At 71.8% G+C, this 54,456-nt stretch carries 56 protein-coding genes (1 of these 56 running past the window's edge); 21 read left to right on the forward strand and 35 right to left on the reverse strand.

The annotated features are described in order from the left end of the window. Window positions 1-159: 159 nt before the first annotated feature. The 3 genes from ACIO3O_RS39580 to ACIO3O_RS39590 all read right to left on the reverse strand — a co-directional run bounded on the left by ACIO3O_RS39580 (window position 160) and on the right by ACIO3O_RS39590 (window position 2,056). Window positions 160-960: an RNA polymerase sigma factor SigF gene (locus ACIO3O_RS39580; protein ID WP_401754778.1), complete on the reverse strand. Its 801-nt coding sequence runs from the start codon at window positions 958-960 to the stop codon at window positions 160-162. Window positions 961-1,209: 249 nt separating this feature from the next. Then, a complete protein-coding gene (locus ACIO3O_RS39585) occupies window positions 1,210-1,683 on the reverse strand; it encodes a MarR family winged helix-turn-helix transcriptional regulator (protein ID WP_401754781.1) in 474 nt (157 codons plus the stop codon). A gap of 112 nt (window positions 1,684-1,795) precedes the next feature. Beyond that, complete coding sequence (locus ACIO3O_RS39590) at window positions 1,796-2,056, reverse strand: DUF4235 domain-containing protein (protein WP_401754784.1); 261 nt, start codon at window positions 2,054-2,056, stop codon at window positions 1,796-1,798. Between the two features lie 516 nt (window positions 2,057-2,572). Here ACIO3O_RS39590 and ACIO3O_RS39595 point away from each other — a divergent pair. After that, entirely contained in the window at window positions 2,573-2,956 is a 384-nt protein-coding gene (locus ACIO3O_RS39595; RefSeq protein WP_401754786.1) for a DUF2795 domain-containing protein, read from the forward strand. Window positions 2,957-3,153: 197 nt separating this feature from the next. Then, window positions 3,154-4,677, forward strand: a complete 1,524-nt coding sequence (locus tag ACIO3O_RS39600) for a bifunctional phosphatase PAP2/diacylglycerol kinase family protein (protein ID WP_401754789.1) — start codon at window positions 3,154-3,156, stop codon at window positions 4,675-4,677. On the opposite strand, the gene ACIO3O_RS39605 is transcribed toward ACIO3O_RS39600, so the two are convergent. The 11 genes from ACIO3O_RS39605 to ACIO3O_RS39655 form a co-directional block, all read right to left on the reverse strand. After that, window positions 4,655-5,731 (reverse strand): cation diffusion facilitator family transporter, encoded by a 1,077-nt coding sequence (locus tag ACIO3O_RS39605; protein ID WP_401754791.1) that lies wholly within the window; start codon window positions 5,729-5,731, stop codon window positions 4,655-4,657. The two genes, ACIO3O_RS39600 and ACIO3O_RS39605, sit on opposite strands and share 23 nt — an antisense overlap. A 5-nt stretch (window positions 5,732-5,736) precedes the next feature. Beyond that, entirely contained in the window at window positions 5,737-5,994 is a 258-nt protein-coding gene (locus ACIO3O_RS39610; RefSeq protein WP_401754930.1) for a gas vesicle protein K, read from the reverse strand. Window positions 5,995-6,217: 223 nt separating this feature from the next. After that, the gene (locus tag ACIO3O_RS39615; protein ID WP_380837739.1) at window positions 6,218-6,433 is read right to left on the reverse strand and encodes a gas vesicle protein; all 216 of its coding nucleotides are present in this window, start codon (window positions 6,431-6,433) and stop codon (window positions 6,218-6,220) included. Then, window positions 6,430-7,359 (reverse strand): GvpL/GvpF family gas vesicle protein, encoded by a 930-nt coding sequence (locus ACIO3O_RS39620; RefSeq protein WP_401754795.1) that lies wholly within the window; start codon window positions 7,357-7,359, stop codon window positions 6,430-6,432. Before ACIO3O_RS39620 ends, ACIO3O_RS39615 begins: the two co-directional genes overlap by 4 nt. Next, window positions 7,356-7,706, reverse strand: a complete 351-nt coding sequence (locus ACIO3O_RS39625; RefSeq protein ID WP_401754797.1) for a gas vesicle protein — start codon at window positions 7,704-7,706, stop codon at window positions 7,356-7,358. The genes ACIO3O_RS39620 and ACIO3O_RS39625 overlap by 4 nt, the downstream gene beginning before the upstream one ends. Beyond that, window positions 7,703-8,968, reverse strand: coding sequence for an SRPBCC family protein (locus ACIO3O_RS39630; protein WP_401754800.1), 1,266 nt, complete (start codon window positions 8,966-8,968; stop codon window positions 7,703-7,705). The genes ACIO3O_RS39625 and ACIO3O_RS39630 overlap by 4 nt, the downstream gene beginning before the upstream one ends. After that, entirely contained in the window at window positions 8,961-9,653 is a 693-nt protein-coding gene (locus tag ACIO3O_RS39635) for a DNA primase (protein WP_401754802.1), read from the reverse strand. Before ACIO3O_RS39635 ends, ACIO3O_RS39630 begins: the two co-directional genes overlap by 8 nt. After that, the gene (locus ACIO3O_RS39640) at window positions 9,650-9,895 is read right to left on the reverse strand and encodes a gas vesicle protein GvpG (protein WP_401754805.1); all 246 of its coding nucleotides are present in this window, start codon (window positions 9,893-9,895) and stop codon (window positions 9,650-9,652) included. Before ACIO3O_RS39640 ends, ACIO3O_RS39635 begins: the two co-directional genes overlap by 4 nt. 4 nt (window positions 9,896-9,899) lie before the next feature. After that, window positions 9,900-10,616: a GvpL/GvpF family gas vesicle protein gene (locus ACIO3O_RS39645; protein WP_401754808.1), complete on the reverse strand. Its 717-nt coding sequence runs from the start codon at window positions 10,614-10,616 to the stop codon at window positions 9,900-9,902. Continuing rightward, window positions 10,613-11,035 (reverse strand): gas vesicle structural protein GvpA, encoded by a 423-nt coding sequence (locus ACIO3O_RS39650; protein WP_401754811.1) that lies wholly within the window; start codon window positions 11,033-11,035, stop codon window positions 10,613-10,615. Before ACIO3O_RS39650 ends, ACIO3O_RS39645 begins: the two co-directional genes overlap by 4 nt. A 44-nt stretch (window positions 11,036-11,079) precedes the next feature. Next, window positions 11,080-11,460 (reverse strand): gas vesicle protein, encoded by a 381-nt coding sequence (locus ACIO3O_RS39655; protein WP_401754814.1) that lies wholly within the window; start codon window positions 11,458-11,460, stop codon window positions 11,080-11,082. Between the two features lie 93 nt (window positions 11,461-11,553). Between ACIO3O_RS39655 and ACIO3O_RS39660 the strand changes: the two genes are divergently transcribed. After that, a complete protein-coding gene (locus tag ACIO3O_RS39660) occupies window positions 11,554-13,008 on the forward strand; it encodes an MFS transporter (RefSeq protein ID WP_401754817.1) in 1,455 nt (484 codons plus the stop codon). A 516-nt stretch (window positions 13,009-13,524) separates the two neighbouring features. Here ACIO3O_RS39660 and ligD read toward each other — a convergent pair. Both ligD and ACIO3O_RS39670 read right to left on the reverse strand, forming a co-directional pair. Next, a complete protein-coding gene (gene ligD / locus ACIO3O_RS39665; RefSeq protein ID WP_401754820.1) occupies window positions 13,525-14,463 on the reverse strand; it encodes a non-homologous end-joining DNA ligase in 939 nt (312 codons plus the stop codon). After that, window positions 14,460-16,331 (reverse strand): transketolase, encoded by a 1,872-nt coding sequence (locus ACIO3O_RS39670; protein ID WP_401754823.1) that lies wholly within the window; start codon window positions 16,329-16,331, stop codon window positions 14,460-14,462. Before ACIO3O_RS39670 ends, ligD begins: the two co-directional genes overlap by 4 nt. A 287-nt stretch (window positions 16,332-16,618) precedes the next feature. Here ACIO3O_RS39670 and ACIO3O_RS39675 point away from each other — a divergent pair, with 287 nt between their 5' ends. Genes ACIO3O_RS39675 through ACIO3O_RS39685 form a run of 3 tightly spaced genes read left to right on the forward strand, consistent with a single transcriptional unit; the run spans window position 16,619 to window position 18,821 of the window. Further along, entirely contained in the window at window positions 16,619-17,578 is a 960-nt protein-coding gene (locus tag ACIO3O_RS39675) for a TIGR03557 family F420-dependent LLM class oxidoreductase (protein WP_401754826.1), read from the forward strand. Window position 17,579: 1 nt separating this feature from the next. Then, the gene (locus tag ACIO3O_RS39680; RefSeq protein WP_401754829.1) at window positions 17,580-17,702 is read left to right on the forward strand and encodes a hypothetical protein; all 123 of its coding nucleotides are present in this window, start codon (window positions 17,580-17,582) and stop codon (window positions 17,700-17,702) included. A 15-nt stretch (window positions 17,703-17,717) separates the two neighbouring features. Further along, window positions 17,718-18,821 carry an enolase C-terminal domain-like protein gene (locus ACIO3O_RS39685; RefSeq protein ID WP_401754832.1) on the forward strand — a complete coding sequence of 368 codons (1,104 nt, stop codon included), beginning with the start codon at window positions 17,718-17,720 and terminating at the stop codon, window positions 18,819-18,821. A 172-nt stretch (window positions 18,822-18,993) separates the two neighbouring features. Here the strand turns inward: ACIO3O_RS39685 and ACIO3O_RS39690 are convergent, their stop codons facing one another. Then, on the reverse strand, window positions 18,994-19,383 hold the full coding sequence (locus ACIO3O_RS39690; RefSeq protein WP_401754835.1) for a phage holin family protein: 390 nt from the start codon (window positions 19,381-19,383) through the stop codon (window positions 18,994-18,996). Between the two features lie 139 nt (window positions 19,384-19,522). Between ACIO3O_RS39690 and ACIO3O_RS39695 the strand changes: the two genes are divergently transcribed. Continuing rightward, the gene (locus tag ACIO3O_RS39695; RefSeq protein WP_401754838.1) at window positions 19,523-20,335 is read left to right on the forward strand and encodes a methyltransferase domain-containing protein; all 813 of its coding nucleotides are present in this window, start codon (window positions 19,523-19,525) and stop codon (window positions 20,333-20,335) included. A 39-nt stretch (window positions 20,336-20,374) separates the two neighbouring features. Here ACIO3O_RS39695 and ACIO3O_RS39700 read toward each other — a convergent pair whose 3' ends face one another. Beyond that, window positions 20,375-20,845, reverse strand: a complete 471-nt coding sequence (locus ACIO3O_RS39700) for a GNAT family N-acetyltransferase (RefSeq protein ID WP_401754841.1) — start codon at window positions 20,843-20,845, stop codon at window positions 20,375-20,377. A gap of 90 nt (window positions 20,846-20,935) precedes the next feature. Here ACIO3O_RS39700 and ACIO3O_RS39705 point away from each other — a divergent pair, with 90 nt between their 5' ends. Then, a complete protein-coding gene (locus tag ACIO3O_RS39705; protein ID WP_401754844.1) occupies window positions 20,936-21,298 on the forward strand; it encodes a VOC family protein in 363 nt (120 codons plus the stop codon). Between the two features lie 20 nt (window positions 21,299-21,318). On the opposite strand, the gene ACIO3O_RS39710 is transcribed toward ACIO3O_RS39705, so the two are convergent. Further along, window positions 21,319-23,280 carry a DUF5107 domain-containing protein gene (locus ACIO3O_RS39710; RefSeq protein ID WP_401754847.1) on the reverse strand — a complete coding sequence of 654 codons (1,962 nt, stop codon included), beginning with the start codon at window positions 23,278-23,280 and terminating at the stop codon, window positions 21,319-21,321. A gap of 209 nt (window positions 23,281-23,489) precedes the next feature. On the opposite strand from ACIO3O_RS39710, the gene ACIO3O_RS39715 reads away from it, so the two are divergent. Beyond that, a complete protein-coding gene (locus ACIO3O_RS39715; protein ID WP_401754850.1) occupies window positions 23,490-23,828 on the forward strand; it encodes a DUF6204 family protein in 339 nt (112 codons plus the stop codon). Here the strand turns inward: ACIO3O_RS39715 and ACIO3O_RS39720 are convergent. Genes ACIO3O_RS39720 through ACIO3O_RS39730 form a run of 3 tightly spaced genes read right to left on the reverse strand, consistent with a single transcriptional unit; the run spans window position 23,806 to window position 25,225 of the window. Next, window positions 23,806-24,240 (reverse strand): RidA family protein, encoded by a 435-nt coding sequence (locus tag ACIO3O_RS39720; protein WP_401754853.1) that lies wholly within the window; start codon window positions 24,238-24,240, stop codon window positions 23,806-23,808. The genes ACIO3O_RS39715 and ACIO3O_RS39720 overlap by 23 nt on opposite strands. Beyond that, on the reverse strand, window positions 24,227-24,844 hold the full coding sequence (locus ACIO3O_RS39725) for a GNAT family N-acetyltransferase (protein ID WP_401754856.1): 618 nt from the start codon (window positions 24,842-24,844) through the stop codon (window positions 24,227-24,229). Before ACIO3O_RS39725 ends, ACIO3O_RS39720 begins: the two co-directional genes overlap by 14 nt. Window positions 24,845-24,859: 15 nt before the next feature. Continuing rightward, window positions 24,860-25,225 carry a hypothetical protein gene (locus tag ACIO3O_RS39730; RefSeq protein ID WP_401754859.1) on the reverse strand — a complete coding sequence of 122 codons (366 nt, stop codon included), beginning with the start codon at window positions 25,223-25,225 and terminating at the stop codon, window positions 24,860-24,862. Window positions 25,226-25,354: 129 nt separating this feature from the next. Here ACIO3O_RS39730 and ACIO3O_RS39735 point away from each other — a divergent pair, with 129 nt between their 5' ends. Then, entirely contained in the window at window positions 25,355-25,885 is a 531-nt protein-coding gene (locus tag ACIO3O_RS39735) for a DinB family protein (protein ID WP_401754862.1), read from the forward strand. A gap of 7 nt (window positions 25,886-25,892) precedes the next feature. Here ACIO3O_RS39735 and ACIO3O_RS39740 read toward each other — a convergent pair whose 3' ends face one another. From ACIO3O_RS39740 to ACIO3O_RS39775, 8 genes are all read right to left on the reverse strand, one after another. Beyond that, window positions 25,893-26,858 (reverse strand): LD-carboxypeptidase, encoded by a 966-nt coding sequence (locus ACIO3O_RS39740; RefSeq protein WP_401754865.1) that lies wholly within the window; start codon window positions 26,856-26,858, stop codon window positions 25,893-25,895. Next, on the reverse strand, window positions 26,855-28,840 hold the full coding sequence (locus ACIO3O_RS39745) for a prolyl oligopeptidase family serine peptidase (protein WP_401754868.1): 1,986 nt from the start codon (window positions 28,838-28,840) through the stop codon (window positions 26,855-26,857). Before ACIO3O_RS39745 ends, ACIO3O_RS39740 begins: the two co-directional genes overlap by 4 nt. 68 nt (window positions 28,841-28,908) lie before the next feature. Beyond that, window positions 28,909-30,258, reverse strand: coding sequence for a M20/M25/M40 family metallo-hydrolase (locus ACIO3O_RS39750; RefSeq protein ID WP_401754870.1), 1,350 nt, complete (start codon window positions 30,256-30,258; stop codon window positions 28,909-28,911). Beyond that, window positions 30,251-31,084 (reverse strand): M55 family metallopeptidase, encoded by an 834-nt coding sequence (locus tag ACIO3O_RS39755; protein ID WP_401754873.1) that lies wholly within the window; start codon window positions 31,082-31,084, stop codon window positions 30,251-30,253. Before ACIO3O_RS39755 ends, ACIO3O_RS39750 begins: the two co-directional genes overlap by 8 nt. A gap of 35 nt (window positions 31,085-31,119) precedes the next feature. After that, window positions 31,120-32,061, reverse strand: a complete 942-nt coding sequence (locus ACIO3O_RS39760; RefSeq protein ID WP_401754876.1) for a DUF1963 domain-containing protein — start codon at window positions 32,059-32,061, stop codon at window positions 31,120-31,122. A gap of 50 nt (window positions 32,062-32,111) precedes the next feature. Further along, on the reverse strand, window positions 32,112-32,837 hold the full coding sequence (locus ACIO3O_RS39765) for a methyltransferase domain-containing protein (RefSeq protein ID WP_401754879.1): 726 nt from the start codon (window positions 32,835-32,837) through the stop codon (window positions 32,112-32,114). A gap of 256 nt (window positions 32,838-33,093) precedes the next feature. Beyond that, window positions 33,094-35,568: an MFS transporter gene (locus ACIO3O_RS39770; protein ID WP_401754881.1), complete on the reverse strand. Its 2,475-nt coding sequence runs from the start codon at window positions 35,566-35,568 to the stop codon at window positions 33,094-33,096. Window positions 35,569-35,786: 218 nt separating this feature from the next. After that, window positions 35,787-36,233 carry an SRPBCC family protein gene (locus ACIO3O_RS39775; RefSeq protein WP_401754884.1) on the reverse strand — a complete coding sequence of 149 codons (447 nt, stop codon included), beginning with the start codon at window positions 36,231-36,233 and terminating at the stop codon, window positions 35,787-35,789. 145 nt (window positions 36,234-36,378) lie between these two features. On the opposite strand from ACIO3O_RS39775, the gene ACIO3O_RS39780 reads away from it, so the two are divergent. Next, on the forward strand, window positions 36,379-36,969 hold the full coding sequence (locus ACIO3O_RS39780; protein WP_401754886.1) for a GNAT family N-acetyltransferase: 591 nt from the start codon (window positions 36,379-36,381) through the stop codon (window positions 36,967-36,969). Here the strand turns inward: ACIO3O_RS39780 and ACIO3O_RS39785 are convergent. Continuing rightward, window positions 36,918-37,484, reverse strand: coding sequence for an adenylosuccinate lyase (locus ACIO3O_RS39785; protein ID WP_401754889.1), 567 nt, complete (start codon window positions 37,482-37,484; stop codon window positions 36,918-36,920). The genes ACIO3O_RS39780 and ACIO3O_RS39785 overlap by 52 nt on opposite strands. Window positions 37,485-37,857: 373 nt before the next feature. Between ACIO3O_RS39785 and ACIO3O_RS39790 the strand changes: the two genes are divergently transcribed. From ACIO3O_RS39790 to pssA, 9 genes are all read left to right on the forward strand, one after another. Continuing rightward, window positions 37,858-39,663, forward strand: a complete 1,806-nt coding sequence (locus tag ACIO3O_RS39790) for a 3-hydroxyacyl-CoA dehydrogenase family protein (RefSeq protein WP_401754892.1) — start codon at window positions 37,858-37,860, stop codon at window positions 39,661-39,663. A 79-nt stretch (window positions 39,664-39,742) separates the two neighbouring features. Beyond that, complete coding sequence (locus ACIO3O_RS39795; RefSeq protein ID WP_401754895.1) at window positions 39,743-40,582, forward strand: TetR family transcriptional regulator; 840 nt, start codon at window positions 39,743-39,745, stop codon at window positions 40,580-40,582. A 493-nt stretch (window positions 40,583-41,075) separates the two neighbouring features. Then, window positions 41,076-42,413, forward strand: coding sequence for a crotonyl-CoA carboxylase/reductase (gene ccrA / locus ACIO3O_RS39800; protein ID WP_401754898.1), 1,338 nt, complete (start codon window positions 41,076-41,078; stop codon window positions 42,411-42,413). A gap of 56 nt (window positions 42,414-42,469) precedes the next feature. Continuing rightward, complete coding sequence (locus tag ACIO3O_RS39805) at window positions 42,470-44,497, forward strand: protein meaA (protein ID WP_401754933.1); 2,028 nt, start codon at window positions 42,470-42,472, stop codon at window positions 44,495-44,497. After that, a complete protein-coding gene (locus ACIO3O_RS39810) occupies window positions 44,494-45,453 on the forward strand; it encodes an HpcH/HpaI aldolase/citrate lyase family protein (RefSeq protein ID WP_401754901.1) in 960 nt (319 codons plus the stop codon). The genes ACIO3O_RS39805 and ACIO3O_RS39810 overlap by 4 nt, the downstream gene beginning before the upstream one ends. Window positions 45,454-45,458: 5 nt before the next feature. After that, a complete protein-coding gene (locus ACIO3O_RS39815; RefSeq protein ID WP_401754903.1) occupies window positions 45,459-45,971 on the forward strand; it encodes a MaoC family dehydratase in 513 nt (170 codons plus the stop codon). A gap of 2 nt (window positions 45,972-45,973) precedes the next feature. Next, a complete protein-coding gene (locus ACIO3O_RS39820) occupies window positions 45,974-47,179 on the forward strand; it encodes an acyl-CoA dehydrogenase family protein (RefSeq protein WP_401754906.1) in 1,206 nt (401 codons plus the stop codon). A gap of 168 nt (window positions 47,180-47,347) precedes the next feature. Further along, window positions 47,348-48,019, forward strand: coding sequence for a phosphatidylserine decarboxylase (locus ACIO3O_RS39825; RefSeq protein WP_189824367.1), 672 nt, complete (start codon window positions 47,348-47,350; stop codon window positions 48,017-48,019). Continuing rightward, a complete protein-coding gene (pssA, locus tag ACIO3O_RS39830) occupies window positions 48,006-48,860 on the forward strand; it encodes a CDP-diacylglycerol--serine O-phosphatidyltransferase (protein WP_401754909.1) in 855 nt (284 codons plus the stop codon). Before ACIO3O_RS39825 ends, pssA begins: the two co-directional genes overlap by 14 nt. Before the next feature lie 104 nt (window positions 48,861-48,964). Here pssA and ACIO3O_RS39835 read toward each other — a convergent pair whose 3' ends face one another. Continuing rightward, window positions 48,965-50,020, reverse strand: coding sequence for a zinc-binding dehydrogenase (locus tag ACIO3O_RS39835; RefSeq protein ID WP_401754912.1), 1,056 nt, complete (start codon window positions 50,018-50,020; stop codon window positions 48,965-48,967). Then, the gene (locus ACIO3O_RS39840) at window positions 50,017-51,249 is read right to left on the reverse strand and encodes an LLM class flavin-dependent oxidoreductase (RefSeq protein WP_401754914.1); all 1,233 of its coding nucleotides are present in this window, start codon (window positions 51,247-51,249) and stop codon (window positions 50,017-50,019) included. The genes ACIO3O_RS39835 and ACIO3O_RS39840 overlap by 4 nt, the downstream gene beginning before the upstream one ends. Before the next feature lie 172 nt (window positions 51,250-51,421). Between ACIO3O_RS39840 and ACIO3O_RS39845 the strand changes: the two genes are divergently transcribed. After that, a complete protein-coding gene (locus tag ACIO3O_RS39845) occupies window positions 51,422-52,276 on the forward strand; it encodes a PaaX family transcriptional regulator C-terminal domain-containing protein (RefSeq protein WP_401754917.1) in 855 nt (284 codons plus the stop codon). Between the two features lie 39 nt (window positions 52,277-52,315). Here ACIO3O_RS39845 and ACIO3O_RS39850 read toward each other — a convergent pair whose 3' ends face one another. Together ACIO3O_RS39850 and ACIO3O_RS39855 are read right to left on the reverse strand one after the other, a co-directional pair. Beyond that, complete coding sequence (locus ACIO3O_RS39850) at window positions 52,316-53,758, reverse strand: PLP-dependent aminotransferase family protein (protein WP_401754920.1); 1,443 nt, start codon at window positions 53,756-53,758, stop codon at window positions 52,316-52,318. 22 nt (window positions 53,759-53,780) lie between these two features. Continuing rightward, on the reverse strand, window positions 53,781-54,456 hold the 3' portion of the coding sequence (locus ACIO3O_RS39855; RefSeq protein WP_401754923.1) for a GlxA family transcriptional regulator. It continues 317 nt past the right edge of the window; 676 of the gene's 993 nt are visible here — the last part of the coding sequence; the start codon falls outside the window, past its right edge — the gene reads right to left on this strand; its stop codon occupies window positions 53,781-53,783.

Below are 54,456 nucleotides of genomic sequence, written 5' to 3' on the forward strand. Positions count from 1 at the left end.
CCGGCGCGGGGGGGCCGGGGGTTTGGCGGCCCGGTCCCACGCCCGGGTTTCGGGTGGTAACCGCGGTACCCTGTTTAACGGGGGGGGGGGGGTGGGGGGGGGGGGGCGGGCGCCCGGGGCCGCGCCCACCCACCGCGCACAGGGGGGCGTCGGGTCGTCTCAGGCGGCTTCCTTCAGTGCCTGCGCCCGCAGTTGGGTGCAGCACCGGGTGATCAGACGTGACACGTGCATCTGCGAGAGGCCGAGGTCCTCGGCGATGCTGCTCTGCGTCATGTCGCGGAAGAACCGCATGTAGAGGATCCTCTTCTCCCGCTCGGGCAGCCTGCGCAGCCCGGGCTTGATGGCCTCCCGGTCGACGATCACGTCCAGCGCGGGATCGGGTCCGCCTATCGCGTCGACCAGCGAGTAGCCGTCGTCGCTGCCCGGGAGTTCGGCGTCCAGGGACAGCGCGGTGAAGGAGTCGAGGGCTTCGAGCCCGGCGAGCGCCTCCTCCTCGGTCATCTTGGCCTGGGCGGCGATCTCGGCGACCGTCGGGGAGCGGCCCACCATCGTCTGGGCGAGTTCCTGGTGCGCGGTGCGGACCCGGTTGCGCAGGTCCTGGACGCGGCGCGGGACGTGCAGGGTCCACATGTGGTCGCGGAAGTGCCGTTTGATCTCACCGGTGATGGTCGGCACGGCGAAGGACTCGAACACCGCGCCGTGCTCCGGGTCGTACCGGTCGACGGCCTTCACCAGCCCGAGGGCGGCCACTTGGCGCAGGTCCTCCAGCGACTCCCCGCGGTTGCGGAACCGGCCCGCCAGCCGCTCCGCCATCGGCAGCCACGCGTTGACGATCTCCTGCCGGATCACGTCGCGTTCGTGGCCGTCCGGCAGGTCGGCGAGCCGCCGGAAGGCCTCGGTGGTGTCGGGTGCGTCGTCGTGCGGGTGGCGCGAACGGGTGCGCGGAGTCTGAGTGCGCATCGGATTGCTCCCTGGAACCTCTGTCACGGTGCAGACGGATGGGTGTCACCGTGGGGAGCAGAGGGGGCCGGTTCCGGATGCGCGCCCATCGCTCGGACACACGTCCGGAGCACTGTCCACCGCTCCCACGGACGTGCCTCCGGTCCGAAGCACAGGGTTCGCCTGCCCTGGCGTCCTCGCGGCAAACGGGGCGCACTTGGATCTGTGACGCGCGGCACACCGGGCGCGGGGAAGCCGGGAGGCAGAGGGTCAGGAGGGGGTCGCCGTGTCGTACGCGGCGACCGCGCGCGCGAGGAAACGTGCGACCACCGCACGCTCGTCCGGGGCCAGCTCGTCGGTGGCGGCGGTGATGCCCGCGACGAGCGGGGCGACGTACGCGAAGGCGGTGTCCGGCCATTCCTCGGCGGGGACGACCACGACCTTGCGGCGGTCGGTGGGGTGGGGCTCGCGGCGCACATGGCCTCCGGCGGCGAGCCGGTCGATGACCAGGGTCATGGCGGCGGTGGAGGTGCCGAGGTGACGGGCGAGTTCACTGGGGGTGGTGGGGGCGACGTTGACCAGGTGGTCCATGACGGCGAGTCCGGCCGGGTCGACGTGGAGCCGGCGGCCGAGGAAGCGCTCGAAGCGCTGCTGCCGCAGGGTCAGCTCGCGCAGTTGTGCACGGATGTCGTCCGCCGGGTCCTGGGGGGCGGACGGGGCGGCTGCGGCTCTTCGGACGTCCATGACGGGTCACGATACTGTCGCCCCCGCTCGCGTCCGCGTCGCTGTCCCCGCTCACCGCGGGGGAACGGGCGGCACGTGCCGCCCGGGCCCTCCCCGCGGGCGCGTCGGGCGCTCAGCCCGGCCAGTACCCGGTGAGCTTGCGCACGGCGGTGGCGCCGCCGCGCTCCACCGACGTACGGACGACGGCGAAGATGGCCCCTTCCAGGGCGACGGCGGGCAGGATCTCCCGCCACGGGCGGTCCTGGTCCAGCCCGTCGGGGGCGTCGTCCTCCCCGGTGACCGCCTTCCAGGTCTTGCGGAAGGCAAGTCCGGCGAGCATGCCGCCCGCCATGCCGAAGATCAGTCCCAGTGGCTTGTAGAGCACTTTGCCCATGTCAGGCCTTCCCCCCAGGAATCGCGTCCAGGGATATCGGTTCGCGCTCCGGACCCGCAGGGGGCGGGGGGAGCAGTACGTCCTCGTAGGCTCCGAGCGCGAGTATCGCTCCGAGCATGAATACGGGCAGCAGCACCGCCAGCAACGCCATGGCCCCGTCCTTCCGTGGAATGGGTACGGGCCTGTGGGGTGCGGGTGACCCGGGCCACAGGCCCTAAACACGGCGGGGCGGGGACGGCCGGAACCGGTGCTCTCAGGGCCTCGGAAGCGGGAACCCACTCCGGGCGCGGTCCCGCACACGCCGTCCCTGACGGTTGCGGGGCCCGCGCCCGGAGCCCATCCCTATCCCAAGGTGGCCTTGCGGCCGCCGTTCGAGTCCCCCGGCTCGGCCCTCCCAAACCCCCCGCCGCCCAAGGCAGTTGACGGAGCGGGGCATTCCGGTGCGGGCGGGATGTTTGGGGGCCGTGTGTCGGGTACCAGCCCGGGACCCCCGAAAGAGCTTGGAGTGATGCATTCATGCAGCGAGGCAGCGACCGCGTCAGCCGCAGGCAGGACGACGAGATGAAGCACGAGCTGCAAGGACTGCTGCGGTCCGGTCACCCGACCAGGACCGAGGAGTGGCACGACCCCGAGCCGGTCGCGGACGACGATCCGGAGCTGGCCTCGGGCATGGCGCCCCGGCCGGGGCCGACGGGCGAGTTCGAGAAGGTGCGCTTCGAACTGGCGCGGCACCTGGGACGCAGCCAGTTCCCGGCGGACCGGGACGCGGTGGTGTCGATGCTGCGGCACGACAACGCGCCGGACCCGCTGTGCGAGCGGGTCGCCGCACTGCCGGAGGGGGCGGTCTTCACCACCATCCAGGAGGTGGCGGTGGCGGCCGTCCCGGCGGGCTCCGCCTGACGCGGGCGTCACCCACCGCCGGGCTCCGCCTGACGCGGGCATCCCCTCCGGCGGGCTCCGCCCGACGCGGGCGGTCACCGCCTCAGGGCCGGGCCGAGGCTTCTCCGGATGCCTCGGTCCGGTTTCGCGCGTCCAGGGGTGACGCACCCCCGGGTGGGAGATCGGTTCGGAGGGGCTGAGCAGGGTAACCGGGTGCCATGTCCGACCCCATTGCGCATGTTCCCGTCCCGTCCCGCGCGCCCGGCCGCATCGCCGACTGGCTCACCGCCCGGGACCACGCCGTCTTCCGAGCCGTCGCCACCCGCCACTGGCCCGGCGCCGACCACGTCCTGCCCCGGCTGAGCCGCAGCGCCAATCACGGGCTGCTGTGGTTCGGCGCGGCGGCGGGCATCGCCGCGTTCGGCGGCAGCACCCGCTCGCGGCGCGCCGCCGTGCGCGGAGTGGCCTCCCTGGCACTCGCCTCCGCGACCGTCAACACGGTCGGCAAGCGCTCGGTGCGGCGCATCCGGCCCGTACTGGATTCCGTACCGGTGATTCGGCAGCTGAAACGGCAGCCGGTCACCACCTCCTTCCCCTCCGGGCACTCCGCGTCGGCCGCCGCGTTCGCCGCCGGTGTGGCACTGGAGTCCAAGGGGTGGGGGGCCGCCGTCGCGCCCGTCGCGGCGGCCGTCGCACTGTCCCGGGTGTACACCGGGGTGCACTTCCCCAGCGACGTGCTGGTGGGGGCGGCCGTCGGGGTGGGGGCGGCCTTCGCCGTACGCGGGCTGGTACCGACCCGTGACCAGCTCCCCTCCCCCGGCCGCCCGCACACCGACGCGCCCAAGCTGCCCGCGGGCCGGGACCTGGTGGTCGTCGTCAACAGGGCGTCCGGCAGCGCCGCCGCCAAGGCCGCTCTCGTACGCGACGCCCTGCCCGAGGCGGAGGTCCGCGAGGTCGACCCCGCCGACCTGTGCGCCGAGCTGGACAAGGCCGTCGAGCAGGGCCGGGCGCTGGGCGTGTGCGGCGGCGACGGCACGGTGAACCGTGCGGCGGTGGCCGCCGCCAAGGCCGGGGTCCCGCTCGCCGTGTTCCCCGGCGGCACCCTCAACCACTTCGCGTACGACCTGAACATCGAGACCGTGCAGGACACCTGCCGGGCGGTGGAGGCGGGCGACGCCGTGAAGGTGGACCTGGGGCGGTTCACCCCGGGGCCGAACCCGGACGGTGCTCCCGGCTACTTCCTGAACACCTTCAGCCTGGGCGTCTACCCGGAGATGGTCCGCATCCGCGAGCACTGGTCGCCGCGCATCGGCGGCTGGCCCGCCGGGGTGCTCGCCGCCTACGAAGTGCTGCGCAGGGAAAGGCCGTTGAAGGCAGAGGTGCGCGGCAAGAAGCGCGGGATGTGGATGCTGTTCGCCGGGAACGGCCTGTACCAGCGGATGGGCCCGACCCCGGGCCGCCGCTTCGACCTCGCGGACGGGCTGCTCGACGTGCGGGTGGTGCACGGCGGGCGGCTGCCGGGGCTGCGGCTCGTCCTGGCGGCGCTGTCGGGGCCGCTGAGCCGCTCGCCGTTCCACGCGGCGGGCCGGATGCGGCGGGTGCGGATCGCGGGCCTTGAGCCGGGGACGCCGCTGGCGTTCGACGGTGAGGTGACCGAGGCCCCGCCCGCCTTCACGATCGACAAGGCGGACGAGGCGCTCACGGTGTACCGGCCGCTGCCTACCGTGCAGACGGCTCTGTAGTTCCGGACCGGTCCCCGGGGACGAGTTCGCCGTCGGCGTCCTCGTCCGTGGGGGCCTCGGTCACGTCGAGGAAGACCTGGTCGGCCTCCGGCCAGGTCTTGCGTATGTGCGACTTGATGCGCTCGGAGACCAGCTCGATGCGCTCGCTGTCCAGGCCGGGCATCAGGTCGATGCGGGCCGCGACGAGGGTCGACTCCATGCCGAGCCGCATGGTGAGCAGGGAGGCGACCCGGTCGATCTCCGGCTGCTCGTCCAGCAGGTCGCGGATGCCGTCGCGCAGTTCCGGGTCGACGGCCTCGCCGATGAGCTGGGCGCGGGCGTCGGAGCCCAGGCGGTAGGCCACGTACACCAGGAGCAGGCCGATGGTGAGGGAGGCGGCGGCCTCGTACGCGACCTGACCGGTGACCATGTGGGCGACCATTCCGGCCATGGCGACCAGGACGCCGACGACCGCCGTGGAGTCCTCGGCGACGACGGTGCGCAGGGCCGGGTCCTTGCCGAGCCCCTTGCCGGGCTGCTTGCGGACCTGCCACAGGGCGCGCACCAGCGAGGTGCCCTCGGCGACGAGCGCCACGAACAGGACGATCAGCCCGGCGACGTAACCGCTGGTGGCCTCCGGCTCGGGCGGCTTGACCAGGGCCTCGACGCCCTGGAAGAAGGAGAATCCGGCGCCGAGCACAAAGATGCCGACGGCGGCGAGCAGCGACCAGAAGTAGCGCTCCTTGCCGTAGCCGAAGGGGTGCTGGCGGTCGGCGGGGCGGCGGCTGCGGCGCAGCGCGGCCAGCAGGAAGACCTCGTTGATGCTGTCGGCGACGGAGTGCGCCGCCTCGGACAGCAGGGCGGGCGAGGACGCCAGGAGGCCGCCGACGGCCTTGGCGGCGGCGATGAGCAGGTTGGCGCCGAGGGCCACCAGGATCGTGATGCGGGTCTTGCGGTCGGCGCTGCTCTCGGCGCCGTTCTCGGCCTTGCTGTCGGCCTTGCTGTCGGCCTTGCTGTCGGCCTTGCTCTCGGACCCGCTGTCGGACCCGCTGGGCGCGGGCTTGTTGTCGGTCACCGGCGTCAGTTCCGGGGCAGGAGGGGTCCGAGGGGCCCCAGGTCGATGTTGAGGTCCTCGGGCTTCAGGCCGAACTTGTCCCGGAGGATGTCCATCCGGTCCTCCAGCAGCATCAGCGTCATGCCGATCCGCTCCTCCTGGTCCTCGGTGAGTTCGCCGGTGTCCACCCGGCGCAGCGCCTGGCGCTCCATGAGCTGGCGGAGCAGCTCGACGACGGTCAACACCAGCTTGGCGAGGTCGCGCTCGACGGTGTCGGCGTCCAGCTCGACCTGCTTGCGGCGGGCCTCGTCGCCGGTGGTCGCCGGGGCGGCGCCGGTGGAGCCGAGGCTGATGTTGCCTGCCTTGCCGGTGGCCACCGCCTCGTCCAGGTCGGCGGTGGCGAACTCGGCGCTGGTGGTGGTGCCGGGTATGTCGGTGATCTGGTCGATCGATTCGGCGATGCGGTCGAGGCGGTCGTCGGTCACGGCAACTCCCTTCTTCTTCATGTCAGTTCATGTCCTCGAAGGGCGAGGGGACGTTCTCGCTGACCGAGCTGATGAGGGCGTTGAGGTCGATGCGTACGAGATCGACGTCCGCGATCCGCAGCGTCAGGTCGCCGGAGAGCACCACTCCCCCGCCCAGCAGCCGGTCGAGCAGGTCGACCAGGGCGATCTCGCGCTGGGCGAGGGCGTCTATGTCGTGGTCGTCGGTGTAGTGCGTCATGCCGTACCGCCTTCTCGTGACGCGCTGTCGTCGTCGCCGATTCCGGTGAAGGAGTACGGGGCCCACGGGCCGGTGAGTTCGACGGTGACGCCGCCGCCCTCCTCGGGGGAGAGCGCCTGCACCTGCTCCACGAACGCCTCGCTGTCGGCGCGCGGCACCAGGTAGGCGGCGTTGAGCACGTTCTGCCCGGTGCGGCCGGAGATGCGGCCGTCCTGGAGCCGGTGCAGCAGGGCCGCCTCGGCGGTCCCGGAGAGCTCCGTGTGCAGCGTGCGGCAGAGCGCGTCGGCGTTGCGGGACTCCGTCTCGCGGCTGCGCTTCTGGGCGAGCCGCTGCTGGAGGTAGCTGCGTCCGGCGCCGGGCTTGTCGGGGGACGGCGGGGCGGCCGGTGCGGCGGGCTTCCTGGGGGCGGCGTCGGCGTACACCTTCACTCCCCACTCGACCCGCCCGTCCAGCCGCTCCAGCGCTCGTACGAAACGGTCCCGCCCGTCCGTCAGGAGCCGCCGCACCCCGTCGTCGTCCCGGCACAGCGTCGCCAGGCGCAGCGGGAGCGGCGTCGTGACGGCGGTCAGCGCGGTGACGACGGCCTGGTGGGTGCGGGCGGTGCCGGCCAGCCAGTCGAGGTCTTCGAGGTGGGCCTTGAGCGGCGCCTCGTCGAAGTCGGCGGCGGGGACGGAGCTGACCACGGCGACCAGGCCGTCGTGGTGCAGGAGGCGGGGCGGTTCCCCGTCCAGACCGCGCCCGCCCTCTTCGGGGAGGACTCCCTCGAAGGGGCGGGTCACGGCGTAGACGTAGCGGAGTTCCGCGGGCCCCGACACGTCCTGGAACGTCTCGTCGGGGCCCAGGGGGCCGGGCTGCCCCGGCCGATCGGACGCGCCGGGCTGTCCGGACCCGCCGGTGCTGTTCGTGTTGCCTGTCATGTCTGTCATGCCTGTTCTGCTTGCCCGTCCTTCGCCCTTTCAAGCTCCGGAGCGGAGGCTTCCAGATCGGCGATGCGACGCTTCAGGCGTTCGTTCTCCTCGGCGATCTCGCGGCGCCTGGCCCCGGAGGAGAGCGAGGGATCGTCCTCCCACCAGTCGATGCCCATCTCCTTGGCCTTGTCGACCGAGGCGACGATCAGCCGGAGCTTGATCGTCAGGAGCTCGATGTCCAGGAGGTTGATCTTGATGTCGCCGGCGATGACGACGCCCTTGTCCAGGACCCGTTCCAGGATGTCGGCGAGGTTCGCCCCGCCGCCGGACCCGTACGGGTCCGGCATTCTGGCGGCTGTGCTCATCGGTTGCCCTTGTCTCCGGAATCGGCGTACTCACGCTGCTTGCGCGTGTCCGCGTCCTCCTCGTCGTCCTCGACCAGTTCGGCGTCCTCGTACTCCGCCTCCGGGTCTTCTTCCTCTTCCTCGACGTCCTCGTACTCGGCTTCGGCCTCGGGGTCGCCCTCCTCCTCGTACTCCGCCTCGGGGTCGCCCTCCTCCTCGGCGCCCTCCTCGTCGTACTCGGCCTCCGGGTCGTGCTCCGCGTCCTCGTCCTCGGCGTCCTCGTCGAGTTCCTCGTCCTCGTACTCGGCCTCGGGGTCGTGTTCCTCGTCGCCCTCTTCGGCCTCGGACTCCTCGTCGTACTCGCCCTCGGGGCGGTCGTCGTCGCCCTCGTGACCCTCTTCGCCCTCGTGGCCCTCTTCCTCGGCGCGGGCCTCTTCCTCCTCGGCGATGGCGTCCTCGTGGGTCTTGACGACCTCGCCGTCCTCGATGGTGCCGCGCCAGCCGTCGTCGATCTCGCCCTTCATGGAGATGTGCCGGGCGTAGTTCTTCAGGTCGAGGCGGGCCCGGCGGCCCTGGGCACGCCAGATGTTGCCGGTCCGCTCGAACAGGCCCTTGGGGTAGTACTCCATGACCAGGCACACTCGGGTGAGGTTGTCGCCCAGCGCGTGGAAGGTGACGACGCCCTTGGTGGTGCCCTTGGCTCCCTCGGTGGTCCAGGAGAGCCGGTGGTCGGGCAGCTGCTGGGTGGTGTGCGCCTTCCAGCTGCGGGTGGACCAGAAGACCTTGAGCTTCCAGTCGGACGACGTGTCGTCGGCTGTGGTCGCGCTCTTGACACCCTTGGCGAAGGTCGAGAAGTCCTCGTACCGGGTCCACTGGTCGTACGCGACCCGCACCGGCACGCCGACGTCGATGGTCTCCAGGATGACGATGGGCTTGCCGCCCCCGCCGCCCTTCTTGCGCTTGCCCTTGCCGCCGAACAGGCCGGAGAAACCGTCCTTGACCTTGTCCTTCACATGGCCGGCTCCGAGTTCCACGGCGGTACGCATCGGGCCCTTGCCCTCCGCGAGCTTCTTGCCGCCGGACAGGGCCAGCTTGGCGAAGCCGGGACTGTTGCCCTCGGCGATGTCGTTCAGCTTGTTCGTGGACTCGCCCAGCTTGCGGCCCGCGCCGGTCAGGATGCTCGTGACCTTCGCGGCCATGTAGGCCTGCGCCTCCTGCTTGAGGCGGTCGGTGATCTCGGGGTCCGGCTTCAGCGCGCCGGCCGCGCCCTTGAGGTCAGCCACGGTTCTGGCCCCCCTTGGCGGCACTCGTCTTGCGGGCCGCGGTCTTCTTGGCGGCGCCGGTCGCGCCGGAGGCGGTCTTGCGGGCGCCGCCGGTGGCCTTCTTGGCCGTGCCGCCGGTCGCCTTCTTCGCCGTGCCGGACGAGGCGGTCTTCTTGGCCGCGCCCTGACCGGTGGAACGGGCGCTGCCGGTCGCCTTCTTGGCGGTACGGGAGCCGGAAGTCGTACGGGAGCCTGAAGAGGAGGAGGAAGCCTGCTTACGAGGACGGGCCTGGCGGCGCGGTTCCTCGCGCTCCTCCTCGGCCTCCGGCTCCTCGTCGTACTCCTCCTCGCCCTTCTCGTCCTTCAGGCTGGTGATGTCGGGGACGATCCCGGCGGCCTTGTCCTGGACGTTGAGGGTGCGGTCGTGCAACTTGTCGGCGAGACCGCTCAGTTGGCGGTTGATGATCGCGCCGGTGGCGGCCTTGCCGACCCCGCGCATGTCCTCGCGGAGCTGGTCGCCTATCTCCTTGAACTGCGGGTTGTTCTGCAACTGCGAGGACGCGAAGTCCATCAGCGCCTTCGGGCTCAGCTGCAGCTTCTTGCCCGCGACGAACGTGCCGACGGCGAAAGCGAACTTGAGCTTCTTCGTTCGCCCCAGCAGATAGCCCGCGCCCACGGCGAGCCCCAGTCCGAGCCTGTTGTTCATTGTCCTTGCATCCCCTTCTGCTTCTGCTCCAGCCTGTCGAGGAGCGAGTCCTCCAGGCGGTCGAATTCGGCCTCGTCGATCTCCCCGGCCTCGAGGCGCTCCTCGAGGGCGCGGAGTTCGGCCTGGATGGCCGCCGGGTCGTAGTACTGCTTCTCCGCCTCCGCGACCACCTGCCGCAGCACCCAACCGGTGCCGCGGACAGGGGCGAACGGAAGCATCAGCAGCTCTCCCAGGAGCCCCATGGGGCTACTCCACGAAGCTGTACGGGGGCAGCGGGCCGTTGACCTGGAGCACCAGGTGCGGGGCCTCCCGCTGAAGGGCGTCGACGGCCTCGACGAAGTCGGCCGACTTGTCGCGTTCGACGAGGAAGGACACGTTGGCCAGCCAGCCGGTGGACTCCGGTCCGGGGTTCGTGTCGGCGGCGGCGGCTTCGAGGGCCTGGCGGACCAGCAGCCCGTCGGACTTCTCGCGCTGCTGCACCGCGGCCACGACGCGCTCGCCGAGGGCGAGCTTCTGCTCGTAAGTGCCGCCCCCGGCGGCCCTGTTGGCCTCGTTGAGGGTGCGCAGCTCGGAGTCGGTGGCCAGCACCTGGTGGAGTACGGCCTCCTCGTCGTGGGTGGCCTTCACGTTGTACTCGACCTTGCCCTCCAGGGCGTCGAGCCGCTCCAGGTAGTGCTTCTCGCGCTCGGCGAGGACGTTCTTGACGGTCTCGTCGTCCTCCGAGACGCTGCCGAACCGCATCGGCAGCACCGCGCCCTGTGCGCCCGCCTCGGACAGCACGCTCTGGTGGGCGAGCAGGTCCCGGCGCTTGGGGCGCAGGTTCTCCGGCGATTCGCTGACCAGGGCGGTCAGTTCACCGGTCTTGATGGCGTAGACGGGCTGCGGCGGGTCGCCGACGCCGCCCATCTGCTCGGGGAGCGCGGGATGCGACGCCCGGGTGATGCCGTAGACGTACGTGCTCATTCCTGCTCCTCCTTCCGGCGCGTCGTGGTGCGCCGGGCCCGCGGCTTGGACTGGGTGCTGCTCTCACGGGCCTCCTGGAAGGCGCCGGATATGGTCTCTGCGGCACCGGAGAGGGCGCCCTTGGTCTTGCCGGACGCGCCCTTCTCCATCATGTCGCCGGTGATGTCGGTCAGCCCGGAGGGCTTCTTGGCACCGGTCTCCAGGTCGAGGCGGTTGCAGGCCTCGGCGAAGCGCAGATACGTGTCCACGCTGGCGACCACGACACGGATGTCGATCTTCAGGATCTCGATGCCGACCAGGGACACACGGATGAACGCGTCAATCACGAGCCCCCGGTCGAGGACGAGCTCCAGGACGTCGTAGAGGCCACTGGTGCCTCCGCCGCCGCCTCCACCTTGCTGTGCGGGAACAACGGACATGTCGTCCGGTCTCCTTCTCTGTTGGGTGCGCGGGGCCGGTGCTGCTACTTGTCGGCCTGTCCGCGCGCGTAACGGCCGACGCGGCGATATCCGGTGAGCTCGCCGTCGTGGTCCAGCTGGACCTCGTACGAAGCGAGCAGGCTCATGGTGTCGGGGACGCGCTCCAGTTCGAGCACCTCCACGCGCAACACCCAGCCGTCCTCGGACTGCTCGAACGACGACACCGATTCGGCGGGCATTCCGGTCAGCTCCGACACCTGCTCGCGGGCTGCGCGCAGAATCTGCATCGGACCCGGCTTTTTCCGCCGCTTCGGTTCGCTCTGCTCTTCGGGCGCTTCTTCGGACGCCTCTTCCGGCGCTTCTTCCGGCGCGTCGTCGGCCTTGGTCTGCGTTTTCTTCGAAGTGTTCTCAGATGTATTTGCCATGTCTGCCTCGGAGGACCGGGTAACCGCACACGTCTGGCGCAAACCCTCCGGACGGGAGAGTTGTTCGAATCACGGCGGGGTACCCGTCGCGCCATGACAACAACAGACAGCGGAGAGTTCCCGGAGGTCCGCACGCGCATTCCGGCGCGGCTGGACCGCCTCCCGTGGTCCCCCTGGCACTGGAGGATCATCATCGGCCTCGGCACGGTGTGGATCCTCGATGGCCTGGAAGTGACCATCGTCGGCAATATCGTCGTGCGGCTCGCCGAAGAGGGCAGCGGCATCCAGATCACCACCGCGCAGGTGACGACCACCGCGGCCGCTCTCTATGTGGCGGGCGCCTGTGTGGGCGCGCTGGTCTTCGGCCGCCTCACCGATCTCTTCGGCCGCAAGAAACTCTTCCTGATCACGCTGGCCGTCTATCTCGCCGCGACGGCGGCGACGGCGTTCTCCGGCTCGGCGTGGTTCTTCTTCCTGTGCCGATTCGTCACCGGGCTGGGAATCGGCGGTGAATACGCGGCGATCAACTCGGCGATCGACGAGCTCATTCCGAGCCGGTTGCGCGGTCGCATCGACCTGATCATCAACGGCACGTTCTGGGCGGGCGCGGCGCTGGGCGCGCTGGCGTCGGTGCTGCTGCTGAACACGGACCTCTTCCCCAAGGACGTGGGGTGGCGGCTGGCCTTCGGGATCGGTGTGGTGCTGGGTGCCGTGATCCTTCTCGTACGACGGCACGTGCCGGAGAGCCCGCGGTGGCTGATGGTCCACGGGCAGGAGGAGGAGGCCGACCGGATCGTCAAGGAGGTCGAGCAGAAGGTCCACGACGAGACGGGGACGCCGCTGCCGCAGCCCGAGGAGGAGATCACGGTCCGCCAGCGCGGGTCGATCGGCTTCCTGGAGATCATCCGGACGGTGTTCACGCAGTACCGCAAGCGGGCGATTCTGGGGCTGTCCCTCTTTGTCGGGCAGGCGTTCCTCTACAACTCGATCACCTTCGGGTACGCGGTCATCCTGGAGAAGTTCTTCGGGGTGGGCACCGGGTCCGCCGCCTACTACTTCGCGGTGATCTGCGTGGGCAACCTGCTCGGGCCGCTGATCCTGGGGCACTTCTTCGACTCGGTGGGACGGGTGCCGATGATCGCGGGCACGTACATCCTGTCGGGGGTGCTGTTGTTCGGTACGGCGATGCTCTTCCAGAACGGGGTGCTGACCGCGACGACGATGACCGCCTGCTGGTGCGTGGTGCTCTTCTTCGCCTCGGCGGGGGCGAGTTCGGCGTATCTGACGGTGAGTGAGGTGTTTCCGCTGGAGACGCGGGCGATGTGCATCTCGTTCTTCTACGCGGTGGGGACGGCGCTGGGCGGCATCACCGGGCCGATCCTCTTCAACGGGCTGGTGAGCAGCGGGAAGCCGGCGGACACGACGCTGGCGTTCTGCATCGGTGCGGCGCTGATGGTGGGGGCGGGGGTGGTGGAGGCCTTCCTGGGCGTGAAGTCGGAGCGGAAGTCGCTGGAGTCGATCGCGCAGCCGCTCAGTGCGGTCCGCTAGGGCGCGGGGCGGGCGGGTCCCGTGCGGGGCGGGCGGGGGGTGCGCGGTGCCCGTGCAGGGCGGGCGGGGTGCGCGGTGCCCGTGCAGGGCGAGCGGGGTGCGCGGTGCCCGTGCAGGGCGAGCAAGGTACGCGGTGCCCGTGCAGGGCGAGCAAGGTACGCGGTGCCCGTGCAGGGCGAGCAAGGTATGCGGTGCCCGTGCAGGGAGGGCGGGTGCGCGGGTCCCGTGCGGGTGCGTCGTGGTCCCCGTCCCGTGCGGGTGCGTCGTGGTCCCCGTCCCGTGCGGGTGCGTCGTGGCTGGTCGCGCAGTTCCCCGCGCCCCTGATGGCATGCCCTTCGGGCAGCCATAGCCCTGGCGGCGGAGCCGCCCCCTTGCCGCCGCCGTCCCCTTGGGCGGCGGGGCCGCCCCCGGGGGCGGGACGGGCGGGCAAGGGGGCGGCCCCTCCCGCTACCGGCCCCGCCCGGTGCCGCCCCTTGGCAAGCGCCTGCGCCGGACGCGTGTCCCAAGGGGCCCCGCTCAGCCCTGTATCCCCGCCAGCCGCCGCCGCGCCGGGCCCAGGCCGCGGCCCCGGCGCATGATGCCCTCCCAGGGGTTCCGGCGGGCCTGGTCCAGGACGGCGTCCACGTCACCCAGGGACCACGTGCGCGCCGTCACGTCCGGCGAGGACACCTGCTCCCAGGTGACCGGCACCGCCACCGGCGCCCCCGGCCGGGCCCGGGGCGACCACGGGGCCACCGCCGTCTGGGCGTAGCCGTTGCGCTGGACGTCCAGGTAGAGCCGGTCGCCCCGGGCCCGTTTGCGTACCGCCGTCGTCAGCCGGGACGGATGCCGCTCCGCGAGCACCTCCGCCACGCCCTTCGCGAAGGAGCGGGATTCGTCGTAGGTGGTGTGCCCGTTCAGGGGGACGACCACGTGAAGGCCCTTTGAGCCGGTCGTCATCGGTGCCGAGGAGAGGTGGAGTTCGTCCAGCAGCTCGCCCAGCCACCGCGCCGCGTCCCGCACCGCCGCGAAGTCGTCCCCCGGCGGGTCCAGGTCGAAGACCAGGCGGTCCGGCCACGGCAGCCGGTCCGTACGGGACAGCCACCGGTGCAGGCTCAGACACGCCTGGTCCGCGAGGTGCACCAGCGTGGCGCTGTCCTCGCAGACCAGGTGACGTATCGTCCCGCCCTCCTTGTCGACCCGCACCCTGCGCACCCACTCCGGCCAGGCCGCCGGGGTGTCCTTCTGCACGAAGCGCGGGCCCTTCACCCCGTCCGGCAGCCGCTCCAGCATCAGCGGCCGGTCGCGCAGCTGCGGCAGCAGGAAGAGCGCCATGCGGCGGTAGTAGGCGGCCAGGTCCGCCTTGGTGACCCCGACGTCGGGGAACAGGAGCTTGTCCGGGCGGTGCACGGTCACCGTGTGCCGCCCGGCCCGCACCTCCAGCGCCCCGTCGGGGTCCGTGGTGCTCCCGGTCACCGCACCACCGCCTTCTCCACCAGCAGCCGGACCGCCGCCGCGATCGACTCGGCGTCGATCCCGGCCCCGTACAACTGCTCGTCCGGACTGGCCGAGCCGGGCATGTTCGACACGGCGAGCCGGACCAGGCGCGGCACCGGGCGGCCGTCCGCGTACGCCTCGGCGACCGCGTCGCCGAGGCCGCCCTCGGGGTGGTGGTCCTCGACGGTGACCAGGCAGCCGGTCTCCTCGCCCGCCGCCCACAGCGTCGGCGCGTCGACCGGCTTGACGGAGTACAGGTCGATGACGCGGACCTGGATGCCGTCGGCGGCGAGCAGGTCGGCGGCGGCCAGCGACTCGTGCAGCGTGGCGCCCGCCGCGACCAGGGTCAGGCGGTCGCTGTCCGAGCGGCGCAGCACCTTGCTGCCGCCGATCGGGAACTCCTCGTCGGGGCCGTAGAGGACGGCGTCCTTGCCGCGTCCGGTGCGCAGGTAGCGGATGCCGTCGAGGTCGGCCATCGCGGCGACGAGCCGCGCGGTCTGGTTGGCGTCCGAGGGATAGAGGACGGTGCTGCCGTGGACGGCGCGCATCATGGCGAGGTCTTCGAGGCCCATCTGGGAGGGGCCGTCCTCGCCGATGGCGACGCCCGCGTGCGAGCCGACGACGTTCAGGTTCGCGCGGCTGACCGCGGCCATGCGCAGGAAGTCGTGGGCGCGGGTGAGGAAGGCGGCGAAGGTCGAGACGTACGGGACGTGTCCGCGCGCCTGCATGCCGACGCCCGCCGCGACGAGGAGCTGTTCGGCGATGTAGCACTCGAAGTACCGGTCGGCGTGGTCCTTCGCGAAGTATTCGGTACGGGTCGAGTCGCCGACCTCGCCGTCCAGGGCCACGACGTCGCCGCGCGCCGAGCCGAGCGCGGCGAGCGCCTGCCCGTACGCGTCGCGGGTGGCGACCGGGTCGCCGCCCTGGTCGAACCTCGGCAGGTCGAGGTGGCCGCTGGGCACCGCGTGCAGGGTGCGGGCCGCGGTCGGCTTGTGCACGTCGACGTGCCGGGCCCGTACGCCGCCCAGCTCCGCGATCGCCGCGGTCGCGTCCGGGAGCGGCTTGCCGTGCTTGCCCTCCTGGTCGGCGACGGCCTCGACACCCTTGCCCTTGACGGTGCTCGCCAGGACCGCCGTCGGCCGGCCGGTGGTCGAGCGGGCCTCGGCGTACGCGCGGTCGATGGCCGCGGGGTCGTGCCCGTCGACCTCGACGGTGTGCCAGCCGAACGCCTTCAGCCGCCGGGCGTACGCGTCGAGGTCGCGGCCGTGCCGGGTGGGCCCGCGCTGGCCGAGCCGGTTGACGTCGACTATGAGGGTGAGGTTGTCGAGCCCCTCCGACCCGGCGTGCTCCACGGCCTCCCACACCGAGCCCTCGGCCATCTCGCTGTCGCCGCTGATCACCCACACCCGGTAGGGGATACGGTCCAGCCGCTTGCCCGCGAGCGCCATGCCGACGCCGACCGGCAGCCCCTGTCCGAGCGAGCCGGTCGCCACGTCCACCCACGGCAGCCGGGGCGTGGGGTGGCCCTCCAGGCGGCTGCCCTGGCTGCGGAAGGTGAGGAGTTCCTCGTCGGTGATCGCTCCGGCCGCCCGGTAGAGGGCGTACAGGAGGGGCGAGGCGTGGCCCTTGGAGAGGATCAGGTGGTCGTTGCCGGGGTGGTCGGGGCGGTCGAAGTCGTAGCGCAGGTGGTGGGCGAGGAGTACGGCGGCCAGGTCCGCGGCGGACATCGACGAGGTCGCGTGCCCCGATCCGGCGGCGTCCGTGGCGCGCACGGAGTCGACCCGCAACTGCTGGCCGAGTTCGGTGAGTTCGTCGACGGAGAGGCCTGAGAGTCCTTCGCTGGGCATGTTTCTCCTCGTACGGGTCTGGCCCGCCGCTCCGCCGGAGGTGCGGGGCGCGCGGGTGCGGAGGGGCCGTGGTCCCGGGACCCGTCCCGCGTGCCCACACCCGGCGTGCCCAAACTCCGTGATCGGTGTGTTTCCGGGCGTCCTGCCGGGTTACCCGGCAAGCGAACGCCGCTCGCGGGCGCGCGGACCGTACGTGTCGCACACACCTACGACACCAGCCGCACACGCGTACGACACTCGCTCCCTGCGTCCGGACGGCACGCCCCACAGTCGGGAGGCACATCCCCATGACCGCATTCGGCTACTTCCTCAGCTGCGAGGAGTTCGGCCCGGCCGAGCTGGTGGAGCAGGCCCGGATGGCCGAGCAGGCCGGTTTCGAGGCCCTCTGGATCTCCGACCACTTCCACCCGTGGAACAACGAGCAGGGCCAGAGCCCCTTCGTCTGGTCGGTGATCGGCGCGCTGTCCCAGGCGGTGTCGCTGCCGGTGCAGACCGCCGTGACCTGTCCGACCGTACGGATGCACCCGGCGGTGGTGGCGCACGCGGCGGCGACGGCCGCGGTCCAGCTCGGCGGCCGCTTCCGGCTCGGGGTGGGGTCCGGCGAAGCGCTCAACGAGCACATCATGGGCGGTCCCTGGCCGAGCGCCCGCACCCGCCTGGAGATGCTCGAAGAGGCCGTCCTGCTGATCCGCAACCTCTTCGACGGCAACGAGGTCAGCCACGAGGGCAAGCACTACCGGCTGGAGAACGCCCGCCTGTACACGGTTCCCGAGGAGCCCGTCCCCATCGACATCTCCGCCTTCGGCCCCAAGGCCATGTCGCTGGCCTCCCGCACCGGTGACGGCCTGATCACGATGAAGCCCGACGAGGGCGCGGTGACGCGCTTCCGCAAGGGCGGCGGCGGGGCGAAGCCGGTGAGCGGCGGCTTCAAGGTCTGTTACGGCCAGGACCGCGAGGACGCCGTCCGCACCGCCCACCGCCTCTGGGCCTGCGAGCAGCTCCCCGGCGAGATGGGCCAAGTCCTGCCCACCCCCCGCCACTTCGAGCAGATCTCCACCCTGGTCACCCCGGAGGCGGTCGCCGCGAACGTCGTCTGCGGCGACGACGTGGACGCCCACGTCGGCCGGCTGCGCGCCTACACGGACGCGGGCTTCGACCGGGTCTACGTCAACCAGATCGGCCCCGACCAGCGGGGCTTCTTCGACTTCTACCGCACCAAGGTCCTCCCCCAGGTTCAGGAGCCCTGAGATGAGACTGACCCAGGTCGCCCACCAACCGTCCCCCGCCTGGCGTCCGACCCTGCGCACCCGGCTCGCGTACCTGCTGGCCCGGATCAGGTCGGTCGTCCTGCGCCGCCGCGACGCCTGCTGAGGCCGGAGCTCCCCGATGAGTCACCTGCTCCCCCTCGAACAGCTCGACGTCGCCTGTTACCTCGTCCCCACGGACGCCCCGGAGGCGGACGGCACGCTGAGCTGGGACCGTACGCCGGTGGTGGTGGTCGAGGCACGGGCCGACGGGACGACGTACGGCACGGGCTGGACGTACGCGCCTCCGGCGGTGGGCGCCTACCTCACCCAGGAACTCGCCCCCCTCCTCATCGGCCTGGACGTGTTCGACATCCCGGCCGCGCACACGGCGATGTGCGCGGCGGCCCGCGACCACGGCCGCTCCGGCCTGTCCGCGGCGGCGGTCTCCGCGGTCGACATCGCCCTCTGGGACCTGAAGTCCCGCCTCCTCTCCCTCCCCCTGTCCCGCCTCCTCGGCGCGGCCCGCCCCACGGTCCCCGTCTACGGCAGCGGCGGCTTCACCACCTACCACGACACCCACCTGGCCTCGCAGCTCGGCGGCTGGGTGCACGGCCAGGGCATCGACCGCGTCAAGATCCGGATCGGCGAGGCCTGGGGCCGGGCGGTGGTCCGCGACCTGGACCGGGTGCGCCTGGCCCGCGAAGTGATCGGCTCCCAGGCCGAGTTGTACGTCGAGGCGAGCGGCGCCTACACCCGCAAGCAGGCGGTACGGATCGGGGGCCCGCTGGCCGAGTACGGCGTGGGCTGGTTCGAGGAACCGGTCCCGGCGGACGACCTGCCGGGCCTGCGCCTGGTCCGGGACGCGGTGGTGTGCGACGTGACGGCGGGCGCGACCGGCGACCTCCCCCACTGCGCCCGCACGATCGGCGCGGAGGCGGTGGACTGCCTCACCCTGGACGCGACCCGCTGCGGCGGCCTGACGGTCTTCCTGCGCGCGGCGGCCCTGGCCCAGGCCCACGGCCTGGAGGTCTCGACCCGGGGCGCCCCCCATGCGCACGCCCACGCGGCGGCCTCGCTCCCGAACCTGCGCCACGTGGAGTGGTACCACGACCACGTCCGCGTGGAATCCCTCCTCTTCTCCGGCGCCCTGGACCCCACGGGCGGCACCCTCCACCCCCACCCGTCCCCCGGCCACGGCCTGACCCTCCGCCACGAGGCCGCAGAGTCCTACCGCTGCACCTGAGAAGCGCCCCGTCAGGGGCGCGGGGAACTGCGCGAGCAACCACACTCAAGCCGCGCGGCCAAGCGCTTTAGGTGAAGGGGCGGGACCGGGGCAGCGCCGCAGGCAACCGGGGTGCCGGACGCGGCACATGAAGAGCCCCACCGCAGCCCACCACCCCCGCCCAGAGGCCCTCTCACACCTTCGGCGCCACCCCCGGCACCGGCGGCACCCCCACCACCCCCGCCGGCCCACCCCGCTCCCCGGGCCGCACCCCCCGCGCCACCGTCACCCCACGGGCCCCCCGCGCCATCCCCCTGAGCACCACCGCCCCCATCAGCAACCCCACCCCCACCACCAGCGCCGAGACCCACATCGGCACCACCATGCCCAGGCCCAGCACGATCCCCGCCACCACCGCGCCTCCCCCGTACAGCCCCGCCGCGCCCGCCCCCGCGTACAGCCGTGCGGGCCGCTTGCGGGCGGCCATCTCCCGGCGCATCTCCTCCGCGACCGCGTCCCGGACGCCCTCCCGGACCGCGCGCTCGACCTCTTCCACCACGTTCACGTTCGGCTTGATGTCCATGCCTCTCGCGTACCCCGCATGTCCAACGCCCAACGCCCACAAGGGCCTTGTCCACATCCCAAGACACGTATCTCACATTCCAACACGCAGACGTACGGTGTACCCAGCACCCCGGAAGCCACGGAGGAAGGGCCCCGCCATGCCGAAAGAGACCGCCACCTACACCCACGGCCACCACGAGTCCGTCCTGCGCTCACACACCTGGCGTACGGCCGCCAACTCCGCCGCCTACCTGATCCCCCACCTGCGGCCCGGCCTGCGCGTCCTCGATGTGGGCTGCGGTCCGGGCACCATCACCGCCGACCTGGCCGCCCTGGTGGGCCCCGAGGGGCACGTCACCGGCGTCGACTCCGCCGCCGCGATCCTGGACCAGGCCCGTGCCACCGCCGCCGAACGAGGCCTGGAGAACACCGAGTTCGCACCGGCCGACGTGCACGCGCTGGACTTCCCCGACGACTCCTTCGACGTGGTCCACGCCCACCAGGTGCTCCAGCACGTGGGCGACCCGGTGACCGCCCTGCGCGAGATGCACCGCGTGTGCAGGCCCGGCGGGATCGTCGCGGCCCGCGACAGCGACTACCAGGCGATGACCTGGTACCCCGAACACCCCACCCTGGACGCCTGGTTGACCCTGTACCGCCGGGTGGCCCGCGCCAACGGCGGCGAGCCCGACGCCGGTCGCCGCCTGCGCTCCTGGGCGCTGAGCGCGGGCTTCACCGACGTGACGTCCTCCGCCGCGACCTGGTGTTATGCCACCCCCGACGAGCTGTCCTGGTGGACCGGCCTGTGGGCCGACCGCACCGTCGCCTCCTCCTACGCCGCCCGCGCGACCGAGAGCGGCCACGCCACCGAGGCCCAGCTCAAGGAGATCTCGGGCGCCTGGCGCGAGTGGGGCACGCACGAGGACGCCTGGTTCATGGTCCCGCACGGCGAGATCCTGTGCCGCGCCTGACCCCGGCACCGCACGGACGCGGTCAGCCCGCCCGGACCCTCACCTTCCGGGCGGCCGCCGCCACTCCATGATGTGCCCGGTGGCCCGGAACTCCTCGTTCCCCGCGAGCCGCCCGCTCCTGGTCTCCCGCAGCACGAAGCCCTCGCTGCCGTACAGCGCGAGGGCCCCCGTGTTCCCGTCCAGCACCGTGCACTCGACGCACGACGCCCCGGTCGCCGCCAGCGCGTGCCGCAGCAACTGCCGCCCCACGCCCCGCCGGTACCACCCGGGGTCGACGTACAGCCAGGTCAGCTCGTCGTCGGCGAGCGCCGCGAATCCGACGACGGCTCCCTCGTCGCTCTCCCCCACCCAGACCGCCCCGTCGAACAGCCCCTCGCCCTCGTAGGTGTCGTCCAGCGTGCGGAACGCCTCGCCCCCCACGCTCGCCCGCAGTTCGTCGAGCCGTGCCGCGTCGTGGATGCGGGCGATCGCCGCCCAGTCCCGGTCCTCGTACGCGCGTATCGTCACCATCCCCGGACGCTCCCACCCGCACCCGGGCCCCCACAACCGATTTCCGGCGGGGCCGATCACCGATGGTGCCGGCCAACTACCCTCGCCTGCATGGAGATTCTGGGAACCACACTGCGCATCTACGTGGAGGGCACCGACGCCCTGAACACCACGGCCGCCTTCTACGAGCGCATCACCGGTGCCACGGCGCAGCGCTTCGACCGCGGCGGCGTCTCCGTCGCCGCGGTGGGCTGCTTCCTGGTGATGAGCGGCCCCCGCGAGGAGATCGACCTGCTGCGCAAGCTGACGGCGACGGTGGCGGTCAAGGACGTCACCGAGGCCCACGTCACCCTGACCGCCGCCGGCGCGCAGATCGTCGCGGGCCCGGTGCCGACCCCGGCGGGCCGCAGCCTGATCGCCCTGCATCCGGACGGCTCGGTCTTCGAGTACGTGGACCGCAACCCGACCCCCTGAGCGGATCTTTCAGAACAGCCTCAGGACAGCCTGCGGAAGTCGTACGCCCCCGGCACCGGCTCGTCGGTGATCGTCGCCCACACGTCGCTGACCTCGGTCGACCCCTCCCGCAGGTCGGCGACCTCGAAGCCCGCGTCGAACACCGCCCGGGCCGCCTCCCGGTCGCCCTCCGCCACCAGCAGCCGGGCCTCGATCAGGCGGAAGCGGCCGGTCGTCCGGGTGGCGGGGCGCAGGCCCTCCCACACGGTCCGCGCCTCGGCGGTGCGCCCCTCGGCGAGGAGGGCGTCGATCGCCTCCCGGCCCAGGGCCGCGGTGGCCGCCGTCCAGTGCTCGCCGTCGCGGCGCTCCTCGCAGAGGTCGGCGAAGGCGGCCGCGTACAGGTCGGCGGCCCGCTCGCCGTGCCCCGCCGCACAGTCGGCGAGGGCGAGGTTGCGCAGCAACGGCCAGCGGGACGGGGCCAGTTGCAGGCCGCGCTCCCAGCTCCGTACCGCCTGGGCGAGATCCCCGGCATGCCACTGGGCGACCCCGAGGTGGTACTCGGTGAGGGGCTCGGCGGGGGCGGTCTCCAGCATGTCGCGCCAGTGCGGGGCGACCAGGGAGGGACCGGGCGGGACCACCTTGCGCGGGGCGGGGAAGACGCCGGAGCGCAGCAACTCCAGCCAGGGGCGCTGCTGTTCGCCGATCAGTGACTCCGGGAAGGGGGTGCCGGGCAGCTTGTGGCCGCCGCGCAGCACCTCCAGCGCACCCCAGCCCGAGCCGGTGTGCAGGAGCTCCCCCGGCTCCTGGTCGGCGTGGGCGAGCCAGGCGGTGTACGCGGCCTCCACGGAGGCCCGGGGCAGGGCTTCGTCCAGGGCGCGGGCGGCCTCGGTGCGGGCGGCGGCCCAGTCGTCGCCGTGCACCGGGGCGGGGTCGGCGGACAGCGGACCGTACGCCTCCAGCCAGCTGAAGTCGGCGCCGGGGTCGAGCGGTACGTGCTCCAGTTGGGTACGGGCCAGGCCCGCCTGGATCTCGGCGTAGCCGCCGGTGCCGGGTTCGGTGAGCCACTCCTGCCAGCGGCGGCCGCCCGCCCCCGCGCCCCAGACGAACAGCTTGCGGCCGCGCAGCCGGTCGGTGGAGGTCTGGACGAGGCCCTGCCCGGCCCGGTCGAGGGAGGCGATCCACTTCCGGGACTCGCCGGGGACCTCGTAGAAGTAGTCGGCGGGGTCCTCGCTGCGGGTGGGGTAGGTGCGGTCCGCGCCGTCGAAGTGCGGGACCGGGACGCGGGCGAGGGACCGCTCGTACCCGAAGTACCAGGCCTCGTCGGCGGGGGCCAGGACGCGGGTGTGCTCGTCCTCGGGGACGGCGATGTTGGACCACCAGTAGGCGGGCACCGGGCGCTCGTGCGGATTGCGGACGCGCACGCCGACGTACAGGAAGTCGGAGTCGGCGGGCAGCCACAGGTCGACCTGGAAGGGGAGGTCGCGCAGCCGTTCCCACTCCCAGAGGCGGACCATCTCGCCGCCGTCGGGGGCGGGCACGACCGCCGCGTGCAGGGGGGCGCAGGTGAGGGTGGTGTGGCCGGTGGCGCCGATGTTCCACTCGATGCCGCCGGAGTACCAGGCGCCGTTGAGGGCGAAGTCGGCGGGCTGCAGGACGGGGTTGCGGTACACCAGTTCGCGGCCGGTGGGCTTGTGGTGGAGGGAGTGGATCCGGCCACCGAGGCCGGGGAGAACGGTCGCCCGCAGGCGGTCGTTCTCGATCACTATCGACTCGACCTCGGTCGCTGCGCGCTCGCGCCCGTAGCCGTCGAGGGTGCGTACGGGCAGGGTGGTGCGCAGCGGCGCGTTGCCGATCTGCCGCTTCATGTCGCGCGGCAGGCCCTCCCTGGCGCGGTCGTCCAGCTCGTGCACCTGGTCGAGGGTGCGCAGCCCGGGCAGCGGGTTCTCGGGGCCCAACGGGGCCACGGGCAGGGTCAGTTGGGCGCGTCGCACGCTCGTGGCCACAGGTACCTCACTCGATCACCGGCACGCTCGGGCGCACGGTTTCGCGCACCCCTCTTCCGTGACCATCCGAACACGCTGGGCACGGGCCTGACCAGGGGTTCCGGCGGTCAGGATTATGCAAAGGCGGAAACTGGACGGTCCCCGTAGCCTGGCGTTTCACCGAGGTCCGCCAGCGGGGCGGACGGACACAGCAGAGGGACTGACGCCACATGGGCACGCAGCACACGTACCGGGTCATCGTGCGGGGCACCTGGGACGGGCTGACCGAGGAGAGCCGCACGCGCCTGCTCGCGGAGAAGGACGCGCACGGGCTGACCTCGATGCAGTTCTCGGCGGAGGGCTCGCTCACCTACGACGTGCCGCTGAAGCACTTCTCGATGCGGTACGTCGTGGAGTCCGACGCCGAGGACGGTCCCGAGATGGCGGGCGCGATCGCCGAGGACCGCGCCGAGACGCATCTGAGGTCCCTGGGCCACGCCCACGCCGAACTGCGCTCCACGGTGACCGACATGGACACCATGAAGGTCAACCGGAAAGCGCGGCGGTAAGGTCGATCTCGACGAGCTGCCCGGGGAAGCCGAGCTGTGCGACGCCGAGGAGGGTGCCGGCGCTGGTGAACGCGGGTGCGAGCGGGGAGGCCAGCAGCCGTGTCCAGACCTCGCCGAGCGCCGTCCGGTCGTCCGTGACGACGTAGATGACGCTGCGGACGACCTGCTCGGGTCCGGCGTCGACGGCGGCGAGCGCGGCCAGCGCGTTGGCCACCACCTGGTCGGTCTGGGCGAGCAGGTCCCCGGGGCCGACCAGGTCTCCCGCCGGGTCGAGGGGACACTGCCCGGCGAGGTACGCGGTGCGGCCCGCCTCGACGACGGTGATGTGGTGGTAGCCGGGGGTCTTGTGCAGGGTGTCGGGGTTGAGCCGCGTGATGCGGTCGGGCGCGGTGGTGTGCTCAGGTGCGGTCATGCGGGTCATGCTGCGGCTCCGACTCCCGTGCCCGCAAAGGCTTTTGGGGCCGGTACTCGGGGGCGGTGATCGCCCAGCGTTCGTGGTCGCGCCAGGCGCCCGCGATGAAGAGGAAGTCCGGCGAGTACCCCTCGTAACGGAATCCCGCCCGGCGCACCAGGGCGAGCGAGGCCTCGTTGCCGGGCTGGATGTTGGCCTCCAGGCGGTGCAGGCCGAGGCGGCCGAAGGCGTGCCGCATCACCAGGTCCAGGCCCTCGGCCATCAGGCCGCGCCCGGCGGCGTGGGCGAACGCGCCGTAGCCGAGGGCGCCGCACTGGAAGGCGCCCTCGACGATGTTGTTGATGTTGACGAACCCGGCGATCGCGCCGTCGTCCCGGGTGCAGACGAGGAATCCGGCCCGGGAGGGGCTCTGCACGAGGGCACCCGCATACCCGCGGAACGCCTCCACCGTCTCGGGCGGGGTCAGCCACGGCCCGTGCAGGGCGCGGCTCTCGCGGGTCCGCGCGACGAATTCCTCCGCGTCGCCGCGGCGGAACGGCCGGATGCCCACACGCGGGCCCTCGGCGAGGTAGGCGGGGGTGGGGGTGGTCAGCGGTTCGGACATCCGGCCAGGCTACGACTACCGCTTGGGGCACTTCTCGTCGGTCTTGACCACGCCCAGCTCCAGGGTGCCGCCGCGCAGCTTGGTGCCCGCCTTGGGCGACTGGGTGCACACCTTCCAGTTCGGCGGCCACAGCACCTTGCGGTGCTCGCCGCTCAGGTCGCGGATCTTGAGGGCGGTCTCGGCGCTGACGGTGCTGTAGACCCGGAACAGGTTCCGGCCGACGAAGTTCGGCAGCGGGTCCGGTTCGTCGGCCGCGACCGCCGCCACGGGGGCGGAGGTCACCGGGGCCGCCGTCGCCGCTCCCGTCGCGGCCCCCGTCGAGACCACCGTCAGGGTCAGTACCGCACCGGCCGCCGCCATCGCCGCACGCTTCCGTACCACTTGTGCCTCCTGCGTCTCTGGGGGAAGGGGGGACTCCCGCCCCGCTCGACCTCCAGCATGAGCAGATCCCGTACGCCGACGGGCAGTCCAGTCAGCCGTACGGGTGACGCGCACTGTTACGGTCCCGCCATGACCGAGACTCCCCAGCGCATCGAGCGCGTCCCTTTCACCGGTGACGAGAAGTCCACCCTCCTCGCCTCCCTGGACCAGCACCGCGACATCGCCCTGTGGAAGCTGGAGGGCCTGGACGAGGAACAGGTGCGCCGCCCGCTCACCCCGTCCGGCACCAGCCTGCTGGGGCTGGTGAAGCACCTGGCGGCGATCGAGTACGGCTGGTTCTGCGAGACGTTCGGGTACGAGACCGAGAAGCTGTGGTTCGCCCCCGAGGACGACCTGACGGTGGCCCCCGAGGAGACGACCGCGCAGATCGTGGAGCTGTACGGGCGGGCCAGGAAGGCCGCCGACCGGGTGATCCACGACCTGGACCTGGACCACCTGGGCACCTCGTGGGACGGCACGACGGTGTCGCTGCGCTGGGTGCTGGTGCACATGCTGGAGGACACCCTCCGGCACACCGGCCACATGGACATCGTCCGCGAGCTCATCGACGGCGCGACCGGCGACTACCGGACCCAGTGGGAGCTCGACGCCCAGGCCTGATGAACGCTCACACCAGCGCGGGGGCGTCCAGCGTGAGCGTCCCCGCGTCGGCGTCGAGTACCGCCGGGACGCCCAGCGGCACGGTGAGCGCGCTCGCCGCGTGGCCGAAGCCCAGCTCCTCGACCACGGGCACACCGAGCGCGCCGAGCCGGTCGAGGAGCACCGGGCGGATCTCGCTCTCGTACGGTCCGCAGTCGACCCACGAGCCCAGCGCGATCCCGGCGACCCCGTCCAGCCGGCCCGAGCGCAGGAGCTGGGTGAGGATGCGGTCCAGCCGGTACGCCTCCTCCCCGATGTCCTCGATCGCCAGCAGGCCGCCTCGGGCGGAGGGCCGGGCGTGCGGGGTGCCGAGGTCGGCGGCGAGCAGCGAGACGCAGCCGCCGAGGGTGATGCCGTGCGCCCGCCCCGGGACCAGGGTGCGGGCGGTGGGCAGGCCGAGGGTGCGGACGGACTCGGGCTCGAAGAGGGTGGCGCGCAGGGACTCCTGGGTGGGCGTGTCCTTGAGGAAGGTGACGGTGGCGGTCATCGGCCCGTGCAGGGTGGCGACGCCCATGCGGGTGGCGAAGGCCTCGTGCAGCGCGGTGATGTCGCTGTACCCGATGAACGGCTTGGGCCGCCCGTACGCGGCGGTGGCCGCGCGCATCGCCGCCCAGTCGACCAGGTCGACCATGCGCTGGACGCCGTATCCGCCGCGTGCGCACATCACGGCGGCGACGGACGGGTCGCACCAGGCGTCGGTCAGGTCGCGGGCCCTGTCGGCGTCGTCGCCGGCGAGGTAGCCGAACTCCCGGTGTCGGTCCAGGACGTGGGGCATGACGATCGGGTCGAGGTCCCAGCCGCGCAGGATGTCGAGCCCGGCGTCCAGCCGTTCGGCGGGCACGGGGCCGCTCGGGGAGACGATCGCGACGCGCGCGCCGGGGCGCAGCCGGGCGGGGCGGGACAGTTCGGCGAGCCCTGGGACGGAGTGGGTCACTTCTTGAACTCCAGTCGCGGCACGTCGTCCCGTTCGATCCCGAACACCTGGACGTACAGCCCGAGTTCGGCCTCCAGTGCGCGCCGTATCGTCTCCGCGCCGCGGAAGCCGTGCCCCTCCCCCGCGAAGGCGAGGTACGCGTGCGGGACGCCCCGCCCGGCCATCTGCCCGAGGAAGCGTTCCGCCTGCACGGGCGGGCAGATCGGGTCGTCGAGGCCCTGGAGCAGCAGGAAGGGGGCGGTGATCCGGTCGGCGTGCGGGGAGCGCTCCGCGTAGACCTCGGGGCAGGTGGCGAGCGGGCCGATCAGGGATTCCAGGTAGTGGGACTCCAGGTCGTGGGTTTCGCCGTTCGCCCAGGAGATCAGGTCCAGGACGGGGTACTTGATGGTGCCGCAGGCGTAGACGTCGGTGTCGGCGAGCGAGGCGGCGGTGGTGTAGCCGCCCGCGCTGCCGCCCCGGAGGGCGAGCCGGTTCCGGTCGGCGGTGCCCTCGTCGGCGAGCGCGAGGGCGACGGCGGCGCAGTCCTCGACGTCGACGACGCCCCACTGGCCGCGCAGCCGCTCCCGGTACTCGCGCCCGTAGCCGGTGGAGCCGCCGTAGTTGACCTCGGCGACGCCGATGCCGCGCGAGGTGAAGTAGGCGATCTCCAGGTCGAGTACGAGCGGGGCGTGGCCGGTGGGCCCGCCGTGCGCCCACACGACGTACGGCGGCAGCTCCTCGGCGGGGGCGATCCGGCCGGGGTGGTGCGGCGGGTAGATGTGCGCGTGGATGTCGCGGCCCTCGGGGCCGGTGAAGGTGCGGATCAGGGGTTCGGGGTAGTAGGCGGCGTCGACGCGGTCGTCGTGCGGGCAGCCGATGACGCGGGCCCGGCCGGTGGCGGTGCACAGCTCGACCACCTCGTAGGCGCTGCGCGGGCTGGCGGCGACGCCGACGATCCGGTCGCCCTGCACGGCGAGGGTGGCGGCCCAGGTGGTCCAGGGTCCTGCGGCGTCCACGAGTTCGCCGGTCTCGGGGTCGAGTATGCCGAGGGCGGTGGCGCCCCGGCCGTGCACGACGGCGATCAGCCCGGAGTCCAGGGGGTGGAACCAGCGCTGCCCGATCTGCCAGAGAGGCCCGCCGAACTCCTCCTCGCGCCCCAGGCACAGCGCCCCGCTGATGCGGTGCCCGTCCCTGCGCAGCCGGTACAGCTCCCACCAGCCGCCCCGGTCGGAGGAGAACAGCAGTGTCCCGTCCCGGTCCCACTCGACCTGGCAGACGGACTCGTCGGGGCCGCCCGCCAGAGAGCGCGTGTCGGTGAACCCTCCTGCCCCGTACGGGATTTCCGCGACCAGCACCTCGGTGCCGTCCCACGGCATCCGGGGGTGGTCCCAGCCGATGTAGGCGACCTGGGTGCCGTCGGGCGAGACCCGGGGCCCGGTGACGAAGCGGTGCCGCCCGTCGCTCAGCTCCCGTACCGCACCGCGGTCCTCGGCGGCCGTGCCGTCGAGCGGCACGGCGGCGATCACCCGGCGCACGTCGGTGGGGGCCTCACCGGTGAACTCCTCCAGCACGCACCACACCTCGCCGTCGCACAGCACCGGGTCCACCCAGCGCAGCCCGCCGCCGACGGAGGAGACGGGGGTGAGCGGGCGGGGTCCGGGGGCGCCGGGGGCGTCCGGCTCGTACGCGTAGAGGCGCTGGTCGGCGAAGTTCACAAAGACGAGGAGCGGGCCGTCCGCCTCGCGGGCGGTGCCGGTCCAGGGCCGGCCGCCGTACTCGACGACCCGGCTGCGCAGGTTCCACGGCGCGGGCAGGACGACGTCCTCGACGCCGTCCGGACGCAGCCGCACCAGCGCCTGCCGGCCGCCCTCCTCGGGGCGGGGCACGATCCACCACACCTCGTCGCCGACCATGCCGACGAACTGCGGGGCCCCGTCGTGGGACGCCGCGAGCGAGGCGTCGATCGGCGACGGCCAGCTTCCGTAAGGCCCGGTGGGCACCATGCTGCCAACTCCCCCTGCTGCGGTCTGTGTTTCGTTGCGGATCTGTACGGATTCCGGGCGCGAGCGGTTCACGCGTGCCGTAGGTAATGGTCCAGGACGCGCACCCCGAAGTGCAGTCCTTCGACCGGTACGCGTTCGTCGACCCCGTGGAAGAGTGCCCCGTAGTCGAAGCCCTCGGGCAGCTTCAGCGGCGAGAAGCCGTAGCCGGTGATGCCGAGCCGGGAGAACTGCTTGGCGTCCGTGCCGCCCGACATGCAGAACGGCACCACATGCCCCTCGGGTGCGAATTTCCTTACGGCATGCCGGAGTTGACGGTACGTCGACGAGTCGACCGGTGCCTCGACGGCCGCCGAGCGGTGGTGGAACTCCCAGTCGACGTGCTCCCCGGTGAGGGCGTCCAGGGTGGTCCGGAATGCGTCCTCGCCGCCGGGCAGAAACCTTCCGTCGATGTACGCGGTGGCGCTGCCCGGGATGACGTTGACCTTGTACCCGGCGTCCAGCATGGTCGGATTCGCACTGTTGCGCACGGTTGCTTCCGCGAGGGCGGCGGCCGGGCCCAGCTTGTTCAGGACGGCGTCCACGTCGTACGCCGGGTCGTTGGGGTCGGGCACGTCCAGGTCGTGCAGGGCGGCCAGTTCGCGCAGACAGGCCCGTACGGTCGGGGTGAGCCGCACCGGCCACTCGTGCTCGCCGATCCGGGCGACGGCGGCGGCGACCCGGCTGACCGCGTTGTTCCCGTTGACCTTGGAGCCGTGGCCCGCCGTGCCGTACCCGGTCAGCTTGAGCCAGGCGGTACCGCGCTCGCCTGCGGCGATGGGGTAGATCTGGGTGCCGGGTCCGGCGTGGAAGGTGTACGCGCCGGACTCGCTGATGCCCTCGGTGCAGCCCTCGAAGAGGTCGGCGTGCCGCTCGACCAGGAAGTCGGCGCCGTCGATCGCGCTGGCCTCCTCGTCGGCGGTGTACGCGAGGACGATGTCCCGGCGCGGACGCACTCCCGCGCGCGCCCAGGCCCGTACGACGGACAGGACCATCGCGTCCATGTTCTTCATGTCGACCGCGCCGCGCCCCCACACGATCCCGTCCCGCACCTCGCCCGAGAAGGGGTGCACGGACCAGTCGGCGGGCTCGGCGGGCACGACGTCGAGGTGGCCGTGGACCAGGAGGGCGTCGGCCGAGGGGTCGGTGCCGGGGATGCGGGCGACGACGTTGGTGCGGCCCGGGGTCCGCTCCAGCATCGCGACGTCCAGGCCGGTGGCGGCGAGGCGCTCGGCGACGTACTCGGCGGCGGGGCGCTCGCGGCAGTCGCCGCCGCCCCGGTTGCTGGTGTCGATGCGGATCAGGTCGGAGGTGAAGGTCACCACCTCGTCCAGGGAAGCCTCGTCGATCACAGGACCTTCGGGGGTCACGGGGTCACCCATACTGCTCCTCCACAGCGGCCGAGACGATCGTCGTGACCGCCTTGAAGGTACGAATGCCCTCATACATCGTCGGGCTGGTGTAGGCGACACGCCGTTCACCGGATCGGGCCACTCCGGGCACCACGGTGGCGGCGTCCGAGAGGTGCGCCGCGTCGAACTCCAGCTCCACGGTGAACGGGCCGCCCCGGGCGGGCTCCTGACGTACGGCCAGGGCCGTCGCCTCCTTCGCGGCGGCCCGGATGTCGGTGGCCGTGCGGGCGGGCGTGCGGCAGACGGCCGCGTACCGCGAGACATGGTCCTTGACGGCGACCTTGCGCGCTTCGGGCGCGTAGCCGTCGGCGTCCTTGCAGGTCAGGTCGTCGCCGGTGACCAGGACGACGGGGACGCCGTACTCGGCGACGACGTGCGCGTTGAGCAGGCCCTCGCTCGCGCGCCTCCCGTTGAGCCAGACGCCGGTGATGGAGTTGGCGAGGTAGGTGTGGGCGAGGACGCCGTCGGCGCCCGCGCCCGTGTGGTAGCCGACGAAGGCGATGCCGTCGACGTCGTCGTGCTGGACGCCCTCGACCATGCTGAGCGACTTGTGGCGGCCGGTGAGCATCTGGGCGCGTTCGTCAAGCCGTTCGAGCAGGAGGTTGCGCATGGTCCAGTGGGCCTCGTTGATGAGGACCTCGTCCGCGCCGCCGTCGAAGAAGCCGAGGACGGCCGCGTTCACGTCGGAGGTGAACATCGCGCGGCAGCGCTCCCACTGCGGGGTCCCCGGCAGCACGTCGGCGGGCCAGGTGACGCCGGTGGCGCCCTCCATGTCGGCGCTGATGAGGATCTTCACTGACCGTCACACCCTTCGCTCGCGTACCGCTGTCGTCACCACTGCACAGATGCACCGACGACGTTACTGAAGTCACCGGCGGCGAGCGCGTCGTCACGGATCAGGAAGTACATCGGGCAGCCGGTGGCGTCGGTCGCCCCCATGTCGAGCAGGACCCGCCACTCGTCGCGCACCGCGCGGGCCGCCCCGCTCGCGTCGCGGTACTCCCGGGCGCCGTTCAGCCGCAGTACGCCGTCGGACCGGCTCACCTCGCCCTCGCCGGTGTCCAGCGCGGCGGCGGAGGCCTTCAGGTCGATGTCGAAGTCGTCGTCCGGGCCGAGCATCGACACCTCACCGCTGGGGCCGAACGCGTCGTCCAGGGCGCGAGTGGCGTCGTACACCCGGTACACGTCCTCGTCGTCCAGCTCGCGTCCCTGGATGCCCAGTTCGAGGTGCAGGTGCCTGGGCACCTTGCCGCGCCCCGCCGGCTCGTAGGCGACGGGACGCTGGAAGGCGTAGGGAGGCTCGTGCCACTCCTCCTGGTAGTCCGCGGCCCCGGGCAGCAGCGCCATGTCGTACGGGGCGGTGTCGGCCGGGGTCGCGTCGGGGAAGTGTCGCACCGCCACCTGGAGCACGTCGCCGTAGGCGTCCTCGCCGTTGGGGTGGAAGAAGTACAGGAGGCCGGTGGGCGGCAGGAGGTTGTTGACGTCCTGGGCGGCGAGCTCCGCCAGGTCCACCTGGGCGACGAGGGCGAGCGGGAAGGGGTGCTCGTCCTCGTACGGCTCCAGGGTCGGCCAGGTGAAGCCCGGCGGCACGGACGGCAGCACTCCGCTGCGGCTGAAGGCCGACGACGCGGCGGCGTCGACGGCCTTCAGCTGGATCCCGTGCTCGGCGACGGCAACGATGTCGTCGGCCCATTCCGCGAGCCCCTCCTGCTCGATCGCCGCGCGCAGGGCGGCTTCGTCGGCGGGGATCAGCGGGTTCGGTCGCGGCGTCATGCCAGGTGAGTGTACGTACGGGGTACGACAGTGCGGTGACGAGGCCCTGGTCAGGCCGCCCGCCCCACCACGAGCCACTGCGAGGGCAGTTCGATGCGGGTGCCGTCGGGGAGGTACTCAGTGGTCGTCAGCGGCAGCTCACCGCTCGCCAGTACGTCGAGCCCCGCCGCCCGGAACAGCTCCGGCACCTGGGCGTCGGGCATCGCGCCGGGGGCGATGCCGTGCGCGAAGACGGGGCGCAGCTTGGGCGGCGGGCCGTCGGGGCTCTGGGCCAGGTCGCGCAGGATGCGCCCGGCCCGCTCGTCGGGCTCGACCACGAAGGCCCGGCCGCGCGTGCCCAGCAGGACGGCCACGGCCTCCGCGAGGGGCCCCCGGTCGAGGGGCTCGCACTGGTGCAGGACGCTGCGCAGGTACACCTGGGCGTCGCCGAGTTCGCCGTGCAGGCGGCGGACGGTGGTGGGCTCGGTGGCGTCGGCGACGGTGAACGCCACCTGCCCCTCGGGGTCGCCGCGCCGGGCGCGGGCGATGGCGGCGGGGGCGAGGTCCACTCCGGCGACGTGCTCGAAGCGGTCGGCGAGGTAGAGGGTCTGGGTGCCGTTGCCGCAGCCGAGGTCGACGACGGGGAGGGCCGGGTCGGTCATGTGCGGCTCGAACAGGGCGAGGTGGATACCGGCGGTGAGGGCGGGTTCGGCGTCCCACAGGACGGCTCCGGCCCGGTCCGGAACGTCCTGCCAGAAACCTTCCCAGGCGTCCTTGTAGCGGCTCGTCACGCTCATGCTCAGCTCCCGGGGGTGCGGTGGGCCATGTGTGAAGATCGCTTCCACCGTCCCCCTCCCCACGGCGCACGACAAGGTGTCGACATACACCTTTGTCGGCCGCTTGAGCTGCGACGACGGCCGTGCACGCCGCGCACGCGCCGTGCGCGCTGGGGTTGACAAAACGGAAGCGGACGGTCCCCGGAGGGTCCGTCCGCTTCCGCGTGCGGGGCGTCGGGAGGGTCCGTCCGCTACCGCGTCCCGGGCGTCGGGAGGGTCAGTCCTCGTGGCCGAGCTGGAGGTCGCGCTCGGTGCGCCCGCCGCCCGCGACCTGGAGGACGGTGGCCACCGGCGGGTAGCCCGCCGCGATCACCGTGTACTCGCCGGAGGACAGGTCCACGAAGCGGAACGTGCCGTCGGAGCCGGTGGTGAGGGTGTCCACCACGTTGCCCGCAGCGTCCAGCAGCGTGACCCGGGCGTCCTCGACGGGGCGCCCGCCGTTGGCCCGCACGGTGCCGCGCAGCACCGCACCGCCGGCCAGCTCGATGTCCTGCCGGGTCTCGCGGGAGGCCTGCACGCTCACCGGCAGCGCGGCGGGCCGGTAGGCGGGGGCGCTGGCCGCGAGGGTGTACTCCCCGGCCACCAGCTCCGAGATGACGTACGCCCCTTCACGCCCGCTCTTGGTGGAGGCGACGACCTCGCCCCGTACGTCGGTGAGCGTCACGGCCGCGTCCCGCACCGGGTTCCCGTCGGCGGTGAGCACCGACCCGGCGAGGCGGCCCGCACCGCCGAGGACGACGTCCAGCTCGACCGGCCGCTCCCCCACGGTGACCGTGACGGCCTGCGGCTGGTGCCCTCCGGCGGCGGCGATGAGGACGTACGAACCGGGTCCGCGCACACTCAGCGCGTACCGTCCGTCGCTGCCGCTGGCGCCCCGCCCGACCTGGCGGCCGCCGACGTCGATGAGGGTGAGCGCGGCGCGCGGCACGGTGGAGCCGTCGTGGTGCTGGACGGTGCCGCAGACCGGGACGCCGCCCGACTGCTGGGCGGGGACGGGGAGTTGCGGCGCGGGAAGCGGCTGCGCGACGAACGCATCGGCGGCGGCTTCGGCGGGGGCGTTGTGCGCGGACACCAGTGGTTTCTCCTTGAGGAAGCAGGCGATGAGCAGGCCGAGCACGAGCACCGGCACGAGGTAGAGGAAGATGCGCGGCATCGCCACGGCGTACGCCTCGATGTAGGCGTCGCGCAGCAACGGCGGCATGGAGTGCACCAGTTGCGGGGTGATGGACGAGGGGTCCGGCAGGTCGACGCCCGACGGCAGGGTCTCGGCGAGCGCGTCCACGAGGCGTCCGGCGAAGAGCGTGCCGAAGATGGCGGCGCCGATGCTGCCGCCCATCTGCCGGAAGTAGTTGTTGGCGCTGGTGGCGGTGCCGAGGTCGCCGGGCTTGACCGAGTTCTGCACGGCCAGCACGAGCACCGGCATGATCAGCCCGATGCCGATGCCCAGCACGGCCATCCACAGGCTGTACTCCAGCTGCGAGGTGTCGGCCTCCAGCCGGGACAGCAGCCACATGCCGAGCGCGGACAGGGCGCTGCCGAGGATGGGGTAGACCCGGTAGTGCCCGGTCCTGCTGATCAACTGCCCCGAGACGATGGACGCGACGACGACGCCGCCCATCATCGGCAGCATCAGGAGCCCGGACTCGGTGGCGCTGGCCCCGTCGACCATCTGCAGGAAGGTCGGCAGGTAGCTGGCCGCGCCGAAGAGGGCGACGCCGACGACCGCGCCGACGAGACCGGTGATGTTGAAGATCGAGTCGCGGAACAGCCGCAGCGGGATGATCGGTTCGGCCGCGTAGTGCTCGACGACGAGGAACAGCAGGGACGTTCCGGCGGCTCCGGCGGCGAGCCCGAGGATCACCCGGGAGTCCCAGTCGTACTCCGTCCCGCCCCAACTCGTGATCAGTACGAGGCAGGTGGAGGCGGCGGCGAGCAGGATCGCGCCCATGATGTCGAGCCGGGGCCGGATGGTCGGCTTGGGCAACTTCAGCACCACGGCGACGACGGCGAGGGTGACCAGGCCGAACGGCACGTTGATGTAGAAGCACCAGCGCCAGGAGGCGTGGTCGGTGAAGAACCCGCCGAGCAGCGGCCCGGCCACCGAGGCGAGTCCGAAGGCGGCGCCGATGAGGCCCATGAACCGGCCGCGCCGGCGCGGCGGCACGATGTCCGCGATGATCGCCTGCACGCCGATCATGAGCCCGCCCGCGCCCGCACCCTGGATCGCGCGGAAGGCGATCAGCTCGTCCATGGACCGGGACCAGCCGGCCAGGCCCGAGCCGACGATGAAGACGACGATGGCGAAGAGGAAAACGCCCTTGCGGCCGAAGAGGTCGCCGAGCTTCCCGTAGATCGGCAGGCCGATGGTCGAGGTCAGGAGGTAGGCGGTGATCGCCCAGGACATCCGGTCCAGCCCCTGGAGATCGCCGACGATCTTCGGCAGGGCGGTGGCGACGATCATCTGCTCCAGCGCGGCCAGCAGCAGCGCGAGCATCAGCCCGAAGAACACGAGCCGGATCTGACGGGGGCTGAACTCCCCTGCGGGAGCGCCCTGTTCGGGCTCCGGTGGACTTCCCTCGGCGGCCTTGTCGAGCCGCTCCACCTGCTCGATGTCGAACACGTCCTGCACGGCGGGGACCTGAGGGGGACTCAGTGTGTCCCGCTCGCCCTCCACCAGAGTGATGCCGCCCACGTCCCTGCTCCCCTCGTCGCGCCTCTCGTCACGCCTGCGCCGCCCATTTGTCGCATTGGGCGACAAGGCGGAGCAAGCGCGACGATTGACGCGCAGGGGGCGTGCAGGGTGAATTCGGGCCGGTGGGAGCCCCTACGGCGTACAACGGACCGGCACGGAAGACCACTCGAACCGGTGAGTGCGGAATCTGCCCGTAACGGCCTTCCCCGTACGGGGAGTTACTTCTTCTCGACCTCGGCGGCCAGGTTGGCGAGCACCGCGTCGTAGATGCGGGCGAGCCCCTTGGGCGCGAAGGTGCGCTCGAAGAAGCCGCCGATGCCGGTCGCGCCGTTCCACACGGACGTCACGACTGCCTTGGCGGAACCCTCACCGGCGGGGGTGACGGTCCAGGTGGTCACCATGGTCGAGTTGCGGTCCTTCTCCACCAGTTGGCCGTCGGTAGGCTCGCCGACCTCCAGGAGGCAGTCGCGGACCCGCTTGCTGGTGGCCTGGAGCTTCCAGTGCACGAGGGTGCCCTCGCCGTCGCCGCCCTCGCGCACCTCGTACTCGCTGAAGTGCTCGGGGAGGAGCTTGCCGCGCGTGCCGCTGTAGTCGGCCAGCGTGTCGAACACCGTCTCCGCATCCGCCGCGATGATCCGCTCCGTCGTGGCCTCTACCTGCGCCATGCCTCTTCCTCCAGCACTTGATTCTTCGGGGGGTCACCGCCGGGAACAGCGGGCCCCTCTCCGTGGGTGCGCTCACCCAACCACCTCGGGGGCGGCGGCCAAAATCGGGACGACGCCATGTCGATACGGGGACTAGCGTTCCGCCATGGACACCTCACCTCCGCACGCCCCCGTCCGCGTACGCCCGATGACCCTGGACGACGTGACCGCCGTCGCCGCCTGCCGGGTGCGGGGGTGGCAGCACGCGTACGCCGGGATCGTCCCGCAGGCGTACCTCGACCGCATGGACCTCGCCGAAGAGGCCGAGAGGCGCCGCGCCCACGTCACGAAGGCGGGCCCCCGCGTCGTGAACCTCGTCGCCGAGCGCGGCGGACAGGTCGTCGCCTGGGCCTGTTTCGGGCCATACCGGGAGACGGAGGGGGTGCCCCCGCACAGCACCCCCGAGCGGCCGGTCGCCGAGCTGTACACCCTCTACGCGCTCCCCGAGCACCAGGGGACGGGCGCGGGCCGCGCCCTGATGACCGCGTGCCTGGACGGGGCGCGCGCCGCCGGGTTCGCCGCGCTGAGCATGTGGGTGCTCAAGGAGAACGCGGTGGCCCGCCGCTTCTACGAGAAGGCCGGAAGCGCCTGGGACGGCGCCGAGGAGCCCTTCGAGCTGGACGGCGCCGTCCTTGCGGAGGTGCGTTACGTGAGCCTGCTGAGCGCCGCCGCTGCCGCCGCCCCCAGCCGGGGGTGATCCAGCGCCGCGTCCAGCACCTGTGTGGCCCGTACGTCGCGGAGCCGCCCGAGCCCCTCCACGCAGGCCAGCGCCACCCGCCAGTGCGGGTCGTTCGGGGCGAGCAGGCCGCGCAGGGTGGTAATCAGCGCGGGCACGGACTCGGGGGCGCGCAGTTCGGTGAGCAGCCGGACGGGCTGCAGGGCGTAGGCGGTGCGCAGGGGGTTGGTGGCGAGGGCGGCCGCCGCCTTCGCGGTGCGCGGGTCGCCGAGCCTGGCCAGTGCGTACGCGGCGGAGACGCAGCGTTCGGGGTCGCGGTGGTTGAGGAGCAGGACCAGGGACTCGAAGGCCCGCCGGTCGCCCGCGCAGCCGAGCCGGAAGGCGGCCAACTCCCGCGCCCAGAGCGGCTGCTCGGGTTCGGTGAGGACGCGGGCCAGTATCTCGTGGTCGTCGGTGGCGATCAGTTCCTCGTACGGGGCGGACTCCCCGGCCTCTTCGTCCAGCCGGTCGATCAGGGACCGCAGTTCCTCGTCCATGCGGCCAGCGTAGCCAGCACGCGGACGCTCCGGGCGGCGTAGATCACATCCGGCCACCGGGCCCAGGGGCTGGCGCGCTCGTTACCGGCGGGTTAATCTCAAGTGAGCGGGCTGCCCCCACCACAGGGCTCAACACCCGCTGGAAGATCACCTCTTGGCGGCCTGGTGACGCAGCCGCCCGGAGAAAGTCAGTCGGTTCGGCGTTCTCGCTCCACGCGTACGGCATCGGCCCCGGGACAGGGCCCGCCGCAGCAGCACCCTTTTATGACGCTTGCCGTCCGCCCGCGCTCCTCATTTCTCGCGCGCCGACGGTCCGTCTTCTCTCGCGCAGACGCCCCTCGTCTCAGTCGTCACTCATCCCTGGAGTCCCGTGATGGACACCCCTGTCTCCACCACCCCTCTCTCCTCCCTCGCCACCGTCGCCGTCGTCGGCCTCGGCACCATGGGCACCGGCATCGCCGAGGTCCTGCTGCGTGCCGGGCGCACCGTGATCGGCATCGACGTCCACGCCGACGCCGTGCACCGCGCGGTCGCCGCCGTCGAGGCGAGCACCGCCCGCGCCGTCCGCAAGGAGCGGCTCAGCGAGGTCGACCGGGCACAGGCGCTGGCCCGGTTCCGTACCGACGTGGACCTGTCGGCCGCCGCCGAGGCCGACCTCGTGATCGAGGTCGTGCCCGAGTCGTACGAGATCAAGCACCAGGTCTTCCGGGCCCTGGACGCCGTCGTCCGCCCGGACACCATCCTCGCCACCGGCACCAACGCGCTCTCCGTGACCCGCCTGGCCGCCGACTCGGCGCGCCCCGAGCGCGTGCTCGGACTGCACTTCTTCAACCCGGCCCCGGCGATGAAGCTGGTCGAGGTCGTCTCCTCCGTGCTCACCGCGCCGACCGCCGTCGCCGCCGTCACCGACCTCGCGCACGACCTCGGCAAGGAGCCGGTCGCGGTGGGCGACCGCCCGGGCTTCGTCGCGGACGGGCTGCTCTTCGGCTACCTCAACCAGGCCGCCGCGATGTACGAGGCCAAGTACGCCTCCCGCGAGGACATCGACGCGGCGATGCGGCTGGGCTGCGGGCTGCCGATGGGCCCCCTGGCCCTGCTCGACCTGATCGGCATCGACACCGCGCGCACCGTCCTGGACGCCATGTACGCCGAGTCGCACGACCGGCTGCACGCCCCGGCGCCCATCCTCAAGCAGTTGGCCGCCGCCGGACTGACCGGCCGGAAGTCGGGCCGAGGCTTCTACACGTACGACGCACCCGACAGCGCCACCGTCGTCCGCGACGCGCTGACCCCGCCGGCGGCTGCCCCGCTCGCCGACGGCCGCGAGATCCGCTCGGTCGGCGTGGCCGGTTCCGGGACGATGGCCTCGGGCATCGCGGAGGTCTTCGCGAAGGCCGGGTACGCGGTCGTGCTGGCGGCCCGCAGCTTCGAGAAGGCGGAGGCGGCCAAGTCGCGTATCGACAAGTCCCTTTCGCGCTCGGTCGCCAAGGGCCGCATGACGGCGGAGGCCCGGGACGAGACCCTCGCCCGGATCACCCCGGCGGGCTCCCTGGACGCGTTCGCCGAGGTGGACCTGGCGCTGGAGGCGGTGGCGGAGGACCTGGAGGTCAAGCAGCAGCTGTTCGCGACCTTCGACAAGGTCTGCAAGCAGGGCGCGATCCTCGCCACCACCACCTCCTCGCTGCCCGTCGTCGCCTGCGCCCGCGCCACCTCGCGCCCGCAGGACGTGATCGGGATGCACTTCTTCAACCCGGCCCCGGCGATGAAGCTGGTGGAGATCGTGCGTACGGTCCTGACCGCCGACGACGTCCACGCCACCGTCCGCGACCTCACCGTGAAGGTCCGCAAGCACCCGGTGGACTGCGGGGACCGGGCGGGCTTCATCGTCAACGCGCTCCTGTTCCCGTACCTGAACAACGCGGTCAAGATGGTCCAGGAGCACTACGCGTCGCTGGACGACATCGACGCCGCGATGAAGCTGGGCGGCGGCTACCCGATGGGCCCCTTCGAGCTCCTGGACGTGGTCGGCCTCGACGTCTCCCTCGCCATCGAGCAGGTCCTGCACCGCGAGTTCCGCGACCCGGGGCTGGCCCCCGCCCCGCTCCTGGAACACCTGGTGGCGGCGGGCTGCCTGGGCCGCAAGACCGGCCGGGGCTTCCGGGAGTATGCGCGCCGGTAGGCAGGACGGCGTGCCGGGATGGGGCGGGCTGCTGGAAGACGGTGGCAGCCCGCCCCCGCAGGCGCGCTCTCCTGCGCGGATGGGTTACGTTCAGGGCATGCCCCAGGCCCCCAGGACATCCCGTACGAACTCCGCACCCGACGCGCCCGAGAGCGCGGCGGGTTCGCGCGCGGCCGCGCAGCGCCTCAAGATGCGCCGCGAGCTGTCCGCCGCCGCCATGGAGCTCTTCGCGACGAAGGGGTACGAGGCGACCACCGTCGACGAGATCGCGGCGGCGGGCGGCGTCGCCCGGCGCACCTTCTTCCGCCACTTCCGTTCCAAGGAAGAGGCGATCTTCCCCGACCACGACGACACGCTGGTGCGCGCCGAGGCCGTCCTGAACGCGGCCCCGGCGCACGAGCACCCGCTCGACACCGTGTGCCGGGGCATCAAGGAGGTCATGCGGATGTACGCGGCGGCCCCCGCCGTGTCCGTGGCCCGCTACAAGCTGACCCGCGAGGTCCCCACCCTCCGGGAGGCGGAGATCGCCTCGGTGGCCCGCTACGAGCGCCTCTTCACGCGCTACCTCCTGGGCCACTTCGACGAGCACGACCACCAGCCGGGCAACGACGACCCCCTGCTCGCGGAGGTCGCCGCCTCGGCGGTCGTCACCGCGCACAACCACGTGCTGCGGCGCTGGCTGCGGGCCGGCGGCCAGGGCGACGTGGAGACCCAGCTCGACCACGCCTTCGCGATCGTGCGGGACACCTTCGGCACGGGCATCGGGGCGGGCCGCAGCGCCCGTACCGAGTCCGCGCAGAGCGAGCCCGCCCCCGCGGCCGTCCGCCGGGACGGCGAGGTGCTGGTGGCGGTGGCCCGCACGGACGCGCCGCTGGACGAGGTCATGCGGACCATCGAGGAGGCGCTGAAACAGCGCTGAGGGTCCCCGACCCGGCCCGCGGCGGGGCTGCCGGGCCCGTGACGGGGCTACTGACGGGGCTGTTGAGACGCACACCACGAAAGAAGCCGTTCCCCCTGGTGGGAGCGGCTTTTTTCATGCCTCAACGCGGCCGAATCGGACATCCGGCGACCCGCTCTCGATCGATCATCGTGCAGATGGGCACCCCCCTTCACCATCTGAGCGAATTTGTTGGCACTCAGTGCCTTGCCGACTGTCACGGGGTGCCATACGTTGATGTTGTCCGGGCGGCCGGGACGCGGAAAACGCGCACCCCGGCTGTCCCCGCCCACCCCTGGTGGGCGCGCCCGGACGCCTGCGTCACAGGCACCTCCCGCGCACACCCTCGCGCTGCCGGAAACATCTGAACCCCTCGCCGAACCGACGGCACACCTCCACCCTCACCACCCCCTCAGCACCCCGACGACCCCTCAAGGCGCCCCTCCCTCAAGGGCGCTCCCGCCGGAGGCACACCGTGAAGGAAATCCTGGACGCGATCCAGTCGCAGGAAGCGACTGCCGCGGACTACGCCGCTCTCTCGCTCCCCGAGTCGTACCGCGCGATCACCGTGCACAAGGACGAGGCCGAGATGTTCTCCGGTCTCACCACCCGCGAGAAGGACCCCCGCAAGTCGATCCACCTGGACGACGTGCCGATCCCCGAGCTCGGCCCGGGCGAGGCCCTGGTGGCGGTGATGGCCAGTTCGGTGAACTACAACTCCGTCTGGACTTCGATCTTCGAGCCCGTCTCGACCTTCAACTTCCTCGAACGGTACGGCCGCCTCAGCGAGTTGACGAAGCGTCACGACCTGCCGTACCACATCATCGGCTCCGACCTGGCGGGTGTCGTCCTGCGCACCGGACCGGGTGTGAACGCCTGGAACCCGGGTGACGAGGTCGTCGCGCACTGCCTGTCCGTGGAGCTGGAGTCCTCCGACGGCCACAACGACACGATGCTCGACCCCGAGCAGCGCATCTGGGGCTTCGAGACGAACTTCGGCGGCCTCGCCGAGATCGCCCTGGTCAAGTCCAACCAGCTGATGCCGAAGCCCAACCACCTCAGCTGGGAGGAGGCCGCGGCTCCGGGGCTGGTCAACTCCACCGCGTACCGCCAGCTGGTCTCGCGCAACGGCGCCGGCATGAAGCAGGGCGACAACGTCCTGATCTGGGGCGCCAGCGGCGGACTCGGCTCGTACGCAACCCAGTTCGCCCTCGCGGGCGGCGCCAACCCGATCTGCGTCGTGAGCAGCGAGCAGAAGGCGGAGATCTGCCGGTCCATGGGCGCGGAGGCGATCATCGACCGCAGCGCCGAGGGCTACCAGTTCTGGAAGGACGAGCACACCCAGGACCCGAAGGAGTGGAAGCGCTTCGGCAAGCGCATCCGCGAGTTCACCGGCGGCGAGGACATCGACATCGTCTTCGAGCACCCGGGCCGCGAGACCTTCGGCGCGAGCGTGTACGTGACCCGCAAGGGCGGCACGATCACCACCTGCGCCTCCACCTCCGGGTACATGCACGAGTACGACAACCGCTACCTGTGGATGTCGCTGAAGCGCATCATCGGCTCGCACTTCGCCAACTACCGCGAGGCGTGGGAGGCCAACCGCCTGATCGCCAAGGGCAAGATCCACCCGACGCTCTCGAAGGTGTACTCCCTCGAAGACACCGGCCAGGCCGCGTACGACGTCCACCGCAACCTGCACCAGGGCAAGGTCGGCGTCCTCGCGCTGGCCCCGCGCGAGGGGCTGGGCGTCCGCGACCACGAGAAGCGTGCGCAGCACATCGACGCCATCAACCGCTTCAGGGACGTGTGATGAGTGACCGTCAGCCCGGTGGGCAGAGCGCGCGCCAGAAGGACCGGCCCTGGCTCATGCGGACGTACGCCGGTCACTCGACCGCCGAGGCGTCCAACGCGCTCTACCGCAACAACCTCTCCAAGGGCCAGACCGGGCTGTCGGTCGCGTTCGACCTGCCCACGCAGACCGGTTACGACCCCGACCACATCCTCGCCCGCGGCGAGGTCGGCCGGGTCGGGGTCCCCGTCTCGCACCTCGGCGACATGCGCCGCCTGTTCCAGGACATCCCGCTGGAGCAGATGAACACCTCGATGACCATCAACGCCACCGCCATGTGGCTGCTGGCCCTCTACCAGGTGGTCGCCGAGGAGCAGGGCGCGGACATCACCCAGCTCCAGGGCACCACCCAGAACGACATCGTCAAGGAGTACCTGTCGCGCGGGACGCACGTCTTCCCGCCCGGCCCCTCGCTGCGGCTGACCACCGACATGATCTGCTACACGGTCAACAACATCCCCAAGTGGAACCCCATCAACATCTGCTCGTACCACCTCCAGGAGGCGGGGGCGACTCCCGTCCAGGAGATCGCGTACGCGATGTCCACGGCCATCGCCGTCCTGGACTCCGTCTTCGCCTCGGGGCAGATCCCCGACGAGCGGCGCGGTGACGTCGTCGCCCGCATCTCGTTCTTCGTGAACGCGGGCGTCCGGTTCATCGAGGAGATGTGCAAGATGCGCGCCTTCGGCCGTATCTGGGACAAGATCACCCGGGAGCGGTACGGGATCGAGAACCCCAAGCAGCGCCGCTTCCGCTACGGCGTCCAGGTCAACTCCCTCGGCCTGACCGAGGCCCAGCCGGAGAACAACGTCCAGCGCATCGTGCTGGAGATGCTGGGCGTCACCCTCTCCAGGGACGCCCGCGCCCGCGCCGTCCAACTCCCGGCCTGGAACGAGGCGTTGGGGCTCCCCCGCCCCTGGGACCAGCAGTGGTCCCTGCGCATCCAGCAGGTCCTGGCGCACGAGAGCGACCTCCTCGAATACGACGACATCTTCGAGGGCTCGCACGTCATCGAGGCCAAGGTCTCCTCCCTCGTGGACGAATGCCTGGCCGAGATCGACCGCATCCAGGACATGGGCGGCGCCCTCGCGGCCGTCGAGTCCGGGTACCTCAAGTCCGAGCTGGTCTCCTCGCACGCGCTGCGCCGGGGCCGCATCGAGTCCGGCGAGGAGAAGATCGTCGGCGTCAACTCGTACGAGTCGACCGAGCCGAGCCCCCTCACCTCGGACCTGGACACGGCGATCATGACCGTCGACCCGGCCGTCGAAGCCCGCGTCGTCGCCGCTCTCGGTCAGTGGCGCACCACGCGTGACGAGGCCAACGACCGCCAGGGCATGGGCGATCCGCTGGTCTTCCCGTCCACCGCGCAGGCCATCGAGCGCCTCAAGGAGGCCGCCGCCTCCGACGAGAACCTGATGGAGGCCACCCTGGAGTGCGTGCGCGCCGGTGTCACCACCGGCGAGTGGGCCTGGGCGCTGCGCGAGGTCTTCGGCGAGTTCCGCGCCCCGACCGGCGTGTCCTCCGCCCCGGTGGCGGTCACCGCGGAGCCCGGGACGCCGCTGGCCCTCGTACGCGAGAAGGTGAAGCGCACGGCCGACGAGCTGGGCTCCGGACGGCTGCGGCTGCTGGTCGGCAAGCCCGGTCTGGACGGGCATTCCAACGGGGCCGAGCAGATCGCCGTACGGGCCCGCGACGCCGGGTTCGAGGTGGTCTACCAGGGCATCCGGCTCACCCCCGAGCAGATCGTCAGCGCGGCCCTCGCCGAGGACGTGCACTGCGTGGGCCTGTCCATCCTGTCCGGCTCGCACGCCGAGCTGGTGCCGGACGTACTGGAGCGGCTCAGGGAGGCGGGAGCCGCCGAGCTCCCGGTGATCGTCGGCGGGATCATCCCGAACGCCGACGGCGAAGAACTGAAGAGGGCGGGAGTCGCCGCCGTCTTCACCCCGAAGGACTTCGGCATCACGGAGATCATCGGCCGTATCGTCGACGAGATCCGCACAGCGAACAAGCTCAGCCCCTTGGAAATCTCGGAGGTCCCCGCATGACCGTCAACCGTCTCCGTCCCCGCCGCTCGTGTCTCGCGGTCCCCGGGTCGAACCCCCGCTTCCTGGAGAAGGCCCAGGGGCTGCCCGCCGACCAGGTCTTCCTGGACCTGGAGGACGCCTGCGCCCCGCTCGCCAAGCCCGAGGCGCGGCACACCATCGTGAAGTTCCTCAACGAGGGCGACTGGACCGGCAAGACGCGTGTGGTGCGCGTCAACGACTGGACGACCGAGTGGACGTACCGCGACGTCGTGACCGTCGTCGAGGGCGCGGGCCAGAACCTCGACTGCATCATGCTGCCGAAGGTCCAGGACGCCCAGCAGATCGTCGCCCTCGACCTCCTCCTGACCCAGATCGAGAAGACGATGGGCTTCGAGGTCGGCAAGATCGGCATCGAGGCGCAGATCGAGAACGCGCGCGGCCTCAACAACGTCAACGCGATCGCGGAGGCCTCCCCGCGCACCGAGACGATCATCTTCGGCCCGGCCGACTTCATGGCGTCGATCAACATGAAGACGCTGGTCGTGGGCGAGCAGCCGCCCGGCTACGGCGCGGACGCCTACCACTACATCCTGATGAAGATCCTGATGGCGGCCCGTGCCAACGACCTCCAGGCGATCGACGGCCCCTACCTCCAGATCCGCAACGTCGACGGCTACCGCGAGGTCGCCCAGCGCGCCGCGGCCCTCGGCTTCGACGGCAAGTGGGTGCTGCACCCGGGCCAGGTGGAGGCCTCGAACGAGATCTTCTCGCCGTCCCAGGAGGACTTCGACCACGCCGAGCTGATCCTCGACGCGTACGACTTCTACACGTCCGAGGCGGGCGGCAAGAAGGGCTCGGCGATGCTCGGCGACGAGATGATCGACGAGGCCAGCCGCAAGATGGCGCTCGTGATCTCGGGCAAGGGCCGGGCCGCCGGCATGAAGCGCACCTCGAAGTTCGAAGCCCCGGAGGCCTGATCACCATGCAGTTCGGACGCACCTTTGAGGAGTTCGAGGTCGGCGCGGTCTACAAGCACTGGCCCGGCAAGACGGTCACCGAGTACGACGACCACCTCTTCTGCCTCCTCACGATGAACCACCACCCGCTCCACCTGGACACCAACTACGCGGAGAAGACCACCGACTTCGGCAAGAACGTCGTCGTCGGCAACTACGTCTACTCCCTGCTGCTGGGCATGTCGGTGCCGGACGTCTCGGGCAAGGCGATAGCCAACCTGGAGGTCGAGTCGCTGAAGCACATCGCGCCGACCTTCCACGGCGACACGATCTACGGCGAGACCGTCGTCCTCGACAAGACGCCGTCGAAGTCGAAGAACGACCGAGGAATCGTCTACGTCGAGACCAAGGGCTACAAGCAGGACGGCACCGTCGTCTGCGTGTTCCGCCGCAAGGTGATGGTCCCGACCGAGACGTACATCAAGGAGCGCGGCGGGGAGCAGCCCGGCCGGCCCGAGCCGAAGGCGAAGGACAAGTAACCATGGCCCGTCTCGCCCAGACCGCCGGTCTGACCGACGTCCAGCAGGAAATCCTCTCCACCGTCCGCAACTTCGTCGACAAGGAGATCATCCCGGTCGCGACCGAGCTGGAGCACCGCGACGAGTACCCGACGCAGATCGTCGAGGGCCTCAAGGAGCTCGGCCTGTTCGGCCTGATGATCCCGGAGGAGTACGGCGGCCTGGGTGAGTCCCTTCTCACATACGCGCTCTGCGTGGAAGAGATAGCCCGCGGTTGGATGAGTGTGTCCGGAATCATCAACACGCACTTCATCGTGGCCTACATGCTCAAGCAGCACGGGACACAGGAGCAGAAGGACACCTTCCTGCCCCGGATGGCGCTCGGCGAGGTGCGCGGAGCCTTCTCGATGTCGGAGCCGGCACTCGGCTCGGACGTGTCGGCGATCACGTCCAAGGGCGTGCGCGACGGCGAGGAGTACGTGCTCAACGGGCAGAAGATGTGGCTGACGAACGGCGGCACCTCCTCACTCGTGGCAGTCCTGTGCCGCAGTGACGAGGGTCACCCGGAGGGCACCGCCCCGCACAAGTCGATGACGACGTTCCTGGTCGAGAAGGAGCCCGGATTCGGAGAGGTCCGTCCGGGTCTCACCATTCCCGGCAAGATCGACAAAATGGGATACAAGGGTGTCGACACCACCGAGTTGATCATGGACGGACTGCGCATTCCGGCCAATCGTGTGCTCGGCGGGACCACCGGCCGAGGGTTTTACCAAATGATGGACGGTGTCGAGGTCGGTCGCGTCAATGTCGCCGCCCGTGGCTGCGGCGTCGCGCAGCGTGCCTTCGAACTCGGGGTTTCCTACGCCCAGCAGCGCCACACCTTCGGCAAGCCCATCGCGCAGCACCAGGCGATCCAGTTCAAGCTGGCCGAGATGGCCACCAAGGTCGAGGCCGCCCATGCGATGATGGTCAATGCAGCACGCAAAAAGGACAGCGGGGAACGAAACGACCTCGAAGCAGGGATGGCCAAGTACCTGGCCTCCGAATACTGCAAGGAAGTCGTCGAGGACGCCTTCCGCATTCACGGCGGATACGGGTTCTCGAAGGAGTACGAAATCGAGCGCCTCTACCGCGAGGCACCCATGCTGCTGATCGGTGAAGGTACCGCCGAGATCCAGAAAATGATCATTGGGCGGCGACTGCTGGAGGAATACCGGTTCCAGGGCTGATTGTTCTCTTTGCGTAGATTTCAACGCGAAGAAGATCACACCCTGTCATCAGCTTCCGGCCGCTGACTCGCTTTCCGGCTTGCCCAGTTGCACCCCGCAACCGATAGCATCGCCGGAAAGCCGCCGTCCCCCGTCTCCGCGCGGCATCATCCGCTACGAAGGTCTTCCATGCCCCACAGCCAAACCTCTGCATCACGCGACGGCGTCTCCTCGGGTCTCATCCCCAAGGGCCGCCTTGCTCGCGGAGCATCGCCGTGGCTCCTGCCGACCGTCGCGACCGCGGCCCTCACGCTGGCCAAGTCGCGGAAGTCGGGTCGCTGGGCCGCCGCAGCCGTTCCCACCACCGCTCTCGCGGCCGGGATGCTGTGGTTCTTCCGCGACCCCGAGCGTGAGATCGCCCAGGGCCGGGTGATCTCGCCGGCCGACGGCGTGGTGCAGAGCATCATGCCGTGGAAGGACGGGCGCACGCGCGTCGCGATCTTCATGAGCCCGCTGAACGTCCACGTCAACCGCGCGCCCCTGGCGGGCACGGTGACGTCCGTCGAGCACGTGCCCGGCGGTTTCGTTCCGGCGTTCAACAAGGAGAGCGAGAACAACGAGCGCGTCGTCTGGCACTTCGACACGGAGCTCGGTGACATCGAGATGGTGCAGATCGCGGGCGCTGTGGCCCGCCGCATCGTCCCCTACCTCCCGCAGGGCACCAAGGTGGAGCAGGGCGAGCGGATCGGACTGATCCGCTTTGGATCGCGCGTGGACATCTACCTTCCGGAAGGTGTCGAAGTCGCGGTCGAGGTGGGACAGACCACTACCGCGGGGGTGACTCGAATTGACCGTGACTGATCCAGAGACGCAGGCCGGCTGGGTTCCTGAGGCCGAGGCCGACAGTGACGCGGAGGACATGCCGCTCAGTCTGAGGCTGTCGATAGCGGACACCCTCACGCTCGGCAACGCGACGTGCGGATTCATGGCGGTGTACTTCACCACCACCGGAATCCTCATCCCGCACCTCCAGGGCAGCGCCGAGACCGGCATGGCGCGCAACAGCGCCGCCACCGCCGTGATCCTGATGCTGCTCGCCGCGATCTTCGACCTGTGCGACGGGCTGGTGGCCCGCAAGCTGCGCAGCTCGCCGATGGGCGCGGAGCTGGACAACCTCTCCGACCTGATCAGCTTCGGGCTCGCCCCCGCCTACTTCGTGCTCGTGTACGGAATGGTGGCGGACGACGCCCAGCAGAAGGTGGCGGCGCTGGCCGCGATCGTGGTGCTGCTGGCGGTGGTGCTGAGGCTTGCGCGGTTCAGTTGCGTGACCATGAAGGACGGCATGTTCCAGGGCATGCCGAGCCCCTTCGGAGCGCTCACGGTCGTCTCGATCGTCCTCCTCGAGCTCCCCTTCATCGCCACCCTCCTCGCCGTGATCGGCGTGGCGTGGCTGATGGTGAGCCGGGTCGAGTACCCGAAGCCGCGGGGTGTCCTCGCGGTCGCGATGCTCAGCTGGATCATCGGGGCGATGGGCATGCTCGTCGCCTGGGCGTTCAACGCCCCCGGCGGTGAGCTGCTGCTCCAGACCGGCTGTGTGCTCCAGGTCGTCCTGGGCGCCGTGATCCCGCTGTTCGCCACGGCGCGCCGCGTGAACACGTTCCGTGACAACCGCCGCGAGGCGCGGGCGGCGCAGCTGCCGTAGTCCTTGCTCGCTGCTGTACGTCAGAGGGCCCCCGCCCGGTGCAAACCGGTGCGGGGGCCCTCATTCGTGTGGTCCACAGGGGCGTCAGGTGGACGTCTGCGGGCCTAGGGCACCGCGGGTGGGTGGATGGCCCTTCCGGGCAGCTCCGGGCGGACCAGGACCTTGATGTGGTCGTCCGGGGCGCCCAGGGTGTCGATGGCGGCGGCCACCCCGCCGAATCCGACCTCGCCGGTGATCAGGGCCGCCGCGTCGATGCGTCCGTCGGCGATGCGGCGCAGGGTGCGGGCGTACTCCTCGGGCGGGTAGGCGAGGCACATCTTGACGGTGATGTCCTTGTAGATGCCGACGACCGGGCGGAAGGTGTCCTCGGTCATGCAGGCGCCGATCAGCAGGACGGTCGTCTCGCGCGGCGCCCTGAGCAGGATCTCCTCCAGCATCCCGGCCTTCCCCGAGCACTCCAGGACGGTGAGTGCCTGCCCCGGCTCGGCGGCCTCCCGCCAGGCGTCGAAGGGGTCCCGTACGCCGGGGTCGACGACGGTGTGCGCGCCGAAGCGGGCGGCCAGCTCCCGGCGGCGGGGCGACGGCTCGCTGACGATCACGGGCCCCACGCCGCGCTCGACGAGGGCGGCCGTCGCCCCGAGGCCGATGGGTCCGGCCCCCAGCACGAGGGCACCGGAACCGGTGGGCAGGTCGGTGCGGGCGACGTTCCCGAAGCCGACCGCCAGGGGCTCGGTGAGGGCGGCGACGGGCGGCGCAACGTGCTCGGGGACCTCCACCAGGGCGGCGGTCTGCATGACCATGCGGGAGCCGAAGCCGCCGGGGTAGTCGTTGGCGTACCCGATGGTGCGCAGGACGCCCGCGCCGTCGAGCGCCCAGGGCAGGCCGACGACCGTACGTCCCTCCCACTCCCCCGGGCCGATCACGCGGGCGCACAGTTCGTGCCCCATGACGAGGTCGGCCTCCGGGTCGAAGACGAACGACGTGGTGCCGGAGTCGTGGGATGCCTTGAGGAAGGCGTCGGTGTGCCGGTACGCGGAGAGGTCGGACCCGCAGATGCCGGTGGCCAGGGTCTCCACGAGCACCTGGCCCGGTCCCGGCACGGGCTCGGGCACCTCGTCGACGACGAACGTCCCGGCGCGCAGGACGGCGGCTCGCATCATCGTGCGTCCCCTTCCGTGCGGGCGTTTTCTGCTTCCGTGCGGGCGTTCTCTGCGGGGACGTGCTCGGTGAGGGCGTTCTCGACGGCCTGGCGCATGGCGCCGACGAAGCGGGTGCTGTTGGCGTTCGCCCAGTCCATGGAGGCGGCGCGGCGGCGGTTGGCGCCGGTGAAGTGCGGGACGACGTACTCGGCGAAGAGCTCGTAGCTGCGCCGCTTGTCCTCGGGGGTGCCGGTGGGCAGGTCGAGGAGGAGCAGGGTCCCGAATCCGCCGGACGACTCGGCGAGTGCCTCGATGCGGGCGATGGCGTCGGCAGGGGTGCCGATGGTGGCGATGCCGAAGGTGGGGAAGCCCTCGGTGGTCCACTGCTTGACGGCGGACGCGGGGTCGCCGCCCCAGGGCATGGTCATGCCGGACAGCCCCTCGATGTACCGGACGAGGTGCAGCACCCCGTACTCGGCCTGCCTGCGGGCCTCCTCGGCGGTGTCGGCGAGGTGCAGGGGCACCACGAGCCGCCACCCGTCACGGTCGGCCGGGTACCCGCTCTGCCGACAACTGCTCTCGTACGCCGCCCAGTTGCGTGCCAGCGCGGCCTCGCCCGCGCGGTCGCCCGCGGCGAGGGAGAGCAGTCCGATGCCGTGCCTGCCCGCCTGGACGGACCCGGAGGGGGAGAGGGTGGAGGCGACGGCCATCTCGATGCCGTCACGGCCGTACGGGCCCAACTGGAGTCGCGCGTCTGTGAGTTCGAACCAATCGCTGCTCGCGGTGACGGTCTCGCCGCGCAGCAGCGGGACGATCGCGTCGAGCGCCTCGGCCATCATGGCGCGCTGTTTCAGCGGGTCGATGCCCATCATGAAGGCGTCCGACGCGAGCTGCCCGGGCCCCGCCCCGAACATGACGCGCCCCCGCGACTGGTGGTCGAGCTGGACGATGCGGTCGGCGAGGATCAGGGGGTGGTGGTACGGGAGGGAGTTGACGCCCGTACCGAGCCTGATCCGGCGCGTGCGCTCCGCGGCGGCCGCGAGGAAGACCTCCGGCGAGGCGATGGTCTCGTACCCGGCGGAGTGGTGCTCGCCGACCCAGGCCTCGTCGTAGCCGAGGGCGTCGAGGTGGGCGATCAGGTCGAGGTCGCGGTGGAGCTGGACGGCGGGGTGGCCGTCGAGGCCGTGGTAGGGGGCGAGGAAGATCCCGAAGCGATGGGGGCCGTGGGGTGCGGGCCTGGCGGAATGCACACGTACACCTTTCACCGAAAGGACGTGGGACATAAGCTCTGCGAGGACGGGAATTACGTCCTGCATCAGGTCCTATACCTGGGTGGTTGAATGGTCAACCCGTAGGACGGACAGAGGAGTTGAGGACGGTGCGTATGCGCGTCGGCGTCTGCCGCCTTGCCGGGTGTCCCCGTTGACCGCGCCCTCCGTCCCGCCGCGCACCCGGCGCCGGGCCGACGGCAGCCCGAGTGCGCGCACGCTGCTGCTGACGGTGCTCGGTGAGTACGTGCGCTACGCGGGCCGGGAGAAGGTGTGGTCGCGGGCGGTGGTAGGGGCACTGTGCACGTGCGGCACGGGCGAGGCGACGGCCCGGCGGGCGGTGACCCGGCTCGCCCAGGAGGGCTGGCTGCGCACGGAGGCATCCGGCCGGTACGCGCGGCTGGTCCTCACGCCGCGGCTGACCACCCTGCTCACCGCGTGGACCCGGCGGCTGGAACGGGCCGTGGAGGAGACGCCGTGGCACGGCGAGTGGCAGCAGCTGCTGCTGCGGGTTCCGCCGGAGGAGTGGCGCGACCGGGCCCTGGTGGAACAGCAGTTGGGCTTCGAGGGCTTCGGACCGCTGGGGGGCGGGCTGTGGGTGGCGGCGGACGCGGGCGGGGTCGGGGCGCTGAAGGGGCTGCTGCGGGAGCAGGGCCTGTCGGAGCGGGCGATGTGGTGCGTGACGCGGGCGGGGGACGAGGCGGACGAGCGGCGGCTGCTGGCCACGGCGTGGGACCTGGATGCGGTGCGCCGGGCGCACGAGGACTTCCTGAAGCGGTTCACGGGAGCGTCGGCGGCCACCGACGAGGAGGCCTTTGTGCTGCGCACGCGGTTGGTGCATGCGTGGCGGCTGACCTTCGAGCGTGATCCGCGGCTGCCGGGGGTGTTGTTGCCCGGGGACTGGCCGGGGCGGGAGGCGACGGAGCTGTTCGTGTCGACGTGGCGGGGGGTGGCGGGGCCGGCCGGGAGGTACTGGGAGAGCCGCTTGGGGGCGGGGCGGGCCGCCTGACCCTGCGGGGCTGCTGGACGCCTCCGCGTGCGACTGCTCCTAGTCCGGAGCGGGAAGGGCCCTGCACAGAGCGCCCAGGGCCGAGCCGTAGGCGTGGTCGGCAGGAGTCGCGTAGCCCACGACCAGGCCGTCGGGGGCGGCGGTGACGGCGGCCTCGGGGTGGCGGAAGGAGGTGAGGCCGTCCAGGGCCAGGTTCTGGTGGGCGGCGGCTCGCAGGGTGTCCGGTTCGGTACCCGGAGGGAGGCGGAGCACGGCGTGCAGGCCTGCGGCGATGCCGGTCGCGTGGATGTGCGGGGCGTGCGTCGCCAGGGCCGCGAGGAGTTGGTCGCGGCGGGAGCGGTAGCGCTGGCGGGTGCGGCGGACGTGCCGGTCGTAGTGGCCGGAGGCCAGGAAGTCGGCGAGGGTCAGCTGGTCCAGTGCGCTCGCCCACGCCTCCCGCTGTCCCTTCACCGCCAGCACGGGGCCGACCAGGTGGGCGGGCAGCACCATCCAGCCCAGCCGGATCGCGGGTGACAGGCTCTTGCTGAGCGACCCGAGGTACACGACCCGTTCGGGGTCGAGACCCTGCACCGCGCCCACCGGTTCGCGGTCGTAGCGGAACTCCCCGTCGTAGTCGTCCTCCAGTACGAGCCCGTCGTGGGCCCGTGCCCAGTCCACCGCCTGCGCCCGCCGCTCCGCGTGCAGGGGACCGCCGGTGGGGAACTGGTGCGCCGGGGTGAGCAGTACGCCCCGGAGCCCCCGCACCGCCCCCAACTCCGCGACGTCCGCCCCGCCTTCGTCGATCTCCAGGGGTACGGTCCGTACTCCCGCCCCGTGCAGCAGTTCGCGGTGGAAGGGCAGGCCGTACGCCTCCACCGCCAGCGGGCCGCGCAGCACGCCGCGCGAGGGGCCGCCCACTCCCCCGTACAGCAGCCTGAGCGCGTGGGCGAAGCCGGAGCAGATGACGATGCGGTCGGGGGTGGTGCGCACGCCCCGGGCGCGGGAGAGGTACTCGGCGAGGGCGCGGCGGAGTTCGATGCGGCCCTGCGGGTCGCCGGGGCCGAAGGCCTCGTGCGGGGCGGCGGTCAGGGCGCGGCGGGCGGCGGCGAGCCAGGCGGTGCGGGGGAAGGAGGCGGCGTCGGGCACGCCCTGGCGCAGGTCGTGGGTGGGGCGCGGCGGGATCGTCGTCCCGTGCGGCACGGGCACGGGGCGCGGGGGTGCGGCGCGGTCGGCGACGCGGGTGCCGGAGCCCTGGCGGGCGGTGAGCCAGCCTTCGGCGACGAGTTCGGCGTAGGCGGAGGCGACGGTGTTGCGGGCGATGGACAGGTCGGCGGCGAGGGAGCGGTACGGGGGCAGCCGGGTGCCGGGGGCGAGCCTGCCGTCGCGGATGGCGTCGCGCAGGGCGCTGGTGAGGGCGGCCTGACGTCCGCCCTTGCCCTCGGGCAGGTGCACGTGGAGGTCGATGCCGATGCGTTCGGCGGAATTGACCCAGGATTCCGGCATGGAAGAGGACCCTACCGGGGGTCTACCGCGCCTCCTTCACCGGTCCTGCGGCGAAGGAGGCACGGTAGGCGCGGGGGCTGGTGGAGAGCCGGTTGGCGAAGTGCTGGCGCATGGTGACCTCGCTGCCGAAGCCGGTGCGGCGGGCGACTTCCGGCATGGGCAGGTCGGTGTGTTCCAGGAGCTTCTGGGCGGCGGCGATGCGCTGGTCGAGGAGCCAGCGCAGCGGGGTGGCGCCGGTGGCGGCGGCGAACTGCCGGGCGAAGGTGCGGGGAGACATTCCGGCCCGGCCGGCGAGCCGGGCGACGGTGAGGGGCTCCGCCAGGTGCTGGAGCGCGTAGCTGCGGACGGCGGCGAGGGCGTCGGCCTTCTGGTCGGTGCTGGGGGTGGGGTGCTCGATGAACTGGGCCTGGGTGCCGGTGCGGAAGGGGGCGGTGACCATGGCGCGGGCGATGGTGGCGGCGACCTCCGCACCGTGGTTGATCCGCACCAGGTGCAGGCAGAGGTCGATGCCCGCGGCGGTACCGGCGGAGGTCCACACCCCACGGTCCTCGACGAAGAGCGCGTCGGGCTCGACGACGGCCAGGGGGTGCTGGGCGCGCAGCTCGTCGACGAGCTTCCAGTGGGTGGTGGCGCGGCGCCCGTCGAGGAGCCCGGCCTGGGCGAGGGTGAAGGCGCCCGCGCAGAGGGCGGCGACGGGG

The sequence above is a fragment of the Streptomyces sp. NPDC087440 genome (assembly GCF_044744005.1).
Lineage (GTDB): Bacteria > Actinomycetota > Actinomycetes > Streptomycetales > Streptomycetaceae > Streptomyces.

Excerpts from the sequence above, each read along its gene's own strand:
- ACIO3O_RS39585 (WP_401754781.1), bottom strand. The coding sequence starts at position 1,683 with ATGGACGTCCGAAGAGCCGCAGCCGCCCCGTCCGCCCCCCAGGACCCG.
- ACIO3O_RS39705 (WP_401754844.1), top strand. The coding sequence starts at position 20,936 with ATGGAGATTCTGGGAACCACACTGCGCATCTACGTGGAGGGCACCGAC.
- ACIO3O_RS39720 (WP_401754853.1), bottom strand. The coding sequence starts at position 24,240 with ATGACCGCACCTGAGCACACCACCGCGCCCGACCGCATCACGCGGCTC.
- ACIO3O_RS39795 (WP_401754895.1), top strand. The coding sequence starts at position 39,743 with ATGGGTTACGTTCAGGGCATGCCCCAGGCCCCCAGGACATCCCGTACG.
- ACIO3O_RS39810 (WP_401754901.1), top strand. The coding sequence starts at position 44,494 with ATGACCGTCAACCGTCTCCGTCCCCGCCGCTCGTGTCTCGCGGTCCCC.
- ACIO3O_RS39750 (WP_401754870.1), bottom strand. The coding sequence starts at position 30,258 with ATGGGTGACCCCGTGACCCCCGAAGGTCCTGTGATCGACGAGGCTTCC.
- ACIO3O_RS39590 (WP_401754784.1), bottom strand. The coding sequence starts at position 2,056 with ATGGGCAAAGTGCTCTACAAGCCACTGGGACTGATCTTCGGCATGGCG.
- ACIO3O_RS39745 (WP_401754868.1), bottom strand. The coding sequence starts at position 28,840 with ATGGTGCCCACCGGGCCTTACGGAAGCTGGCCGTCGCCGATCGACGCC.
- ACIO3O_RS39775 (WP_401754884.1), bottom strand. The coding sequence starts at position 36,233 with ATGGCGCAGGTAGAGGCCACGACGGAGCGGATCATCGCGGCGGATGCG.
- ACIO3O_RS39600 (WP_401754789.1), top strand. The coding sequence starts at position 3,154 with ATGTCCGACCCCATTGCGCATGTTCCCGTCCCGTCCCGCGCGCCCGGC.
- ACIO3O_RS39655 (WP_401754814.1), bottom strand. The coding sequence starts at position 11,460 with ATGGCAAATACATCTGAGAACACTTCGAAGAAAACGCAGACCAAGGCC.
- ACIO3O_RS39715 (WP_401754850.1), top strand. The coding sequence starts at position 23,490 with ATGGGCACGCAGCACACGTACCGGGTCATCGTGCGGGGCACCTGGGAC.
- ACIO3O_RS39820 (WP_401754906.1), top strand. The coding sequence starts at position 45,974 with ATGGCCCGTCTCGCCCAGACCGCCGGTCTGACCGACGTCCAGCAGGAA.
- ACIO3O_RS39700 (WP_401754841.1), bottom strand. The coding sequence starts at position 20,845 with ATGGTGACGATACGCGCGTACGAGGACCGGGACTGGGCGGCGATCGCC.
- ACIO3O_RS39725 (WP_401754856.1), bottom strand. The coding sequence starts at position 24,844 with ATGTCCGAACCGCTGACCACCCCCACCCCCGCCTACCTCGCCGAGGGC.
- ACIO3O_RS39765 (WP_401754879.1), bottom strand. The coding sequence starts at position 32,837 with ATGAGCGTGACGAGCCGCTACAAGGACGCCTGGGAAGGTTTCTGGCAG.
- ACIO3O_RS39785 (WP_401754889.1), bottom strand. The coding sequence starts at position 37,484 with ATGGACGAGGAACTGCGGTCCCTGATCGACCGGCTGGACGAAGAGGCC.
- ACIO3O_RS39595 (WP_401754786.1), top strand. The coding sequence starts at position 2,573 with ATGCAGCGAGGCAGCGACCGCGTCAGCCGCAGGCAGGACGACGAGATG.
- ACIO3O_RS39660 (WP_401754817.1), top strand. The coding sequence starts at position 11,554 with ATGACAACAACAGACAGCGGAGAGTTCCCGGAGGTCCGCACGCGCATT.
- ACIO3O_RS39735 (WP_401754862.1), top strand. The coding sequence starts at position 25,355 with ATGACCGAGACTCCCCAGCGCATCGAGCGCGTCCCTTTCACCGGTGAC.
- ACIO3O_RS39835 (WP_401754912.1), bottom strand. The coding sequence starts at position 50,020 with ATGATGCGAGCCGCCGTCCTGCGCGCCGGGACGTTCGTCGTCGACGAG.
- ACIO3O_RS39675 (WP_401754826.1), top strand. The coding sequence starts at position 16,619 with ATGACCGCATTCGGCTACTTCCTCAGCTGCGAGGAGTTCGGCCCGGCC.
- ACIO3O_RS39805 (WP_401754933.1), top strand. The coding sequence starts at position 42,470 with ATGCGGACGTACGCCGGTCACTCGACCGCCGAGGCGTCCAACGCGCTC.
- ACIO3O_RS39815 (WP_401754903.1), top strand. The coding sequence starts at position 45,459 with ATGCAGTTCGGACGCACCTTTGAGGAGTTCGAGGTCGGCGCGGTCTAC.
- ACIO3O_RS39620 (WP_401754795.1), bottom strand. The coding sequence starts at position 7,359 with ATGACAGACATGACAGGCAACACGAACAGCACCGGCGGGTCCGGACAG.
- ACIO3O_RS39670 (WP_401754823.1), bottom strand. The coding sequence starts at position 16,331 with ATGCCCAGCGAAGGACTCTCAGGCCTCTCCGTCGACGAACTCACCGAA.
- ACIO3O_RS39780 (WP_401754886.1), top strand. The coding sequence starts at position 36,379 with ATGGACACCTCACCTCCGCACGCCCCCGTCCGCGTACGCCCGATGACC.
- ACIO3O_RS39790 (WP_401754892.1), top strand. The coding sequence starts at position 37,858 with ATGGACACCCCTGTCTCCACCACCCCTCTCTCCTCCCTCGCCACCGTC.
- ACIO3O_RS39695 (WP_401754838.1), top strand. The coding sequence starts at position 19,523 with ATGCCGAAAGAGACCGCCACCTACACCCACGGCCACCACGAGTCCGTC.
- ACIO3O_RS39650 (WP_401754811.1), bottom strand. The coding sequence starts at position 11,035 with ATGTCCGTTGTTCCCGCACAGCAAGGTGGAGGCGGCGGCGGAGGCACC.
- ACIO3O_RS39850 (WP_401754920.1), bottom strand. The coding sequence starts at position 53,758 with ATGCCGGAATCCTGGGTCAATTCCGCCGAACGCATCGGCATCGACCTC.
- ACIO3O_RS39640 (WP_401754805.1), bottom strand. The coding sequence starts at position 9,895 with ATGGGGCTCCTGGGAGAGCTGCTGATGCTTCCGTTCGCCCCTGTCCGC.
- ACIO3O_RS39680 (WP_401754829.1), top strand. The coding sequence starts at position 17,580 with ATGAGACTGACCCAGGTCGCCCACCAACCGTCCCCCGCCTGGCGTCCG.
- ACIO3O_RS39685 (WP_401754832.1), top strand. The coding sequence starts at position 17,718 with ATGAGTCACCTGCTCCCCCTCGAACAGCTCGACGTCGCCTGTTACCTC.
- ACIO3O_RS39615 (WP_380837739.1), bottom strand. The coding sequence starts at position 6,433 with ATGACGCACTACACCGACGACCACGACATAGACGCCCTCGCCCAGCGC.
- ACIO3O_RS39760 (WP_401754876.1), bottom strand. The coding sequence starts at position 32,061 with ATGACGCCGCGACCGAACCCGCTGATCCCCGCCGACGAAGCCGCCCTG.
- ACIO3O_RS39825 (WP_189824367.1), top strand. The coding sequence starts at position 47,348 with ATGCCCCACAGCCAAACCTCTGCATCACGCGACGGCGTCTCCTCGGGT.
- ACIO3O_RS39625 (WP_401754797.1), bottom strand. The coding sequence starts at position 7,706 with ATGAGCACAGCCGCCAGAATGCCGGACCCGTACGGGTCCGGCGGCGGG.
- ACIO3O_RS39635 (WP_401754802.1), bottom strand. The coding sequence starts at position 9,653 with ATGAACAACAGGCTCGGACTGGGGCTCGCCGTGGGCGCGGGCTATCTG.
- ACIO3O_RS39580 (WP_401754778.1), bottom strand. The coding sequence starts at position 960 with ATGCGCACTCAGACTCCGCGCACCCGTTCGCGCCACCCGCACGACGAC.
- ACIO3O_RS39690 (WP_401754835.1), bottom strand. The coding sequence starts at position 19,383 with ATGGACATCAAGCCGAACGTGAACGTGGTGGAAGAGGTCGAGCGCGCG.
- ACIO3O_RS39645 (WP_401754808.1), bottom strand. The coding sequence starts at position 10,616 with ATGAGCACGTACGTCTACGGCATCACCCGGGCGTCGCATCCCGCGCTC.